This is a genomic window from Hyunsoonleella ulvae (assembly GCF_016827605.1).
In the GTDB taxonomy this organism is placed as follows: domain Bacteria; phylum Bacteroidota; class Bacteroidia; order Flavobacteriales; family Flavobacteriaceae; genus Jejuia; species Jejuia ulvae.
Genome location: NZ_JAEPJQ010000008.1, coordinates 57,672 through 115,342 on the forward strand (window position 1 = coordinate 57,672; position 57,671 = coordinate 115,342).

Genomic DNA, 57,671 nt, shown 5'->3' on the forward strand with positions numbered 1-57,671 from the left:
AAGTAAGCTTTAGAAGTTATGCTGGTTTACTTCACAAGTACATTATTGGTTTGTCGTATTTTGCTATTTGGCGATACATCGTATTAACAATTGAATTACAGGTATAATCTGATATGCCAATTACCTCATTATTAAAGTATATGGGTATTCTTAAGAGATATTCATTAAACTTTCATGGCACCTACACCTACTTTGATACCCTTTGAATTATTTTTCAAGGGGTATTTTTACAAATACATTTCTTACATTTAGCAAGTAAATAACTACTATGCTAAAAAAAGTTTTTGGTAGCGCTGTATTTGGTGTAGAAGCTACCACAGTTACTGTTGAGGTAAATACAGATAAAGGTATTGGTTATCATTTAGTTGGTCTGCCAGATAATGCCATTAAAGAGAGTAATTTTAGAATTGCTGCTGCACTGCAAAATAATGGTTACAGAATCCCCGGAAAGAAAATTATCATCAATATGTCTCCCGCAGATTTGCGCAAGGAGGGCAGTGCTTACGATTTAACTTTGGCCATTGGGATTTTAGCCTCTTCTAGTCAGATTAAAGCTGAGGATTTAGACCATTATTTAATCATGGGCGAACTTTCGCTTGATGGAAGTTTGCAACCTATTAAAGGCGCATTGCCCATTGCTGTAAAAGCAAGGGAAGAAGGCTTTAAGGGCTTTATATTACCTGCACAAAATGCGAAAGAGGCTGCTATTGTAAATGATCTTGAGGTGTATGGCGTAGATAATATCAAGCAAGTTATTAATTACTTTGATAAAGGAGAAGCTTTAGAGCAAACTATTATTGATACTCGAAAAGAATTTGAGAAAAATTTAAATTACCCAGAGTTTGATTTTGCTGATGTAAAGGGACAAGAAGGTATAAAACGATGTATGGAAATTGCAGCAGCAGGTGGGCATAATATCATTTTAATAGGACCACCAGGTGCAGGAAAAACCATGTTGGCTAAACGACTACCCAGTATTTTACCACCTATGACATTGCATGAAGCTTTGGAAACCACAAAAATCCATTCGGTAGTGGGGCGCGTAAAAGATACAGGGTTGATGGCGCAACGTCCGTTTCGGAGTCCACATCATACCATATCTAACGTAGCTTTAGTGGGCGGCGGGAGTTATCCGCAACCTGGAGAAATTTCGTTATCGCATAACGGTGTCTTGTTTTTAGATGAATTACCAGAATTTAAACGCGAAGTTTTAGAAGTGATGCGTCAGCCTTTGGAAGATAGAGAAGTTACCATTTCTAGGGCTAAGTTTACAGTAACCTATCCAAGTTCTTTTATGTTGGTAGCGAGTATGAACCCGAGTCCAGGAGGTTATTTTAACGACCCAGATGCGCCAGTAACTTCTAGCCCTGCTGAGATGCAACGGTATTTGGGTAAAATTTCTGGCCCACTGTTAGATAGGATTGACATTCATATTGAAGTCACACCTGTACCTTTTGAAAAATTGAGTGATGACAGAAAAGGCGAATCTTCGGTAGACATTAGAAAGCGTGTTACGCAAGCTAGGGAAATACAAACCCAACGTTTTACTGAGTCTGATAGTGTTCATTATAATGCGCAAATGAATGTAAAGCAAATTAGAAAGCACTGTGTGCTAGATGATGCTTCAAAAGCATTATTAAAAACGGCTATGGAACGTTTGAATTTATCTGCCAGAGCTTATGATAGGATTTTAAAAGTATCTAGAACGATTGCGGATTTAGAAGGTTCAGCACAGGTAAATGGGGCTCATATTAGTGAGGCTATTCAATATAGAAGTTTGGATCGTGAAGGGTGGTTGGGGTAAGAAGAGACAGTTTAAATGAAATTTCACATGAAAGGATTCTTAAGGTAGCGGAGGTAACTTAATTGCTGAGCCTTTTTTTATTATGTTTATTAAATGGAAGAAAGTAAAACTGATATTGAAGATAAAAAAGAAGTTAAACGTTTTGACTTTGCAAAGATAGAGAGGAATATTGATAGTATAAAAAAAGTTATTCCAATTCTAATTCTAATTCCAACTATAATTGGTGGTTTATGGCAATTTTTGAGTTTACTAAAATTAGGCGCTAATTACATAAGATTCTTTTCATTAAGTCAACTCATTTCAGATGGTATAACTTTATTGCTACCATTAGCAATGATTTTTGGAATTCTGTATTTTTTATATAGAGGTTCTTTTAAGTTCTTTAAAGATTATAACCCAGAAAGAAGTGATAAAATTTTTAATCGAATTTTTTTATCAATTATTTTCATTCTAAGTCTTTGTTTTTTGATTTGGTTTAGTAGTTTATCTATCTTATATAAAATAGGTAAAATAGATAAATTCCCTAGTGTTAATAGTGCATTTTTATTTTATGTGTTTATTATTCCAGCAATTATTTTTAATTATAATTCAGAATACTTTATTTTAAAATTTTTAAATCTTAAACACAAACTAATAGAATATATTTTGTTAATTACAATGTTTGTTCGGTTTTGGGCTGGAATTTGTTACTTCTTTTTATTACTGTATTTGATTTCATTTCTTTCAGATTATTCTATTCCAAAGAATCTTATAAATATTAATAATATTGAGAAATCAATTAAAATTGATTATGGTTATGAACCCGAAAATTATGAAGTTTCATATATGAATGATAATTATGTATTCATAGAATATTTTAAAATAAGTAAAGAAGAAAGAAAGAAATTAGTAGATGAAGATAAAAGTATTCCTAGTGAAATAATAATATATAAAATAGATGAACTATTTAATATTAAAAGAAAGAATGAAGTTATAGAAGAAACGATTAGTGATAATCTAATTCTTAATGATTCTATTTAAACCTACCATTTGACACATTGCCGAGGTAATAAAAATACTTCAAAACTAAATCCCCTGCTACCGCTAGTTTGTAACTAGTGGAGGTAAGAGTGGTTTTTCAATTTTTAAGTGTCTATAGCCTAAATCTAATAGACTAAAAAGGTATTAAGGTTAAGTGTTTATGCTTGCAGACACGCGCGTTAGGGATTGCAACGGCATCCTTTTTGCGAAGCTTTTGGTAGAATAGTTTAAAAAAAATATAGACGCTGGTTTTTAAATGGTAAGATACCGAAACGAGTTCTGGATTGCTACGCAAAAAGATATAGTGAAAAGCCCGACCCCTTGTGGGTAACGCCCAATTACTAAATGATAAACGTTACTTCTTAAAAACAGGCAATAACTTAGTAGATACTTCCCCAAAACCAATACGGGTGCCATCTTTTTCGCAGTAGCCACGCATAATTACCGTATCGTTGTCGTTAATAAATTTACGCTCGGTACCATCGGCCATTTTTAGTGGTTTTTCGCCTTTCCATGTTAGTTCCAGCATAGAGCCATAACTATCTTCAGTAGGGCCAGAAATAGTACCGCTACCCATCATATCTCCAGAATTTACAGGGCAACCATTAACCGTATGGTGTGCCAATTGTTGTGCCATATTCCAGTACATGTACTTGAAATTAGACTTGCTCACTACAGTTTCTTTAGCACCTTTTGGCTGGATAGATACCTCTAGATTAATATCAAAACTTTTAGCACCTTTACTTTGTAAATAGGGGAGCTGCTTTTTCTTTGGTTTAGGCCCATCTACACGATAAGGTTCTAGAGCATCTAAAGTAATAATCCAAGGAGAAATGGACGATGCGAAATTTTTTGCAAGAAATGGGCCTAAGGGTACGTATTCCCATTTTTGGATGTCTCTAGCGCTCCAGTCGTTAAGGAGTACCAGTCCAAAAATATATTCTTCGGCTTCCTCTACAGGAATGGGTTCTCCTAAATCGTTAGCATCAGTAGTTATAAACGCCATTTCTAGTTCGAAATCTACCAATTTACTTGGACCAAAAACTGGAGTTTTAGCATCGTTAGGAAGGGTTTGCCCCTGCGGACGGTGTACTGGGATACCAGATGGAATAATAGACGAACTACGCCCATGATAGCCTACAGGAATATGTAGCCAGTTAGGTAGCAGGGCATTGTCTGGATCTCTAAACATGGTACCTACATTGGTAGCGTGTTCTATACTAGAGTAAAAATCGGTGTAATCTCCAATTTGTACTGGGAGTTGCATTTCAATTTCATCCAATCTGAACAAAACCGTTTCCTTATCTTTTTTATTGTTTTTTAGTGCATCGTTATCAGCATCAAAAATTTCAGCGATACGGTTTCTTACGGCACGCCATGTTTTACGCCCGTCTGCTATAAAATCATTTAAAGTATCCTGAAGAAAAATATCATCAGTTAAAGGAATGCCGTCAAAATATCCCAATTGGTGGAGTGCCCCTAAATCTATGGCGGTATCGCCAATGCGCGTACCAATGGTTATAATATCATCACGAGTTAAAAACACGCCAAAGGGAATGTTTTGGATGGGAAAATCAGAGTTTTTATCTACGTGTAACCACGATGTTCTATCTGGATTATTAGCTGACAAGGGCATAGCGTTTTCTTAAAATTTGTTTCTCAAACCTACATAATTTTTTCATTTTAATGGAAAAAAAATCAATAAAATATAGGTTTGGTTGTAAGGTTAATAAATCGGTGTATAACTTGGTTAGTAAATCTATAAAATTTGATGTTTTTAAGGCTTGTATTTGTTATTTTTGCGCAATTATTTAAAGACAATTAAATTTTATGCAACGCGACGAACAAATTTTTGAATTGATTCAGGCTGAAAAAGAACGCCAATTACATGGTATAGAGCTTATAGCCTCAGAGAATTTTGTAAGCGAACAAGTTATGGAAGCTGCAGGTTCTGTTTTAACCAACAAATATGCTGAGGGTTACCCAGGCAAGCGTTACTATGGCGGTTGTGAAGTAGTTGATGAAGTAGAGCAAATTGCTATAGATAGAGCTAAAACCTTGTTTAATGCGGAATATGTAAATGTACAGCCTCACTCAGGAAGTCAAGCCAATACAGCGGTGTACCATGCGTGTATAAAACCAGGCGATACCATTTTAGGGTTTGATTTATCGCACGGCGGACATTTAACACACGGATCTCCAGTGAATTTTTCAGGGAGACTATATAAACCTGTATTTTATGGTGTTGAAAAAGAAACAGGCGTTTTAAACTACGATAAAATACAAGAGATTGCTACCAAAGAGCAACCAAAATTAATTATAGCAGGGGCATCTGCATACTCAAGGGATATAGATTTTAAACGTTTTAGAGAAATAGCAGATAGTGTTGGTGCTATTTTATTGGCTGATATTTCTCATCCTGCAGGGTTAATAGCTAAAGGAATTTTAAACGATCCGTTACCACACTGCCACGTTGTAACTACTACAACGCACAAAACCTTAAGAGGACCAAGAGGTGGAATGATTATGATGGGGAAAGATTTTGATAATCCATTTGGTATTACTCTAAAGAGTGGCAAGCTTAGAAAAATGTCGTCGTTACTAGATTCTGCCGTATTCCCAGGTAACCAAGGCGGACCTTTAGAACATGTTATAGCAGCAAAAGCAATTGCGTTTGGAGAGGCTTTAACTGATGATTTTTTACAATACCAATTGCAAGTAAAAAAGAATGCAGCAGCAATGGCAGAGGCTTTAGTAGCTAAAGATTATCATATTATTTCTGGTGGTACAGATAACCACATGATGCTTATCGATCTAAGAAACAAAAATGTATCAGGTAAAGATGCAGAACAAGCTTTGGTAAAAGCTGATATTACTGCAAATAAAAACATGGTACCTTTTGATGACAAGTCGCCATTTGTAACCTCTGGAATTCGTTTAGGAACCGCAGCAATTACTACCCGTGGATGTAAAGAAGACGATATGAAAGCCATTGTAGAACTTATTGACGAGGTGGTTACGAATTATGATGACGAAGCAACTTTAGAATCTGTAAAAGCACGTGTAAATGCAATGATGAAGGATAAGCCTTTATTTGTGTAGTGGCTTTATGCTAAACACGGCTATCTTAAATATAGTATAAAAATCCCGCCTTTTGGTGGGATTTTTTGTTTTTGGGCGTTTTAACACGCTTTCACTAGTCGCTCTCTTTGAGGAGCTCCAACATGCCGTTCAATCGTTAACGCAAATCCAGTGTTTCAAGAAAATTTAAGATTTCCTTTAGTACTTCAAATATTATAAATCCTATATTTAGACTTTAAAACTAACCATAAGCATTATGTGGGAAGCACAGCTAAAACGTTATGATAACATAGTAGACAAATGCCCTAGGTTTGAACGTAAGGGAAAATCCATGATTTATACATCTGCTAATGGCTATATGTTTACATTATTAAATAAGGCAGGAGAAATAGGCGTGCGCTTTTCAAAAGAAGTACAAGAAAAGTACATAAAAACCTTTAATTCTTCACTTTATAAATCTTATGGCGCAGTAATGAAAGGCTATGTTTTAATACCAGAATCAATACTCAAAGACACTGAAAAAATGGTAGCTCTTTTTAACGAAAGCTATGATTATGTTATGACTTTAGAGCCTAAATAAAACCTATAAACTTGAGGGAATTAATGAAAACAATTACACTTACTTTTTCAATCTTATTATCTATACAGATGATGGCACAAGACCATACCAAACTACCTTATTACGAAATACCAGAAGCAGCAGAAAGTTACACGGCAGGAACAACTGTCTCAAGAATGATTGATGGTTTAGGGTTTCGTTATTATTGGGCTACGGAAGGTTTAAGACCAGAAGATTTAGCCTATAAACCTAGTGATTCTGGGAGAACCTCAGGCGAAACCATAGACCATTTGTTTGGTTTGTCAAACTTTATATTAAGTTCTATTGTAAAAGATTTTAAGTCTGTTGATGGTAAAGCAATGGCTTTTGATGAAAAACGAAAACAAACCTTATTAAATTTTAAACAGGCTTCAGATATTTTGAGAACTACAGAAGATATTTCAAAATTTGATAATAACAGATATCCATTTTGGAATGTTATAAATGGGCCTATAGCAGATGCCTTATGGCATTGCGGACAAGTGGTAATGTTGCGTCGTGCATCAGGAAATCCATTTAATTCTAAAGTTAGTGTGTTTGCAGGAAAGCTTAGGGATTAAAAATTAACACAAAAGTCTAGCAGTTATGCTAGACTTTTTTAATGCTATTTCTTTTTTGTGGTTAGTTAGAAAGTTTCTTTTGTAGCGTATAAATATAGGACCAATCTTTTGATAACGATGCTCTAAATTTATTTCTTAGCGCTTCTGTTTTTTCTTTGCCGTTGGCTTTTTCATATACTTTCCAAACCCCATCTTGTTCTACATCCAATCCAGCAAAATTATCAAATGGTACACTTATAAAATAATCTGCTACTTCAGGAGCACCACCAACCACAGCATACCAATATCCTCTATTATCTTTTTCGGCGTTTTTAACAGCAGCAGCAATTTCTTTGACGCATTCCATGAATGTAGTAGAGTTTTTGATTTTTACATTATACACCCAAACTAAACCAGTATCTTCAGAAAAAGGAGCTTTTCTACTTACATCTGGCATAAAACGGGCAATGTTGTAATGAAAGCTTTTTACATGGGGCATGATAAGATTAATAACCGCCATTCTACATGCTTTTCCGGCCTCGTCTCCATCTTCATCCATTTCTGCCCAATTGGCCATTCTACCTGTAATAACGTAAACGTTGCCCTCGCCTTGGAGTCGCTTCCACATGTTCCATTTGTCTTTACCTTCATTTTTTAAATAGCACTCTTTCCATGCTTTTACGCCTGCAATAAACTGTGCATTATGACCCTGCTTTACTGTAACTTCCGAGAGTGTGAGTAAAAACGAGTCGTCGTTTTGAGAAATAATAAATAGGGGCATTAATACAATAAGAAACAATAATTTTCTCATAATTTTGATTGGTTTAAATTAATATATAAAATGCTGAAACTATTCCAGCACGGGTTATTAAATATTAATTTAGGGCAATGCTATTAAATTATTGTTGTTGGATTGAGAGATGAATTTACTGACTTTGCTAAGTGTCAGATTTTTAAATATAGTGTTTTTTGGGAATTAATTCAAATTTAAAGATGTATGGAGTTTTGTGCTTACGTTTTTAAAGCGACTACTTAAGAAATGATATGAGGGTAAATTTTGTAACTAAAGCGTTAGTTACGACTCCATCATATAATTTACTTTTTCTGGCGTAAGAGGTTTTGAAATGAGTTCTTTAATGCACTCGTATTGCTCTACTTTTTTGAGATCTCTATTATCGATGGTAGAGCTTACAATATAAATCCTTGAAGGTATTGGAAGGTTAAGCGTTATTAATTCATCTAAGAATTGCCAACCATCCATAACGGGCATGTTTAAATCCAAAAGTATGGTATCAGGAATTTTACCTAATTCCACCATATTTTTATAACCCTCTATGGCATCCTTGCCATTATCAAATGTAACATATGCATTAGAGAATTTTACACTTTTCAATAATTTTTCGGCTAAAAGTGTGTATACTGGGTCATCATCAATTAAAAGGGTTAAATTATTTTTTTTCACTTTTTTAATTTTATGTAAAAACTAGAGCCAACATCTACTTTACTTTCTACTGTGATGTCGCCTCCAAGGTAATCAATTTGATTTTTAGTAATGTAAAGCCCTAGACCATTAGCATTTTGCACATCATGGAAAGTTTTATACATCCCAAAAATTTTATTTTTATGTAAATCCAAATCAATTCCTAAACCATTATCTCTAAATTGTACGATAACATATTCGTTTTCAATTTTAGCATCTATGTCAATTACTAATTGTCTTTTTGGAGATTTGTATTTCACAGCATTATTTAAAATATTGAGAAAAATACTATCTATGTATGCTGGTATAGAGCGTATTTCAATGGATTTATCCACATTTTGACGTATTATGGCATTAGATTGTTTAATAGATGGTTTAATGCTTATAATGGTATTGTCTATATGTTTTTTGATGTTTACGGTTTTAAGGCCATCAAGATGTTTAGTTGATAAATCTACAGTATCGTTTAAGTTGTGTATGGTCTCTCCCAAATTATCTATGGTCATTCTCATTAATTCAAATTGGCTGGTATTTGCCAATTTAGAATCATCTAATTTAATATCGTTAAGTAACATTTGTAGATTACTGTAATGAGATCTTAAATTATGAGATACAATGTGAGCAAAATTTAAGAGCTTATCATTTTGTTTTCTCGAAATATCTAATAGCTTTTCTATTCTTATTTGTTGCAATTTGTCATCATTAATATTTTTTGCATGCAACACATAGTGGATAGTATTGCCAAGATTATCTTTAACAGCAGACCTTGTTATTAAAGTCCATATAGGGCCTCCGTTTTTATGGACAAACCTTTTCTGTATTGAAAATGATTGACTTTCTCCCTTAAGAAAAGCTGTAAACTCTTTTTTATTTCTTTCAAGATCTTCGGGGTAAACTAATTTGTAATAAGGTAATTTTTTTAACTCATTTTCTGTATAACCCAACATATCACAGAAATGTTGATTTATTCTAAGCCACTTTTCATTAAGATCGATCAACGCAATACCAGTCTCTGAAAATTCGAAGATTTTTCTGAATTGCTCTTCACTTATAGAGATTTGTCTCGTGAAATTGGTTTTTTCAGTAACATCTTGAAAAGTACCATAAGCAACCCTAGTTGTAGACCCACGCCTGTAACCTATAACACCAATTGAACGTACCCACTTACGATTTCCTTTGGCGGTAATTATTTCAAACTCTTCATCAAAATAGGTGTTATGTTCAACGAGTTCTTTAAATAAGGATGAGATTCTTTCTCTATTTTCCCCTTCTTTATAAAATTCTATTCCAGACTTTACATTTGGTGTATAATGCGATGGTACTTCATGAATTTTTTTAGTAACATCACTCCACATTAATTTATTGGTATTTAAGTCTACTTCCCAAGTACCAATGGTAGCTATCTCCTCCACCATTTTAGAGAGGTGAAGGGTTTCTTTTTTGGGTTGCAAGGAATACATAACTGGGTCGGTTTTGGATTACAAATATATGTAAATTATCGTTAAAACGAATATTTAGTCGATAAAAAGCTTTTTTGAAATAAAATGCTAGTTGTTTAAATTTTTAAATAGGTTAGTTTAACCCAACCTTTCCTTTTACAGATTCAAACAATTTTTTAGAATTATTTTATTTATAAGTAACTAAGCCACCATTTATCACGGTTGTTTACTTTATACCGCATGTAAGTTCTACTTGGAAAATATAGGAGTGTTACTACACCTATCCAAACAAGGTACACAACAAATAACGAGTAGCCATAATCTAAAAGTTTTGCATTTCTAAATACATCATTTGTTAAAATCATGTTTTCCCAGTCTCCACCAAAAATCAATATACCTACAATGGCTAATACATGAAGCACAACAATATGTAAGAAATAATAGAATAAGGGTACACGTCCAAAAACAAGCAATATATTGGTAACTTTATTTTTTACATTTTCAATAGCAACTAAAAACAGTAATGCTGGACCAATAGTTACTAACAGATAAGATAAAGAGGGAGGGTATTTGGTAACATTAAAAAACGATAGTATTGTTTTGGTTGTAGTATCCTGAGCTGACCATGGTACTAAGTCTCCATACATATTTGTACCTCTAAAAATAAAAAATAATACAATACAGCTTACTCCAATTCTAACTAAATATTTTCTTCTTAAATCTGTATTAAAGTCTTTTTTGTATAGTGTCCCAAAACAATAACCTAAACTGATGAGTCCAAACCATGGTATGATAGGATAAGCAAAAGCAAACATTCTACCATCTATCATTATAAATTGTGACTGATGGAGTATGTACCAAATTATGGAAGTAAAACTGGAGCCTTTCAATACGATACCATCTAATGTATTATGACCAGCAACTAACAGTACACCTATAGCTAGAATGGCTTTGATTGGTAAATAAATAGTAAAGGATAATAATATCATACACAGGCCAATAGCCCATATTACTTGAAGAACTATAAAACCATAGGTAACATCAAATTTCCAAATAAAATTGTTAACTATAATTGATAAAAAAATTAACCAAAACCCACGTGTAATTAAAAACTTAAATAATTGTGATTTACTTTTTTTAGTACCGTATAAAAAAGCAGAAGTTCCAGCCAAAAAGATAAATACAGGTGCACAATAATGCGTTATAAACCTAGTAAAGAATAAAGATGGGGTAGTAGTGTCTAAGTTTGTAGGGTCAGAAAAAAATGAGCCATAATGAAAGTAGTCCCTCGTGTGGTCTAATGCCATCAGTAGCATTACTAAACCTCTTAAAACATCTATGGATGTAATGCGTTTGGATTTGTTTTGCAAAATATATTTGGTTGATTGCCTTGAATTTAGATAAATATGAGGGAAGTAACAAACTTTAGTTTTAAAATGTACTGTTTATCCATTATTTATGTATTTAACGTTAGATTTAAAAAAAACCAACGCCATTGTTATATTTTTATAAAAAAAGCTACTGCAAATGAAAACAAAACTACTTTTAATATCTTTTTTGAGTGTTACCATTGGTTTTTCGCAAACTGATATAGAACAATTACATAGTGCAACTGGATCAGAATATACTGTAATGAGTGGAACAATAGATCAATCTGTAACGGGAGCAAATATTTTATGGGATTTTACAAATTTAACTCCTACATCTACGATACTTGATGATACGTATACGGACGCAGGAACAACGGCCACGATAGAAACTTTTGAGGGAGCAACTTTACAAAATAGAATTGATTTGGCATTTAACTCAGGTGTAGCTTCTATAATAGGGGTATTGTCTCAAGGTATTGATGCTGTATATACTGATGCTGCTCTACTTGGTAGTTTTCCTTTAAGTTTTGGATATACAAATTCAGATCAAGTTGAAGGAACCTACACAAGTACCTCAGCTAGTGGTAATATACGTGATAATAGTACTGTTGATATTAGTGTAGATGCATGGGGCAATTTACAGGTGGGTACTTTTAATGGAGAGGTAACAAGACTTAAGCTGGTACAAAACTTAACCCTTGATGTGTTAAATGTGCCTTTTCCAGCAACAATCACTTCTTATTTTTATTATGATGCTAATACTGATGATCTTGTTTTTAGATACTCTAGGGTACAAGCAGATCCTCCTTTAGTTGCGGCTATTGATGAGACGGTATTAGAGAGCTTATCGGTCTACACACTATCTACGGTTGATAAGACGTTGGCAAGTTCGCAAATACAATTGCTTAATCCAGTTAAAGATGACCTAAGGTTTAGTTTAGAGGATGACATACGTATTGAGAAAATTAAAATTTATGATATTTCTGGTAGGGTTGTTTTACTAAAAACAGTTACAAATGATGTTTTAAATGTAGGTTTTTTAAGTTCAGGAATGTATGTAGCTTCCATTGAAACTAACCAAGGTATAGTTTTAAAAAAGTTTGTAAAAGAGTAATGGCCAGTAAAGGAATTAAAAAAAGCGTTTCATTTTGAAACGCTTTTTTGTTATACCGATGTAGCTTTTTCTTTTTTAATCGAAAAGTCTACTTCTATCTGATTATGCAAAATATCATCAAACGTTTCACGTTTTCTAATTAAATGCGCTTTGTTTTTATACCATAACACTTCTGCAGGCCTGTATCTTGAGTTATAATTACTGGTCATAGAGAAACAATATGCCCCAGCATTTTTAAAACGCAAAATATCTCCTTCGTTAATTTCGTTGATGCGCCTGTTGTTTCCAAAGGTATCTGTTTCACATATATACCCTACAACCGAATAAAAACGTTCGCGACCATTTGGGTTAGATATATTATCAATATCATGATGCGATCCATAAAACATAGGTCTTATTAAATGATTAAACCCAGAATTTACCTGAGCAAAAACAGTAGAGGTCGTTTGTTTTACTGCATTAACTTCTGTTAAAAAATGACCAGATTCGCTCACTAAAAACTTACCTGGCTCAAAAGCTAAAGTTAAATCTTTACCATATTCTTTACAAAATGCATTAAACTTACTAGATAGCTTTTTACCTAATTCTTCAATATTGGTTTCAATATCTCCAACTTTATATGGCACTTTAAAACCAGAGCCAAAATCAATAAACTCCAGATTCTCAAAGTTTTTAGCAGTTTCAAACAAAATTTCGCTGGCATATAAAAACACATCAATATCTAAAATATCACTTCCGGTATGCATATGGATACCGTTAATGTTCATTTTAGTATTTTCTACTATACGTAATAAGTGAGGTATTTGATGAATTGAAATTCCGAATTTAGAATCAATATGTCCCACAGAAATGTTGGCATTACCACCAGCCATTACATGAGGGTTTATACGTATACAAACAGGAGTTTTTGGATGCTTTGTACCAAATTGTTCTAAAATAGATAGATTGTCTATATTAATCTTTACACCAAGTTTAGCAGCAGTTTCAATTTCATCTAAAGATACACCGTTTGGAGTATAGATAATCTGCTCAGGCTTAAAACCTGCAGCTAAACCTAATTGTACTTCTTGTATGGAAACGGTATCAATACCTGCACCCAAATTTTTAAATAATTTGAGTATAGAGATATTAGATAATGCCTTAACAGCATAATTAATCTTTAATTTTTTAACTGATTTAAAGGCACTGGTTAATTTATGATATTGGGATTCAATTTTTTCTCCATCATACACATATAAAGGATTTCCAAACTCTTTTACAATTTTTAATAACTGAGTGTTTTCCATTGGTGTTTTTTTAATTTCAGGCAAAGATATTTTTTTAGCACCAAAAACAAATCAAATAACTAAAAATTATACAAATTAAACATTTTGTTATTTATTTAACATTTTGATTTTAAACATCATTATTTTTAAAGGCAATACTGGCTCAAATATTAGAATAATTACAAGTGATTATTTACTTTTGCTTTTCTTAAAAACCATAGAGGAAATTATGAACTTACACGAATATCAAGGAAAGGAAATCTTAAGCAATTTTGGTGTACGCATTCAACGAGGAATTGTGGCTCAAAACAAACATGAAGCTGTAGCAGCTGCAAAACAGTTAACTTCTGAAACAGGAACAAGCTGGCATGTTATAAAGGCCCAAGTTCATGCTGGTGGGCGTGGTAAAGGCGGTGGCGTAAAGTTAGCCAAGAACTTACAAGAAGTAGAAGATATTGCAGGACAGATTATAGGAATGAATTTGGTAACACCACAAACATCTGCTGAAGGTAAAAAGGTACACCAAGTATTAGTTGCAGAGGATGTATACTATCCTGGAGAAAGTGAAACAGATGAGTTCTACATGTCTGTACTTTTAAATCGTGGTACAGGTAGAAACATGATTATGTATTCTACCGAGGGTGGTATGGATATTGAAACTGTAGCAGAAGAAACGCCACATTTAATCTTTACAGAGGAAATTGATCCTGCAGTTGGACTATTGCCATTTCAAGCGAGACGTGTAGCGTTTAATTTAGGGTTATCTGGTACTGCATTTAAAGAGATGACCAAGTTTGTTACAGCATTATATACTGCTTATGTAAAGTCGGACTCTTCTTTATTTGAAATTAATCCTGTTTTAAAAACAAGCGATAATAAGATTATGGCAGTGGATGCTAAAGTTACTATTGATGACAATGCACTTTATAGACATAAAGATTATGTTGATTTAAGAGATTTACGTGAAGAAAACCCTATTGAGGTTGAAGCTAAAGAAGTAGGCTTAAATTATGTAGATTTAGATGGTAACGTAGGATGTATGGTAAATGGTGCTGGTTTAGCAATGGCTACCATGGATTTAATTAAACAGGCCGGAGGTGAGCCTGCAAACTTTTTAGATGTAGGTGGAACAGCAGATGCTGCTAGAGTAGAAGCTGCTTTTAAAATTATTTTAAAAGATCCTGCTGTAAAAGCCATCTTGATAAATATTTTTGGAGGTATTGTACGTTGTGACCGTGTAGCACAGGGTGTAATTGATGCTTATAAAAATATGGGGAATATTAATGTTCCTATTATCGTTAGACTTCAAGGAACAAACGCCGACATTGCAAAAGAATTAATTGACAATTCTGGACTTGATGTTTTAAGTGCTACTGAGTTTCAAGAAGCAGCTGATAAGGTTCAAGACGTTTTGTCTTAAAATATTTTTAGTACATTATAGAGAGAGCGATTATTTTAATGATCGCTCTTTTTTTGTTTTCTATTGTCTCCTTTTGGTGTTGATTTTTGTTTGGGAGGCATAGGTCCTCTTAAATGAATTACCAAACCATTTAAAAAATTCCTGAGTATTTGGTCACCGCATTCCATATATTTAGGATGGTCTTCCCTTCTAAAAAAAGCTCCCAATTCACTTTTGGAGATTCTAAAGTCTACCAAAGCAAGAATGCTTACAATATCATCATCACGTAGTTTTAAGGCTACTCTTAATTTTTTTAAAATATCATTATTGGTCATATCTAATGTTTAGGGTACAATTCGGTAATGCATTTCATCGATTTTGAAACTTGAGTCATACCTTTTTAGCGTTTTGTTACATTTTCAAAGGTAATTTAAAATTTAAAACATAAAATCAATAATTTTCAGATTTAAATAGAGTTTAAAATATTGATTTTCAATTAGTTAAAATATTTTGTTTGTTTTTTGGCAAATATCGATGAAATGTTGATGTGCGTTTATTTTAGACTAAAAAAAAAGTAACTTGATAAAACCTCATAAATCCCCGATAAATAACGCTATGTTTTTCGATGAGAGGTATTATATCCACGATTAGCAAAAAACCTTTCTATGTAAATTTATACTATCAATAAAAATTACCCTCATAGAATGATTAATAGAATGGAAAAATTAAGTCTTTTATCAGAAATGATTGCTTTTGCACAGTATGATAAAGACATTCAAGATATAGAGTATAACTTTTTACTGGGAGTAGCTAAACAATTAGATATTTCTCGTGAAGATTTTGATTATTTAATCAATCACCCTGTTAACTATTCGCACTTAAAATCGCATAGTGAACGTATAGTTCAGTTCCATAGATTGGTTTTATTAATGAATATTGAACAAGAACATGGAAGCAATACGGCATCTGCAGGTGTTATAAAACTTTACAATTTTGGGTTGCGCATGGGCTTGAGTCACGAATCCATTTCGAAAGTATTGTACTTAATGGAGAGTTTCCCTAACAAAATAGTCCCTCCTGATGTTTTAATAGATATTTTTAAAACACAGTATAACTAGTAAATGTTGACAAAAGTAGGTCGTTAATCGGCTGATATTCATGAAAAGCTAAAAGTTATATCCCTTAAACTTTTAGCTTTTCTAATTTATCTTGATACGTTTTTATTTCATCCCTTAATTGTGCTGCTACAATAAAATCTAGAGCTTTAGCGGCTTCTTCCATAAGTTTGCGTTTCTCCCTTATTTTCTTTTCTAACTCAGGTTTGGTTAAATATTCGCTCTCGGGTTCGGCTGCTATTGCGGCCTCTAATTCATAACTATAAGTACTTACAGAGTTTTTTGCCAATGCATTATCTAAACTTTTATTTAAAGCCTTAGGTTTAACATTGTGTTTTGTGTTGTAAGCTATTTGTTTTTCACGACGGTAGTTCGTCTCGTCAATTGTTTTTTGCATGCTATTGGTAATTTTATCAGCATACATGATAGCTTTTCCATTTAAGTTTCTAGCTGCTCTTCCCACGGTTTGGGTTAAGGATCTGTTAGAACGTAAAAATCCTTCTTTATCTGCGTCTAGAATGGCTACCAAGGATACTTCTGGTAAATCCAACCCCTCACGTAGCAGGTTTACACCAACAAGCACATCAAATAGCCCTTTTCTTAAGTCTTGCATAATTTCAACACGCTCTAATGTATCCACATCACTATGGATATAACGGCAACGTATTTGTATACGGTCTAGGTATTTTGTGAGTTCTTCTGCCATTCTTTTGGTTAAAGTTGTTACCAATGTACGCTCATCTTTTTCAACACGAATCTGTATTTCTTCTATTAAGTCATCAATCTGATTTAAACTCGGCCTAACTTCAATAATAGGGTCTAATAACCCTGTAGGGCGAATAATTTGCTCAACATAAATACCATCGGTTTTTTGCAATTCATAATCAGCGGGTGTAGCACTTACATATATAACTTGGTTTTGTAACGACTCAAATTCTTCAAACTTTAAGGGGCGATTATCCATAGCTGCTGGCAGCCTAAAGCCATATTCTACTAAGTTTTCTTTTCTGCTTCTGTCTCCACCATACATGGCATGTACTTGCGATATGGTAACATGACTTTCATCTACTACCATTAAATAATCATCTGGAAAATAATCCAATAAACAGAATGGCCGTGTTCCTGGAGCTCTTCCGTCTAAATATCTAGAGTAGTTTTCAATACCAGAGCAATAGCCTAATTCTCTAATCATTTCTAAGTCAAATTCAGTACGTTCTTTAAGCCTTTTCGCCTCTAAATGTTTCCCTATTTCTTTAAAATAATCGTGTTGTTTTACTAAATCATCTTGAATATCTTTAATGGCTCCCTGTAGTATTTCGGGAGAAGTCACAAACATATTTGCAGGATATATATTCAAGCGGTCATATTTTTCAACCACAGTATTGGTTTGGATATTAAAAGACTCTATATCCTCGATCTCATCTCCAAAAAAGTGAATGCGATAGGCATCATCAGCATAGCTAGGGAAAATATCCACTGTATCTCCTTTTATTCTGAAATTCCCATGGCGAAAGTCGGCTTCTGTTCTAGAATACAAGCTCTGTACTAATTGATGTAATAATTGGGTTCTGGAGATAACTTGATCCCTTTTTAATGTGATAACATTTTTTTGAAACTCAACAGGGTTACCAATACCATACAGGCAGGATACTGACGCTACTACCAATACATCACGTCTACCGGAGAGTAGGGAAGAGGTGGTGCTGAGACGCATCTTTTCTATTTCCTCATTGATAGATAGATCTTTTTCTATGTATACCCCAGAAACTGGGATATAAGCTTCAGGTTGGTAATAGTCATAATACGATACAAAATACTCTACGGCATTATTTGGGAAAAACTGTTTAAACTCAGAATATAACTGTGCAGCTAGTGTCTTGTTGTGCGCTAAAACCAATGTTGGGCGTTGTACTTCTTCAATGACATTGGCTACGGTAAATGTTTTACCAGAACCTGTTACACCCAAAAGTGTTTGGTACTTTTCGTTAGAACTTATACCATCAGCAAGTTGCTGAATTGCCTGAGGTTGGTCTCCTGTGGGTTTAAATTCTGATTCAATTTTAAATTTCATAGCAGGTAATTCATGTTGTAATTACAATGCTTCTAAATTACTTAATATAGATGGGAATAAGAATTTAACCAGTGAAATTTTTACTAACGTTTTAGGGTAAAATGTCCCATAAAAGTTCTACCGTCTTCAAGAAGTACTTTAAACCAATAATCATCGGTAGGCATAAGTTGACCATTGTAAGTACCGTCCCAACCATCAGCAGAGGTTAATAATTGCTTCATGAGTTTTCCATAGCGGTTGTAAATATAAATTACGCTATTAGCTTGAGTATTTTCGTCTACACCTCTTATTTGCCATATATCATTTGTACCATCATTGTTTGGTGTGAAAAATTTTGAATACCCTATTACCGAAATGGGAATATTTATTTCTCCGCAAATACTTTCTCTAATAAATAGTGTGTAGAATCCTGCTCTAACATTAGTGAAAACAGGTTCGGTTTGGTAATTTATAAAATTTGAGTCTTCCTCAACTAAAGCAAATTCATAAGTACCACGCCCAATATCAGTAATATCTATAGTAACACTATTGTTTTCAGAGATATCTACAATGTCTATATCTTCGATTGTAATATTTGCGATCTCTGAGGATTCAACACTTACTTCTCTGGTTCTAGAACAGCCGGTACCATCTGTTTTTGTTAACGTTATGGAGTAAATGCCTGGTGTGGATACATTATTTAAAACCGCATTATTGGATACTACACTGCCTTCAAAACGCCATTCATAAGAAAATGTTTCGTTAGTATTTACATCAAGAGGCTCTAAACTAATATTGAATGAAGGATTTGAAGAACATACTATCCTTGGACTCTCTACTTCAAACTCAGGAAGCGGATTTACTGTAAAATCAACGGAGGTTGATACAAAACAAGATGGGTTTATGGTATTAAATACTTCTATGGTAATGGTTTGATTACCAGAAATAAAGGGGTCTGGAAGGCTTGGGCTATTTGTGATACTATTTCCATTTTCATCAATATAGTTATATGCTATCTGCCTATTGCTTTGATTGCCTATTATTGTATTTGTAAATGAAGTAGTAGGGAATGGGTATATACCATCATCATCAATATCTCCTGCACTACCATCACATACTACTTGGGCTGGGATAGTATTGGCTATCACTGGTTGCTCATCTACGGTAAAGTTTATTAATGTTTCGTCAAAACAAGGGCCGTCAGGGTCTTGAGTGTTGTTGTTTGTAACTCTTACCGTGATGGTTTGGTTTTCAGTTAAAAATGTAGGTTGTATTGGGCTTGTAACTGGGGTGCCATCATTATAAAGCAATGAGTCTCCATTAGCATTAAAATAAGTAATGGTTACATCAGTACTATTTTGTCCACTTAAAATTTGGTTCTCTAGTTGAGAGGTATCAAAAGGAAAGCTCAACACAGCATCTGTTGTATCAATATCACATTGTCTACTAAACGTTACTGGGTTTGCTACAGGTAATTCCTCAACATTTAATAAGTTGGCAAATTCTTTTATCCCTAAGCAATCATTCCCTAAATTACTTTTTACTCGTACCCAAATGGTTTGCATATTTGGTGAGCTTGTATTTTCATGATTATCTATGTCTGTAATCTCATTGGTTTCTAATTCAGCATCCATCAAGGCTTCATAGAAATGAGCTGTTACCGTAACGGTAGTGAAAATGTTATTTTCAATTTCATTTTTAATATCTGTTACATCAAAAGTAGCTATGCCATCGCGACTATCTATACCATCATCACATTGAAATTTGGGTTGCGGATTGTAGTTATTTAAAGCTGTACTACTTGGATTAACTTGAAGTGTTAACGGAACCACGCTATGGCATCCATTTGTGTCCTCAACTCTAATCCACACAGTTTCAGTTGTGAAGCCTGGGTCATCTTGATATGCTTCTGGGGTAAGTATAGGGTTCGAATTACTATCTGCTTCTACTTCTGTCTCAAAATAGGTAAACACTAAGTTTTCAGCAATAAAATTTGGATTGATTTCTGCTTTAATACTATCTAAAGTTAAGTTGAAAAAGGATTGTCCATCGTTGCTGTCATCATCACATTGTTGGAAAGTATTTGGGGTATTAGCTATCGGCAAAGCATTTATTTCTAAAATCGCCGGATCGGAATAAATACCACAACTATTTCCACTACGATCTAATTTTACACGATATTGAAAATTATTGAAACTTAACGGAATATTGGTAATTGTAAGCTGATCGGTTTGAGTTCCTGAATAGGTAGCGTTATCTGTAATTATATTCCAATTAGTACCACCGTCTGTACTAGTTTCCCATTGATAGGTTTCTGCTTCAGGAGAGATAACCATAAAGCTATCTGTCGAGTTTTCACAGACTGTGGTTGTTGCTGGTTGTTCTGTAATTGTAATAGGGGCGGCAGTTAAGTAGTTAGCGTCTGGCAAAGTATACCCATCAACGGCATTGGTAACGAGACCTAAACCTGTGGAGGCATCTGCAACTAAATCTACTAAAACGGTACCGTCACCTAAATAGGTATCCATATTACCATCAGAAAAGCCAGCTTCAATGACATCGGTACAATCATCGCCATCACTATCTTCATCGATGTAGCTAAAAACGCCATCGGTATCTAAGTCATTTAATGTATATCCAATCTCATTGCTGTCAGGTGTAGTTTCTGCTACGTCTATCCAGCCATTGGTTCCAAAACCTGGGCCGTCAACAATTCCATTTAAATCTGTATCAGAAAGTAAGCCTAGTTCCCCGGTTTCTATCAAATCTGTAATACCATCATTGTCGCTATCCAAATCATAAAAGTCTGGAACGGTGTCTCCATCGGTATCAACAGGAGGCATTCCATTATAAATATCGTCTAAACCATCATTATTTGCATCTATTCCTGATAAGGGTGTTAAAACACCTTGATTTTCAATAAAATCAGGAATGCCATCATTATCACTATCTAAATCAAATGCATCTTTAACACCATCAAAATCTGTATCTTTTTGATAACATGACAATGATAAAACCCCATTAAATGTAGAAGACGAGGTTCCGTTTTCTAAAATATGAACAAATGAAAAACCATCAACTTGATTTGCGAGAAATTCATAAGGTGTATTTCCACTAGGTGAAGGGTTAAACTTGAAGCGTATTTCTGAGCCAGATAATATAGTAACTCCAGTTTCAAAAATGCCATCAAAATTTGAATCTACTAAAAGTCTGTTGTCAGGATCTACTAATGTAATGTTTTTATCTACGGGTAATATTCTAACTATAAAAAATTCGCCATTAGCTTCAATATGTGTTATAGTATTGTTTTCTGAGAATTTGATATCTACAGCTTCGGTAAAATTCAAAGTATAGTTGTTTTGGGCAGAAGTTGCAGGCATAACTACACTACTAATATTACCTGTAGCGTTTCCATTGAATGTATTGGTACCCCCATCACTATTAGTCTGTGTAAAGTTACCCGTTGCAATAGTTGTATTTGTACTTCCATCTTGAAATACTAATTCAGGTGTGTTTAAATTTGTAGTATTTAGTGTAACGTCTCCTCTAGATTCTGTACAATCAGGGATACCATCATTGTCATTATCTATGTCTATATTATCGATTATCCCATCGTTATCTCTATCATCTGGACAAATACTAACAGGAATTTCCACAGACTCTAGCTCATCATTAGTACATGCTATAATACCTACTAATTTATATGTTCCTGGATTATTAGGTGTTATACTGGAATTTGTTTCCAAGATATCAACGAAACCTGCTCCAGAGCCATCATCAAAAAGCCACCTAAAACTATCAAAGTTTTGAGCATTTGCAGCTTCTAAAGTAACATTAGGAATACAGTTCCCTAAGGCAGTAAATGTTACATCAAAATTAATTTCTGGTGGTGAAGGGAACCCTGAATAGAAGCTTCCAGATGTAGCTTGCCCACTATAATTGAAATATGCACAATATAACTCATCATCACTTTCTACCGTAATGTTGCCTGTGATACCTTTAACTTTATATGTAACATAATCTGTTTTTTCAGTTACAGCATTTGGAGTACCTAGGGGAATATTGCCTGTTGTAGACGATATTGCGGTAACATTAGCAGTACTTTTTGTTACTATGGTAATTCCTCCTTCATAGTTATTGCCACCAATACGATTAATATTGGCTATATTATCCAGGTTACCACGTGTTTCACAACTTAGTGGAGGCACAAAAAACATCCCTTGGTTAGCCTCAGAAGGAGAACCGTTATTACTTAAACCACCAACGCCTTGATATGCGAAAACAGGTTGTGATGTTTCAACATACATGTTGTCGTTACTACTATAGTTATTACCTTCTATAATGAAGTATTCCCCAGCATTAATGGTAATACCAGAGGCATTTCCATTGATATTGATTGAGGTGTTATTAGTATGAGCTACTAGTAAAATGTTTTCCCAACTATTTGAGCCATCTCCTCTTACAAATATATATTCTGTACCTATTTTACTTTCTCCAACAATTTGATCTATACCATAATCTCTGGCTCCGCCACCACCAAAAGTACCATTTGCAGATCCACAATTAACAACGATTGGTTTATTTGATTCTACAAGAGCGCCTATTAAGCCATCTTCATTAACTAAACTTCTAGCGCTATTGGTAGCTATAGTGTAGCTCTCTCCTTCATTTAATATTACCGATATCGGAGTAGCTCCACTGTAATTTTCAATTATAAGTCCTGTAGGTAAGTTGCTAAAGGTAACCTGTGTATCATCCTCCGAAGCCATTACCGAAACAAAATTCAAATAGTTATCACGAGAATTAGCAAAAGCTCCTTCATTGTTATAACTACCAATTCGAAATGAGGTGTCAAGTGCAGATAAACCTTTGCTTACAAGAGCACCTGCTTGTGAACCAGCATTCATTCTTACCGATACATATATCACATCTTCAGCTTCTATTATATAACCCTTATTTGTTGTGATTACACTTGAAGTTGATGGTGGTATAAACAGTTGGGTATTACCACCACTGCCTACTGAGATTTCTGCTGGATTATTATTGCTCACAGTACCTGTTATATAATTAGCTTCAGGTTGTCCTATGGGCTTTATAGTATATGGAACGTCAGAATTTCTAGGAGTTGAAAGATATATATACTGGTCTTGTGGTGTAGAACTACCCGATTCAGCATACGTTAAGGGCGGGATATAGTGTGTTTTACTTAATTGGGAAAAACCTTGATAGCCTACTAAAACGATAAGGCAAAAAATGAGGTTCCGTAACATAGCTATTAATTATTTAGTATAGGTAGATATTAAGCTTAAAGCTATAAATATATAGCATTTAAGCTTTTTAGACTTAAATAAACGCTTAAGGTTTAATTTTTAGTGTTAAATAACTAAATGTTGATAGAGATTTTTCTAAAAAACCAAAAAAAATGAATTTACTACCTCTTTAAAGCAAAATGCCCTCTTATATTAAAGCTTTCCCCTTCATGAACAATATTTGCAGAGAACCAATAGTCGTCTGCTGGCATATGCTGACCGTTATATGTGCCATCCCAGCCAGGAGATGTGTGGGATAGCATTTTTAAAAGTTTGCCATGCCTGTTATATATATATACTAAAGTTCCAGGGAGTTGGTTTGCACCTGTAACATGCCAGGTATCAAAAAAACCATCATTGTTGGGCGTTACAAATTTTGGGATATCAAATATGAAAACAACATCATAAGCAGGATTACAACCATTTAAATCTATTACTGTAATGTCATGACGACCAATAGGAACATTATCAAAAACATTAGAAGTTTGTGGCTCTCCATCATCCAGAATAAACCTGTAATCACCAGTTGCAGTTGCATCAATATTTACTGTAATCCTATTAGGATCGGTAAAATTAACAGTTGTACTCGGGTTTAGTGGAGCCTGTTGTGATTCTATAACCGTAAACTCTTTTGTGAAATCACATCCCGTATTTTTAGTAACTGTAACAGTGTAATCTCCAATTTCTGAGATGTTATTTAATGTTATTATTGATGTGGTCGCACCATTGGACCATGAATATGTGTCGTTATCATCTCCTGTATATGCACTTATAACTAAAGGTAAATCATCAGTACAAAATGCTACAACATCATCAATAGAAATTACGGGTAGCGGTAAAACAATTGCGTTAAATTCAGTAATATCATAACATCCAGTGTTTGTGTTTTCTAATCTAGCATAAATTGTTTCGTTTAGATTGACCTCATGAGAATTATCCAAGGCAGCTGTACCATTTTCAGCATCATTAAATGTCGTATAATAGGTAATTTCATGTTCTGCTGGGTTTTGTGTATCTAAAATATCATTTCTGGTTTCCAGCAGATTAAATCTAAATATACCATCAAAATCATCATCACACTCTACCAAATCTTGAGGCGGATTTGCGACTGGATTTTGATTGATTTGTAATGTAAAGCTTCCATATGTAATACATCCTGTAGTTGAATCTTCCATTCTGGTATAGATAATATGACTATTTGAGGTGTAGTCAAACGGATTGGTAAATTCACCTGAGTTATTTCGCGCATCAATTTCAGTTGCATGATAACTTATGGATACGGTACTTAAATCTTCAACAATGATGTCGTCCATTACAGATAGATCAAACGTATTGGTTTCGTTATCGCATATTGGGTAAGTACCGCTAAATTGTATTGGAGGTAATGGTATTACAACCAGTTCTAGAGGCAATACTGTATAACAGGTGGTTAGTGTATTTAAAACTTTTATAAATACGGTTTTAGAATTTGAAGAATAATTATTTGGATCTGCTATAGCAAGAGCATCGTTATCTACATCTTCTGAATTTTCAAAATAGCTAACAACAGTACCTGTTTGTATTCTGTCAAAGTTTTCATATTGCGCATCATCTAAATCAAATATAGTAAAGCCATCATAATCATCGTCGCATAGTCTGAATACTTCTGCCTCTGATAAATCTGGAGCTGCAACTACATTAATACCAAAATCCTCAATAACAAAACAATCTGAATCTTGATTATCTATCCTTACAAATAGTGATTGTGGGTTTCGGGTATTTGTAAATTCTAATGGAATAGGAGTATCATTGTCAATAGCTTCCTGTTCGCTTGTAAAGAAGTTAATATCCAAGTTGGTGGTAGAGCCTTGTGAAATCTCATCAATTTTTTCATTTAAATCAAAAGTTCCAAAACCATCATTACTGGCGTCGTCACATACTAAAAATGGAGTAGGGGTATTATATACAGGGTTTGCTCCAACTTCAATTATAAAGGATGATGTGGCATTACAATTGGCATGCGTTATGTTTTGTACTCGCACATATATGGTTTGAGGGCTGGAGGTATTGGTATATGGTGTATTTTTATCTATGGGATCAGTATATGCAGCGTCTTCAAAATAAAATACCTCTTTTCCAACTTGTCCGTTTAAAATTTCAGAATCCCAATCTGTAAATAAAAACTCTGTGCGTTCATCATTATCGTCTTCGCATAACTGAAAATTATTGATAGACGTTAATATAGGAATGGTATTCACGATAATTTCAAGGGTTGCTATGTCAAAACAGTTTGAAGAAGCACTCTCTACTCTAACATATATATCTTGCGTACCAGTTTCATAATTGATAACATCTTGATTAATAATAGCATTAACGTTATTGTTGGCATCATCAATTGTTGTAAAAAATTGTATATCTAATCCCGCTGTACTGGAAACTATTTCTGGTATTTTGTCTTCTAGGTTTAAAATAGTTAGACCATCGCCATCTGTATCACAAATAAACCAAGGTGTTGGTTGTGTTATGGGAGGAGCAGGCCGAATTTCTATATCAAAAGATTCAATTGTAAAACAACCTGTATCATTGTTTTGTATTCTGGCATATATGGTTTCAGTAGGTAGCGAATTAGTATAAAATGGGGGTAATGGAGAGTCGTTGTTATCTGCATCTGTTTGGTTTCCAAAGTAAGATACTATAAAATCGGTATTCCCACCAGTTACAATATCATCAAAACTTGCTAACTCTATACTTACCACACCATCATCATCATCATCACAATAGGGGATTGGGTCAATGGGGTTAAAAACTAAAACTGGATTTATTACCAAATTTATATCGGAGACTTCTGTACAATTTCCATTTTCTATACGAATTATTAAATTCGTTGTATCTGTAACTGTGTATACTTGACTTTTGTTAAGAGGGGTATTATTATCAAAATCTGTTTGAGTTTCATAAAACGTTACTGTAATGTCCGGGAGTTCATTAGCAATGTAGGTTTCAACAACAAATAAGTTAAAATCTTCAACACCATCATTAGACCCATCGTCACACAAAGCAAATTCTCCGGTATCTGTTCCTGTCAATAACAGATTTGTATGGATTTCTAGGGGTACCACAGATGCACAACCTGTAGTATTGTCCTCCACCCTAACAAAAACCGTTTGTACATCTGGAGTAATGTTTTGATAGTTTGTTTCATTGGCAATAGGGTCACTACCAGTATTGGCATCATCAAAATTTTCATGAAATGTAGTTGTAACCCCTGTTAAACCTTGTAAAATATCATTTATCGCTTCTGTTAGGTCAAAATTATCGATACCATCCCGTTCTACATCACATCCATCAAGCGGTACTGGTTCTCTATTCACTATTGGACCATTAGTAACGTCTACAGTTAATGTGCTTGTTGTATAACAACCTGTAGTGGCATTTATAACCCTTACAAATAATGGTTCAGTAGAATTATTGTTTATATATGGTATTGGTATTGGGTTATTTCCATTATCTGCATCTAAAGTATTGTAATGGTAGGTAACTACTAAATTTGTGTCTCCAGATGTTATTTCATCATTTTTGACGCTAAGGTCTATTGTAGTAATACCATCACTGGGGTCGTTATCACTATCACAGATAGGGAGATTGGTTGGATCTGTGATATCTGGAATAGTATTTACCGTTATATTGAATGCAGTATAGGCTACACAACCAGAATCTAAATCATCTATTCTAACAAAAATAGGTTGCGTAAGCGATGTGTTTTGTATGGGACTTGTAATAGGGTTACTATTAGATCGTGCATCAGCATCTGATAAATGATAGCTAAACGTGTAGTTTGTAAAAGTAATGATGCTAGACACTTCGCTATCTTTTGTGGATAAATCAAAAGTTTCCACTTCATCGCCACTCAAATCATCACAAAGTTGGTAATCTGTTATAGAAGTTAAAGTGATCTCATTTTGTATGGAAACTACAATTGCATCTTCTTCAACACAGCTAGAAGATCCTAACGGTGTAGTGATTTCTACACGGTAATTTCCAGACTGTGTAGTGGTTAAAGTAGGGTTGGTTTCCCCTGAAATTGGTGTAGTACTTCCATTTAAAAACCATTCATACGTAGATGAAGGGTTTTGTATGTCTGCATCTATGGTAACTGAACTAGCACAGGTGGTTATATCTTCTCCTAAATCAAGTATTCTAAAACTATCACCTTCTATAAAAACTGCTGAGTCAAATCTTTGGTCGGCTTGATCGGCAATTACTAATTTAATATGGTATTGTACATAAGGTGTAATTGTAGCTACAGCTGTAAGTACTTCTGTTCTTCCGTTATAGTTTGTGTCACCAAGACCTTGGCCTGCAAAATATTCCTCGTTTAAGGCGGGGCATACACCTGGAACTTCCTCTCTTACTGTATTAGTACTCACAGGTGTATTTGTACCTGGTATAACAGCTATATTTTGATAAGGAGCTGTTGAGCCAGCTTCTCTTATAAGAAACGCAAAACCATCAGAAAATTGGCAGGGATTAATACCGGAGTATTCTTCTGAAGCTAAGAGATAATTAAATTGTACTTGATTTGATATGGACACAAAATCAAACTCTATGGAAGTAGCATTTAAAAAATTATTATTTCCCAATGCAGTTTCTAAATCGGGATCTGTGCCCCAAGTGGTTGATCCCTCGCTCAAATCTGTGGTAATTAAAGTATTACCTCCAGACTCAGCATTCCCGGTCGAAAGCATTATTCCGTTTTCAAAAGGAAAATTAGAGCTACCTCTACTGAATTCAGCAAAACTCCTAAACCCATTAGAATCCCCATTAACGGTAGATACTACATTTGAAACCTCAACACATCCATCGACTAAATTATCCTGTATGAGTTGATTAGCTGTAACATTTCCATTTACATTAATTTGTTGTGCTACAACGAGGTATGTGCTCAATAAGAACGCAATTAATATAAAATTGAAATGTAGGGGCTTTTTCAATGTGTTAAATTTGATGATATTACAATTTATATATAGATAATATATGACGACGAAAGTAAATATATTTTAGACGAAACGCAAAAAAAACCGATGAAATACATATTATCGTCTATCTAACTAATATTTCAAAGTAAAATGATCTTTAAAAACTCTTCCATCTTCTAATTTTATTGAAAACCAATAGTCATCTGTTGGTAAGATTTGTCCGTTAAACAAACCATCCCATCCTTCTTCTAGAGGCGACAATTCCTTTAATAGCTTACCATATCTATTATAGATTAATATTTTAGTTTGTGACTGAAATGCATCAGATATGCCATACACTTGCCAAGTGTCATGTTCTCCATCATTATTAGGTGTAAAAAACTTAGGGAAGCCTATAACTGATATATCTTGTTGCTCTGTACCACAATTGTTTTCTACATCTTTAATTAAAACGGTATATAACCCTGGTGTAACATTTTCGAACGTATTGCTTTCTTGAAAATTATAGATGATGCCCTCAGTATTTACTAGGCTATATTCATATTTTCCTTCTCCAGTTACATTTACAATTACTATATTGTTTTCAGAGGCATCATCGATATCAATAGATTCAATGGTAGCAATGTTAGAAGGTTCAACAATTACTAGCCTTTCTTTTTCACAATTAGTGACTATATTAGATACCCTAACGGTAAAATTACCTGTTTCGTTTACTTGTATGACATAATCCTGATCGCCAGTAGACCAATTGTATAAAAAATCTGTGATATTACCATTGTTTAAACCTGCATCTATAAAAATGGGTTTTGGGAAAAAATTTAGGCAATAACTTGTTTGGGTCTCTATTTCTATATCTGGTAATTCGTTTACAATAAGTTGTACTTCACTAATGCCATAACAATTGTTGTTGTTTTCTACACGGGCATAGATAGTTTGAAAATCAGGTGTTTCGTTGGTAAATGTATTATTTAAATTGTTTCGTTCTCGCAAAGCATTATCATAATTCTCATAGTAAGATATGGTTAAACCAACTGGTAAACCATCAGTAATACCTCCGTCAGCTTCATTTAAGTTAAAAGTGTAAAAGCCATCTTCAATACCATCATTATCACATTTTACTATACTATTATTAAATACGTTTGTTGTACTGACACTTAACACTAGTTCAGCATTGGTAACACAGTTTGTGTCATCATTTATAATTTCTACATAAATAGGTTGTGGGTTAGAAATGTTAGGGTAGTTATTAGGAGCAATGATTTCATCCGTTCTTGCATGGTCAGAATAAAATGTGGTAGATAAATTATCTACATTATTTGTTAGTGTGGTATTAGCTTCATTTAAATTAAATATGGTCAATCCATCTGAAATACCATCTTCATCACATTGAAGTATAGTATGATCAATTCTTTGAGGTAGGACATTTACCATTAGTATTAGAGAGGATGTACTTGCGCAGTCTGGATTAGAAATATCTTCAATACGAAAATATATTTCTTCATTAAAGGCGGTAGTGTTGTAATAGGAGTCTGGTAACAGTGTGCTTACATCATTTTGTTCTGCACCAGCAAGTGTGTTATGATACGTAATAGTAACATCTGATGGATTAAGTCCATTTAGGATTTCATCGTTTTTTGAAGATAATGTAAATGTATTTCTACCGTTTCTATCATCTCCATCACTTAAATCATCACAAATAGTATATGGTGTAGGTAATGTGAAATTTGGTCCAGATTCTACACTAAGCCTAAATTGTGTAATGTCAAAGCAATCAGTAATATCATTTGTTATTCTGGCATGGATGATTTGCTGATTGGATGTATTGGTATAACGGTCTGGAATTGCATTTATACCAATATTTGCATCACTCTCAGAAGTGTGGTAGGTAATGGTAACATCAGTTTGACTTCCTCTTATAGCATCTCTATTTGGTGTTAAATCAAATTCTGTAATACCATCATTGAAAGGTGCTGTAACATCACAACTTTGTAGATTTAGGGGTGTTCCTGATGTAACAGCCTGATTTGTTGGTGGAGGGGAAAAAGTAGCACTTCCTGTCCATTCTAGAGAAAACCCACTATTGCCTATGGGGCGATCAATTACTATTAGATAGGTTTCTCCTGCCTGAACGTCTAGCCATCTTACAAAACTATCTCCGCCATTTCCTGGTTGTTCTGATATATCAATGGAGGTACCATTCATTCCAGTTAAATTATTGCCTTGAGACGATTGAAGTGGATTATTGGCTGAACATCTAATGGCTTGACCGATATTGTCACATAAAGTATTAGGTCCGAAAACAAAAAAATCATAATCTTCATCTATTGATGTACTATTGGGTCTTAGGGTAAAGCCTAAAGTACCTGATGTAGCAGGAGTTACTTTAAACCAAACACTGTGATTCTCCCTTATGCCACAAGCATTACTTCCGATTAACTCTTGATTTCCAAAGCCATTTACATTTAGATTAATAACAGAATTTCCACAAGCTACAACTGCATTTATGCAATCGTTCGGTGCTTGTCCGTATACCATAATATTAAATAGGGTAAAACTTGCTAAAGCTAGTATTTTTAAAGGTTTCAATGTGCTAGTTTTTAAGTGTAAAATGGTCTTTAAAAACCCTACCATCTTGTAAAATTACAGAAAACCAATAGTCATCTGCAGGTAATATTTGTCCATTTAAGATACCATCCCAACCTTCTCCTAAAGGAGTTATTTCCTTGAGTAGCTTGCCATACCTATTAAAAATCATAATTTTAGTATTTGGCTGAAACATTTCTGAAACACCATAGACTTGCCATGTATCATTTTTTCCATCATTGTTAGGGGTAAAAAACTTGGGAAAACTTATAACAGAAACTTTACTTTGTACTGTGCCACAGTTATTTTTTATGTCTTTCACAAATACAGTATAGATACCCCCTTTTACATTATCAAAAACATTACTATCTTGAAATGGATACTCAAAATTTCCCTCTGTATCTACTAATCTATATTGATAAATACCGTCCCCAGTAACATTTACAGCAACTGTATTGTTAGAAGTAGCATCGCTTACCGTAAAAGGATTTGGTTGAACAAATGCGGCATCGCTAGATGGCTCTACGGTTACGGTTCTTGTTGAAGTACATTCGGTAGTAACACTGGTAATGTCTACAGTATAAATACCTGTGCTGTTGATATTAATATCGTGTGTAGTTTCTCCTGTAGACCATAAATAGGTATAATTATTTTGATCAGCTAGAGGGATATCGGCATTTATACTTATGGGATCGGGAAATAGATTAATGCAGTAATAGGTAGAGAATGTATCTTGAATAGTAGGTAATGGATTCACAATGAGCTCTAGTTCGCTTATGCCATAACAATTGTTTTCGTTTTCAGCCCTGACAAAAATAGTTTGCACAAATGGTTGTGTATTTATGTAATTTTCAAGCAAATCATTTTGTTCTAAAAGTGCATCTTCATATGTTTCATAGTATGATACAATAAGATCAGAAGGAAGGCCACTGATAATATTTTTACCTGCTTCACTTAAGTTAAAAGCATAAAAACCATCTTCATTACCATCATCATCGCACTTTGTAATTCCAGTGTTAACTATACTTGTTGTACTTACAGTTAAGGTTAATTCGGCATTTACACTACATAATGTATCTGGGTTATAAACCTCAACATAGATTATTTGATTATTGCTTGTATTTGGGTATCTAGAAGGATCAACTATAGCAGTGGTTCTCGCTGGGTCTGTATAATATCTTATACCCAATTCAGTATTGTTATTTGTTAATGTCTCAGTTGCCTCTTCTAGGTTAAATACTGTTAAACCGTCAGGAATTCCATCTTCATCACATTGTAATAAACTAGTATCTGATGCTATAGGATTAGGAGAGAAACTTACCCTAGCTGCTCCTTCAAACCTGTCTTCACAGCGACCTGTATTAAGATCAATTAAAACAGAATATAGCCCATCTAGATTATTTCGTACCTCGTAAGTATTTCCACTATTGGTAAGATTATTTCCATTTCTTGTCCATGTGTATGTGGCACCAAGAAAATCAGGTGCTCTTAAAACGAAACGCTCTCCCTCACATAATTTTAAGTCTGTACTAGAAGCATTATTTCCAATAATATCTATTTTTTGTGTAAAGAAGGAGGTAATAAAAGGGGGAAGGCCTTGCGTGGAATTTCTACTTAATGCTATTTTATTGTGTTGGTAATCACAACTTAACCCTCTGGTATTTGGAGCGTTTACCACAGAAAGGTTAGGTAAACCTTGGGAAAAGGTTCTACTCATAGCTCTATATATCCTACCATCTATACCAAGTTGAAGACCTCCTCTAAAACCTATGCGTTCATCAATAATAACGGCACTTGCTGAAACATTAGGAACTGTTAAATCATACTGGATTAGAGATGTATACTGTGCACTAGGGGTATTAAATTCAATAGGGTCTGGGGCATCATAATATGCCGTAACATATAGAAGTTCGTTATTTTGGGAAAATTCTAGACCATAAGGGGATTGCGGCTTACTTGGAAGCGAGGTATCTACAGTTATTCGAGATTGATTAGTAACTTGCCCAGTGTTTACATCAAAATCAAAAAGAAACAAGCCTGAAGTTACATTGGCACAGGCTACTTTAGTACCATCGGGTGATAATTTTAGATATCCTCTAGGATCTGTAATTTCTAGAGAAGGAAAGCTTGATATTACTGGTGTGGTGTTAATGCCAGTATCTGTAATTTCATAGGCATAAAAGGTATCATGAAAAATAACATCGTTAATAATCCTGGTAGAAGGACCAAAAGTAATGACCCATAGTTCTTTAGATTCACAATCTTTTACAACCGCACTTATTTTTTCGGAACTATCACTGCGTAAGTTTATATTTTTTGATGTAGGCACAACATCTCCAAACCCTCCGTTTAATCGCATATCTACAGTAGAGTAATTAAAACCAAAGTCGATTGGATCGTTAGGTCCAGTGGTGTCTACTGTAAAGATATAGTATATGTTATCATCGTTTGGTTTGGGTATCACTATAGCAGATTGCGTACTTGAAGGGTCTCCAAACAAACCGCCGCTAGCTGGATTTGCATTTGGCATGGGTCTATGTAGTCTATCCCAAACAGTTATGCCATCTGTGTAGAAAAGTAAGTTTCCGTTTATATCAGAGATTGTTGTACAACCTTCATTGGTACTCAACATACCATCCGTAAGTTCTGAAATTGAACCGTCTACATTAAACGTAAGACCTGCATTGTTACCAAAATACCAGTTTGCAGCTTGTCTTTGGGAATACAAGTTTAGAGCAAACATCCATAGTAATAGGAATACAGTGTTTTTTTTCATCTTTTACATAGCAAATGCTATCAAAGATATTATAAATCCCGCTTTTTTAATAATCTATACGATAAAAAGATAAATAGGGCTGTCCAACCTAATACTATTGCTATTTCGTACCAGTGTACAGAGTAATCGTAAGTAAGGTTTTCTCCTACTTGAGCAGCCACTTCTTTTACGGCTGATAGTCTAGAACCAGGTTCATCTATTAAATTCCATAATGCTTTGAATGGTAAAAATTGATATATATTATCAGCTATATCTGTACCTCTATAATAGCCTGAAATAAATAAGTAACTGATGAATTCAATTAGAAAATAAACAATCATCGTAGCTACAGCAAATGCAGAACGCTTTATTAGTATTCCGAGAAAAAAACCAAAAGAAAAAAAACCGAGTAGTTTAATAAAAAAAGCTAGTAAATATTCTAGATCTGAAAAAATGATAGACATTTCATTATAGCTTGAATATATAAGACCTAAAATCAATGAGACAAGAAAAACAAAAATAGTAGATATTAATGATAAGGTAGTGATCATGTAAAATTTAGAAAGGATAAATTCTTTTTTACTCAATCCATCAATTAGGTTCTGTTTAATTGTTTTATTACTGTATTCGTTGGCTATCATAGATACTATAACGAGCAATAAGAAAAACTTTAATAAAGCAGCAACGAATGTATTAAAGTGCCAGATATATGGAAAGTTAAATATTCCGAGTTCGGCAAAATGAAATTTGATAGGTCCAATATCAAACTTGATTATGGCTACTAAAGAAATTAAACTTAGCAAAGCAAAGTAAATTACAATTAATGTTTTACTTGCTCTATTGTGAATTAATTTGTGATATTCTATACTAAGTAGTCTTATCATTATTATTAATTTTTATCAGTTAGTTGTAAAAATTGTTCCTCCAAACTTTCTTTGCGCTGTACCAAATGGGTAAGTACTATACCCTCTTTGAACAATTGCTTGTTAAAATCCTCAGAGCTTAGTGGTTCATTTAAAAAAGCTGTAATTAGGTCTTCTTCAACTTTTACCTTTCCAAATGCTTTGTCTTTTTTGATAACTTCAATAAGTGCTTCATGATTGTTGCATTTTAATTCAAAAAAGCCGTGGCTAGATATCATTTCATCTACACGCCCAGCATATAATTTTACACCTTTGCGCAATACCACAACATGCGAACATACTTTTTCAACTTCATCCAATAGATGGGAGGCCAAAAGGATTGTTGTGCCTTGATTTGCAATGTCTTTAATGATCTGTCGGATTTGATGTATACCTTGAGGGTCTAAGCCATTGGTAGGTTCATCTAATATTAAAATTTCTGGATCATTCAATAAAGCTGAAGCGATAGCTAAACGCTGTTTCATCCCTAAAGAATAGGTTTTAAACTTACTATTTTTACGTTCTAGTAAACCAACAACTTCTAGTTTTTCATCTATTTTAGATAAATCTACATCCTTTATCTTACACACTAGTTTTAAGTTTTGATAAGCCGTCATGTATGGATAAAAGTTTGGTCGCTCAATAATGGCACCAACTTTTTTCAAGGCATTATGCGTAGAAATGCTACCATCAAACCATTTAAAATCGCCAGATGTTTTATTAACCACATTTAGCACTATGCCTAGCGTTGTGGATTTGCCACTGCCATTAGGGCCTAAAATTCCATATACATTCCCTTTATTTATAGTAAATGAGAGGTCTTTTACAGCAGTTAAAAAACCAAACTTTTTGGTAAGATTATTAATTGTTAAAATTGGTTCCAAACGTGAATATTTTAGACTGAAATAAATTCAGTGGTTTATTAGTTATAGTTTTAAGACGAGGCTTGTGAATTTTTGTTACATTAATATCAAAAGAAATCTTTCTGTAATCCAAATTAAATTGCCGGAGCAGGTAGTTGAGTATGTACAGAAAAGCTTAAATTTGAATAATGACATGATTTATGGAGGATTTAAAAATTTCAAAAAAGAAGCCATCTTATCCAATTTCTAAAAAATTGGATAATTATCTTTCTGAATACAGTAGGAATATAAAGCTTCCCATTTTTTATGAAGATTTATTAAGGTTTCAAGGAGGTGTTGAAGTTCTTGATGAAGATGATGAGGATACACTTTGGATAAGGGTGTATTATAATGAATTTGATAGGCAGGAGATTGATGCTTCCTTAAAAAAAGTTTACACTATTTTACATTCTGATGGTAATGAAGATATTTTCCCCTTTTTAAGTGTTGATGCTATTGATTATTGTACGTTTGGAAACTCTAAACCCTTCAGGATAAAAATTAGAAATATTTTAAATGATAACTATACCTACTTTTACGTAAAAACAGCTGATGCCTCAAGAATTTATGGTTTAGAGTTAGAGCATATGTTGTCCCCATATAACCTAAACTTTTTGGTAAGTAACAATACTCTAATTGAAGAGCATATTGCAGGTATTCCCGGGGACGTTTTTATTAAAGATATGCTACCTAACTGTACCAAAGGGGAAAAGGCGCAAATAGCCAAAGAGTTTGTGAAGTTTAACGAACGTTGTATGATACGGCTTTTAGGGGATATGCGCTCTTATAATTATGTTATTGTACCTACTCACGATTTTGATAAGGTTGTTTATAAAATTAGAGCCATAGATTTCGACCAACAATCTTACGAGGGTAAGTTTAATATTTACAGGCCACAGTTTTTTAAAGAGAATTTAGAGATGGTAAAAATAGTATCAGATTCTTTTCAAAAACTATCTATTGAGCAGTATAAAATTGAAGAGCGTTCTATATTGGTAAAACGGCTTAAGAGTTATAACAACCGTATTAATGAGCTTTTAGGTTGTATGATTATAGATGATATTTCAAAAAAAGGGCACATAGATTTATTGAAGTTTAAAATCTTCGAATATACTCATGATGTAAAATTTAAAAAATGCAATACAATGGGGGATATATTAGAAAAGGCCTTAGAGTTTTTGGTGCATAATTATGAAAATGTTAACCCTCTAAATATTAATAAAAAGCGTCTTTAGTTCCAGTTTTCGTTGAAGTCTAAATTATCATAATCTTCAATATCAATACCATCATCAAATTCGTTAAAATCATCATTGTCATCAGCTTCAAAAACTCGGTCTGGTGCAGTATCTGGTACTTGCCCTTGTACAAACATTAAGTTAGGGTAATCAAAGCCTTCTACAACTTCAACAATCTCGGCAAGTTCTACATAAAATGTCCACATGCTCAAAAAATCATACACATAGATAAGTTTGGTTTGAGCTTCGTGTACTACGTCACAAATTTCAGTTTCGTTCATCAAACGTGCAGAACCATCATCACTCAAGTCGAAAAGTGAAATCTCTTCACCTTGTTCCCATTGATCATTACTTACATAGAATGATGCCATTTCAGTGCCATCAAAACCAAAAGATTGCGTGATGATGTTGTGTAAGTCCTCTAAAGTATCGGTTTCACGAATTTCTAAATCGCGAAAAACATCTTCTTCGGTATCGTTATCTAAAATGACTCTGAATCTGTAAACCATAATTACAATTTGTAGTACAAAGATATATTTTATTTGCTAAATCTATGCAAGGAAAACACCATAGCAGATAATAAAAAGAATGCACCTATTTGGTGGGCTACACCTAACCAAACTGGCACTTGAAGTAATATGGTAAGTACGCCCAAAAGAAATTGTATGCCTACCATTATAAGTAAAGCGAGTATACCAATAACTTGATATTTTGAAAGTATAAGTTGCTTACTTTTTCGCCATATAATAATGACTATTAATACCACAATATAAGCTAAAATGCGATGTACAAATTGCACGCCACTTTTACCTTCTATAAAGTTTTTGTATAAAGGATTTTGCTCAATATAAACGGTTTCGTGCATAAACTTACCTTCACTCATCATTGGCCAATGGTTATGTATCCAACCGGCATCTAAACCTGCGACAAATGCGCCATAAATTATTTGAACTATAAGTATAAATAGTCCAAAACGTACAAGGTTTCTAAATCTTATGTCAATTTCTTTTCTTTTGGAAAATATTAAATCTAGAGCTACCCAAAATGTATAGGCAAACGTTAAGAATGCCGTTGTTAAATGTGCGGCTAGCCTATAGTGGCTCACATCTGGCCTGTCTACCAAACCACTTTTTACCATATACCACCCTAAAAAGCCCTGGAAGCCCCCCATGAATAAAAGAATAATCGATTTTTTTATAGTTGACTTTGTAAGTTGCTTGGTAACTAAAAAATATAGAAAAGGGATAATAAAAACAATACCTATAAGGCGTCCCAATACCCGATGTAACCACTCCCAAAAGTAGATGTCTTTGAAATCTTTGAGAGTAAAATTATAATTAAGTTTTTGGTACTCTGGGTATTGTTTATACAAATCAAAGGCTTCTTGCCATTCTATATCGTTCATTGGAGGAATGGTTCCTGATATCAATTTATAATTTGATATAGATAAACCAGAATGTGTTAACCTGGTAATACCTCCAACAATTACCATAATAAAAATAAGAACACACCCTGTTAGTAACCAGTAAATTACACGTTTATTATCTTTTTGCATAGCTTAATTCTTTTTCAAAACAGATACTATTATCAACACCAATGTAGGGGTCAAAGTTTTCAACAATATGATAGTTGTTCTTTTTGTAAAATTTAACAGCTTCTAGTTGTCGTTTGCCAGTTTCTAAAATGCAAGTTTTAAAGCCTAATTCAGTAGCCCAAATTTCAAGTTCGTTTAAGATTTTAGAGGCTAATTGCTGCCCTCTATATTCGGGTAATGTGAACATTCGCTTTATTTCAACACTGTTTTTACCGTAGGACTTAAAAGCACCACATGCCACAGGTATGTCTTTAATAAAAGCTACAACCACATGATTTAAAGTATCAATGCCATTGTATTGCATATAAAAATCATGATCATTACCATCTACAGTTTTTAAATACTTATTAAGTTGTGATACTAAGTTCACAAATCCAGAATGCTCAGAATTAGTACGTACTATCTTCATTCTTTAATGATTTGTTTAAGTCCAAGTGCTTTTCCTTTTTCTATCATTAACTCATAGGCAGCATCATATTCATTAGGAATCTCTCCCTCTAAAATAGCTTCTTTTATCGCTTCTTTAATGATCCCAATTTCCCGAGATGGTTTTAAATTGAAAGTTTCCATTATTTCCTCTCCAGTTACTGGTGGTTGGAAATTTCTAACGTTATCTCGTTCTTCAACTTCAATAATTTTCTCCCTTACTATTTTAAAATTATTATGGTATTTATTGAATTTCTTTGGGTTTTTTGTGGTAATATCTGCTTCACAAAGTGTCATTAAATCATCTACATAATCGCCAGCATCAAATATCAATCGCCTAACTGCTGAATCAGTTACAATATCTTGGGCAAGTACAATTGGTCTTGAGCTCATTAATACCATTTTTTGTACAAACTTCATTTTATCATTTAAAGGCATTTTTAAGCGTTTAAATAAGCGATACACCATTTTGGAGCCCTCAAATTCGTGCCCATGAAATGTCCACCCTACTTTTTTACTATACCTTTTAGTAGGAGCTTTTCCAATATCGTGCAATAATGCAGCCCAGCGTAACCATAAATTATCTGTATGTTTAGAAATATTATCTACCACTTCTAAGGTATGATAGAAGTTGTCTTTATGGCGTTGTCCGTCTATTTCATCAATACCTTTTAAAGCGGTAAGTTCTGGTAAAATATAATTAAGTAAGCCTGTTTTTTCTAATAATAAAAAACCAATTGAAGGAATTTTGCTTTCTAAAATTTTATGGAGCTCTATTACAATGCGTTCATTGGTGATTATCTTAATACGTTCTGCATTTCTAGTTATGGCTTTAAGGCTTTCCGTTTCTATATTAAAGTTAAGTTGCGTTGCAAACCTAATGGCGCGCATCATCCTTAATGGGTCGTCGCTATAGGTAATGTCAGGGTTTAAAGGGGTGCGAATTATTTTATTGTGTAGATCTTCAACACCATTAAAGGGGTCTAGTAAAGCACCAAAATTGTTTGCTGATAAATTAAGAGCTAGGGCATTTATAGTGAAATCACGACGGTTTTGATCGTCTTGTAACGAACCGTTTTCTACAACAGGGTTCCTGCTATCCTCAGAATAAGATTCTTTTCTTGCACCTACAAATTCAACTTCTATGTCTTCATGTCGTAACATTGCCGTACCATAGGTTTTAAATATTTGTACTTTGGGTTGTGTAGGTAAATTATCGGCAACCTTTTTGGCCAATTCTATACCGCTCCCAATAGCAACAACATCAATATCTTTTGCATTACCTCGTTGTAACAGAAAATCTCTTACAAAACCTCCGATAACATAGCTTTCTAAATGGAGCTGGTTTGCAGATTTTGATATAACTTTAAATATGTCGTTTTGAAGTGCTTCTTTGTAATTCATATATTATACGCCACGAATTCACGAATTATCTAATAACTCAAAAAACTAAAACTTTTAATATCACTAAATTTTCTCTGTCTCATAGTTAGTAATTATTAAAATATTATTCTTTTATATTTCAGTCCATCTTTATGAAAGTTTCCTAAAATAGCTAGTTTATTTTTACTTACTTTAAGATAGTTGAGGCATTGGGATATGTGTTTATCATGTAAGGATTCGGCACATTTCAATTCTAAGATTATTTTATTGTAAACAATAAAATCAGCGTAAAATTTGTGTGATAATACAGTGTCCTTGTAATTTACTGAATATTCTTTTTCTCTTTCAAAGGGAATATTCAGACTTTTAAACTCATACTCAATAGCATCTTTGTAGACGATTTCAGAAAACCCACTACCTAAATTATTATATACTTCAAATAGCACACCTATAATACTATAACTCTCTTCTTTATACAGAATATTTGTCATAAATTATTCGTGAATTCGTGGCTATATTATTTGTGTAAAACCTTAACAATTCCGTTATTCTTAATTTGGATAATGGAAGCAGGTTTATTACATGTTTTTTCGCGATGCAAATTTACGACATAGTCCACACCTTTTAAAATGGAAGCATCTATTTCTTTATAGGATTTAGGGGTGGATTTTTTATCAATATGGGCTATACATGTGGCAATAGCTCCGTTTAAGCGCCTTGATAGCTGAAAACAGAACTCATGATTAGGGATTCTAATAGCTATTGTATTGTCTTGCGAAATAAGATTTGAAGCCAAATTACGTGGCGCATCATAAATTATTGTAGTTGGGGCGTCTGTAACATCAATGATGTTTTGAGCAGCAAAAGGGATTTCTTTTACATATCTACTTAACATACGGTCGTCTGCAACAAAACAAGTTACTAATCCTAGATTTTTGCTTTGGCTTAGATTTAATAGTTGTTTGACTGCTGTTTCATTACCTGCATCACAGCCAATACTCCAAAATGTATCTGTAGGAAATAAAATAATACCTCCATTTTTTAGAGCATCAACTGCATGCTTTACCTCTGTATAAATACTAGGCATGTCCTAAAATAGATTTATATATTTCTACAGTTGCCTTTGTCATATTTTCAGTAGTAAATTTTTGTAGTAATTTCTCGTAACTTCTGGAAACAAATTGTTCCTTAAGTTCATTTGATTTATCAAGAAGCAGTAGATGTTTGCTTAAAGTTTCAGCATCATGCATCTTGGCAAGCAATCCGTTTTCTTTATGGGTAATTAATTCGGGAATACCACCAACATCAGTAGTGACAATGGGTGTTTTGTGGTACATAGATTCATAAATAAACTGAGGCATACCTTCACTCTGAGATGTCATTAAAGCGATATCAAACTGAGGTATAAAGTTAGAGGCTTGTGGTGTATACCCCATAAAAATTACATGTTCTTTCAATCCAAGTTCTTCTACCTTTTTTAAAAGTGACTCTGTACGCTCACTAAATGTACCAATTTGTACAAAACAAAAGTCCAAATGTTTTTCTATAAAAATAATACGGTAAGCAACCTCAATAAAAGTTTCTAGATGTTTAGCTTTAATATGGTTTCCTATATGCCCAATTATGGTTTTGCTACTGGGAATTTCAAATTTTTCCCGTAATAAAAAAGGGGTGTCACTACTTTTGGTCTTTAGATTTGTGCCATGGTAAACCGTAATAAGTTTACTTTTGTCCTGTATTGCCTTCTCAGAAATTTTTTTGGTTTCTTTTGATACGCATAATATTTTTTTAATTTTTGGATAATTGTATTTGTAAAGTGTTTTTTTACGTTGCTTTATGGGAAATGATGTTTTTTTACTTAGAATAAAAGGTGGTAAATTGTATATTTTATCAGCAATTATGCATAGTTGTAATGCACTGGGGTCATGAATATGTATCAAATCAATATTATACTTTCTACAAATTTTTCCAATTTTGAAAACAAAGCGTAAGTCTATTTTTATGCGTAAAGGTGCAGTGTGAAATTGAATATTACTCTTTTGTAACCTTTTTTCAAATGGTGATTCCTTTACACATAATACAGTGGTCTCAATAGCAGGATAGGTGTCTCCCAATTCATTACATAAGTTTTCAATATGGTACTCGCCACCGCCCCAATTTGTAACCGCCGAAACCTGTAATATATGCATCAAAATTTCTTCAAAAGTATGTATCAAAAGTACATCTTGAACTGGTAATAGGCAAATGTGTTAACTCAATTATTAAATAGGGCATTACCATTGTTAGGCTTGTTAGTAGGGTTAAAGTATTAAATCCCAACACTATGGGTTATTCGTTAAGTGTTTGTTAATACTTTACACTGTTCTGTATTTGCCAGAGCGCTTTACTTTCACTCCATTTTATTTAGATATATTTGCAGCAATACCATATTACTATACACACTTAATGAAAACAACTATAGTTGTAAATCCAAAACATGAGTCTTTAGAACGTAAAATAGAACACGCTATATCTAATTTTGATGACTATAAAGATGTTTTGGGAGCAGCAGAACGTAATGTCATTAAGAATGTAATAATAGATGGGACAACCTATACTATAAAATCTTTTAAAATACCTAACTTCATTAATAAAGTAGTGTATAGATTTTTTAGAAAATCTAAAGCAGAACGCTCTTATACTTATGCTAATACACTTTTAGATTTAGGAATAAACACTCCAGAACCCATAGCTTACCAAAAACAAACTGGGGCATTTTTCTTTTTACGGAGTTTTTACATTAGTGAGTTTATAGATTATGATTTAACATACAGAGAACTTACTACAGATTTTACAATTAAAGATCATGAAGCTATTTTAAGAGCTTTTACTAGGTTTACGTATAAACTTCATGAGAATGGTGTTCATTTTTTGGACCATTCTCCTGGGAATACCTTAATAAAACGCAATGCCAAGGGCTATGATTTTTATTTGGTAGATTTAAATAGAATGAAATTTGGCAAGATGGACTTTGAAACTAGAGTTAAGAACTTTGCTAAACTTACCATACACAAATCCATGGTTACGGTAATGAGCAACGAATATGCTAAATGTACGGGAGAGGATGAAACTGAAATTTTTGATGCTATTTGGACGCATACAAAGACTTTTCAGGAAAAGTATTACCAAAAAATACGCCTAAAAAAGCGTATCTTTTTTTGGAAGAAGAAATATAAGAACCGTGTGGCTAAATCTCCAATTTCTTAACTTTTATGGGAGAACAGCTTTATTTTATGATAATGCATAAGTGGAAGTACTTAATAGCTATTTTTAAGTCCAAATTTTATAGTGCTTCATCATCAGTAAAAAAAGTAGCTTATATAGCTCGAGAAAAAGATAAAGATTGGATTTTTGGAGCAAAAGTAAGGCGACTGTCCCGTTATTCCTCATTGCTAACTATAACACATTATCATGATAAGCTCAGGAATTTACCTGATGCAGACGGTTATTTCTTTATTTATCAGAATTATTTTTGCCGTTGTATTCGCAGTACACCAAGCATTCTGAAGAAAAAAAATGTGGTAATGTTTACTCACCCCAATTGGTCAAAAAAATATTCTAAAACTCATGTTGTATGGTGTCTGAATATGGCTGATACTGTTATTTGTTTAAATTCAGAGATAAAAACATATTTGATTACATGTGGTGTTAAACCAGAACTTCTGCAAGTGCTTCATATAGGCACATCATCCTCTACGTTTTATCCACACAAAAGAGGCAAAGGGGATGTGGGGTTTTGTTCGAATTTTGGAATACGAAAAAACCCAGATTTAGTTTTAGATGTTATCAAAGGTATGCCCGATAAAACTTTTCATATTATAGGGAGAAATTGGGAAGATTATGACAGGTTTAACGAGTTACAGAAGTTATCAAACTTTAAATACCACAATAATGTACCTTATGAATCTTATCCAGAATTATACAACCAACTAGATGTTTTTGTATCGCCATCACTTCTGGAAGGTGGGCCAGTACCTATTCTTGAAGCTATGATGTGTAACTGTGTGCCAGTAGCCTCTAAAACCGGTTTTGCTCCAGATTTAATAAGACATGGAGAAAATGGGTATTTGTTTAATTTAGATGCTACTTACAAAGATGTAATACCTTTAATAGAAAACGCTTTTAAAATAGAGGGAGATATTAGGAAGTATGTATTACCGTTTACTTGGGAAAATTGCTCAAAAACAATTGATGGTTATTTTTTAGATTGATTTAGAATTTTTAATTGTTTATAACGATACCAAACGCCATAAGCACTTAAATAGCAAATATTAAAACCTAGCTTACCATCTAAAAACCCAAGGCGAAAAATATAATTTGTTATGAATTTATAGGCTGGCCTAAACATAAAATGAAATAGGGTTGCTTTTTTACCAGCATCGTTAAGTTCTTTTGCTTTTAAAGAGGCATAATGTTCCATTTTTAATTTATAATCCTCTAAATTGTTAAACGAAAAATGAAGCATATAGTTTTGCATTATTTTACTATTTCCTTGAATTAAAGGCATTTCATGAACAATTTTGCTTTCAATATACTTTACACAACCATTTTTAAATAACCTGTAAGTGGTATCTGTTTGAAAACCACTGAAACGTACTCTTTTATTTTTAAAATAAAGTAACCTTTTAAACATGAACGCTGTGATGCCGTTAGGGGATGTAACGGTTTTTAAAATCTCATGTTTAAGAGCATTGGTTATCCTTTCATCAGCATCAATAAAAAGTAACCACTCATAGTTTGCTTGCGATATGGCAAAGTTGCGCTGGTCTGCAAAGTTTTTAAAAGGTCTAGATACCAATTTTACCTTTGGAATTTCTTTTAGAAGCGCAACAGTTTTGTCTGTACTCTCTCCGTCTATAACAATAATTTCGTCAGCAAACTCAATATTTTTTATAACATCAACAATGTGATGCTCTTCATTGTACGTTATAAGTAATGCTGAAATTTTTGTTTGAGCTTGAGCCATTAACTGTATAGAATTGTTAGCTATTTATTAAATTCTTTTCTGGTTTTAGCCAATGCTGAACCTATAACTTGATGCATATCGTAGTATTTATATTCAGCGAGTCTTCCTCCAAAAATCACATTGGTTTCATTAGATGCCAATGCTTTGTATTTTTGATACTTCTGTTGGTTTTCATTATTGTTTACAGGATAATATGCTTCTTTTTCAGGAGTCCAAGTTTCTGGGAATTCCTTGGTAATTACCGTGTGTTTTTGTTTGCCAAATTCAAAATGTTTGTGCTCTAAAATCCTCGTGTATGGAATTTCGGTATCATTATAATTAACCACAGCGTTTCCTTGGAAATTCTCCATATCTAGAACTTCATGTTCAAATCGCAAAGAGCGGTATTCTAACTTGCCAAATTTATAGTTATAGTACTCATCGATATTACCAGTATATACGACTTTTTTTGCCAAGGCATTCAGTTCATTTTTGTTTTTCAAAAAATCAACATTGGTTTTTGTTTCAATACCATGAAGCAATCCCTCGGTAATCTTGTTATAACCTCCAATGGGAATACCTTGATACCTATCGTTAAAATAATTATTATCAAAAGTATATCTTACAGGTAATCTTTTGATAATGAAAGCAGGTAACTCGGTTGCCTTTTTACCCCATTGCTTTTCGGTATATTCTTTTATAAGTGCCTCGTAAATATCTTTTCCAATTAACGAAAGTGCTTGTTCTTCAAGATTTTTAGGGTTTTTAAAACCATAAGTTTGTATTTGTCCTTCTATAATGTTTTTCGCTTCAATTGGTGTTTTTACACCCCATAGTTGATGAAACGTGTTCATGTTAAAGGGTAAATTATAAAGCTTTCCTTTTGATAAGGATAGGGGGGAATTCACATAATTATTAAATGTTGCAAATTGGTTAACGTAATTCCAAATTTCAGTATTATTAGTATGAAAAATATGAGCGCCATATTTGTGAACATTAATACCATCTATATTTTCGCAATAAACATTACCGCCAAGATGTGTTCTCCTATCAACTACCAAGCATTTTTTGCCTTTTTTTGTAGCTTCGTGTGCAAATACAGCCCCAAATAATCCAGCTCCAACAATTAAATAATCATACTTTTGCATACATTTATATTTTTAACAAAACTAGGCATATAATTAGCTAAATAAAAGATTTAACTTTAATGTACTACATTTCAAGAAATTATAAGTCATTATTCAATGCAGCAGGAAAAGCAAAGACAGATTGTGAATTTGTTTTCCAAAAAATGGGTTTTAAAAATTTAGGGTTTAAACAGTCCTCCATTCCAAATTCTGCCATAGGTACTATAAAGAATTTCTTTGGAATTTTTTTAGCATTGTTAAAGTTACCAAGAAAGAGCACAATAATTACCCAATACCCAAATAATAAGTTTCGGGGAATGATTATGTTTTTCTCAAAGCTGAAAAAATGCAAAATTATTACAGTTGTACATGATGTTAGAATTTTAAAAGGCAGAACTAAAGATGCAGCAACAGAACTCAAACAAATCATTACTTCTAATGTCATTATAGTTCATAATCCATCCATGAAACAATGGTTTCTAGAACAGGGAGTTACCATACCCATAGTGGTCTTAGGTATTTTTGATTATGTGTCAGAGAAGAAGCCAATGCAAAATTCTAATAGAGTAGTAAATGATACATATAGTATAGCTTATGCCGGAGGTTTTGGAGATGGAAAAAACTCCTATATTTTTGATTTTGATATACTAGACAATAGCAATTACGATTTAAGACTTTATGGTATTGGTTTTGACCCTAAAAAGCGTAAGGTTGAAGAGCACATGAGTGTTGTACACTACGAGGGTGTTTTTAAATCTGATGAGGTAGCGTACAAAATTGAATCAGACTTTGGTTTAGTTTGGGATGGTATTTCAACTGAAACTTGCAGCGGTAACTACGGAGCGTATTTAAAATTTAATAATCCACATAAAACCTCATTATATTTATTGTGTGGTATGCCTGTAATAATATGGGATAAGGCGGCACTGGCAGGTTTTATAAAAGAACATAATGTAGGGATTACCGTTTCCAACTTAAAAGATTTGAATAAAATTTTAGGGGATATATCGGCAGAAGACTATAAGGAGATGAAACAAAATGTAGCCAATATTCAAACTAAAGTCATGGAGGGTTATTTTGTTGAAACAGCAGTAAATGAAGCTTTAAGTATTATCCAATAAGGTTGTTGAGGAAGCTTTTTATTTTTTCAGAGAAAAATTCTGGTTTAAACTCAGTATAATAACTAACTACTTGTTTTTTTATCTGTTTGTTGCTTTTGTTTTTAAAAAGTTCAGGTTTATAATCTTTTAGATGTACTGAAATACTTGTGTTTTCATCTTCAAAAATATTCCAAGTATCTTTATCTATCCAAGGCGAAAATATTGCAAATGTTGGAATGTTGATGGCTTTAGAAATATTTATGGCACCACCTTCGTTTCCGATTAAGGCATTACAATGGTGGGTAATTGCTACAAATTCCCTAAGGCTTTTTCCAAAAACATTAAAATGGATTCTAGCTTGAGTCTCTGGCTTACACAGATTAAAAATAGCTTTGGCATCTTCCTTTTGTTTGGGGATATAGTTAAATAAAATATTTCCATTTGTGTATTCTACAACCATATCCACTATATTGGACATGTAGGAAAACGGATACGTTTTACTTCCATCACTTCCTAATACACTTATCATAAATAAAGGTTGGGACAAATCAATCTTAAAATTTATGAGAAATGTTTTAGCATCCTTTATTTCCTTAGCGGATAAGTATATTTTAGGTTTTACTTCAGACGAAGTTTTGCATATGGGATCTAAAAGTTGTAATCTGTTTTCTATAGCTAAGCCTTGATTGTTTTTAGATTGTTTTAGGCGCTTTACGGGTATATTATAGAAGAACTGGGTATACCACTTGTAATATCCAATTTTTGTGTTTGCTCCAGAAAAAAGAGTGATAAAATTGCTTGACCATTTGCCATATACATCTACTACTATATCGTAATTTTCTTTTCTTATCGCTTTAAGGAAGCTATAAAACAGTATGGAACTATCTTTAATTTCAGGAGTATAAACAATATGTTTATCAATATTTGGATGGTTTTTTACAACAGGAGTAGTATGAGCATCAATAAGATAATGCAACTCTGCATTGGGGTAAGATTGTCGTAATATTGGGAATAAAATAGTAGATGTTAAAACATCTCCTATCATTTTCTGTTGAATTACTAAAATCTTCATACGGCTGAAATTACAAATAAAAAATTCCAAATCCCAAGAGTAAAGTGTTGGAATTTGGAATTTGTTTTTTGATATACTATTTGTTTAAACAGCTACATCATGCTCTCTTAAAGCATCATTAAGCGATGTTTTTTTATTGGTACTTTCTTTACGTTTACCTATTATTAAAGCACAGGGTACATTGTAACTCCCAGAAGGGAATTCTTTAGAGTAACTACCTGGAATTACTACAGATCTCGCAGGTACTATACCTTTATACTCTTTTGGAGTGTCTCCAGTAACATCAATTATTTTTGTACTCATAGTTAACACAACACCAGCACCTAAAACGGCTTCGGTTTCAACTTTTACACCTTCAACAACTATACATCTAGATCCAATAAAGGCATTGTCTTCTATAATCACTGGAGCAGCTTGTAATGGTTCTAATACACCACCAATACCTACACCTCCTGATAAGTGCACATTTTTACCAATTTGCGCACAACTACCTACAGTGGCCCAAGTATCTACCATGGTGCCTTCGTCAACATAAGCACCAATATTCACATAACTTGGCATTAAAATAGTACCTGGAGATATATATGCACCATGTCTGGCAACAGCATTTGGCACAACTCTAATTCCTCTCTCAGCAAAATTTTTCTTTAATGGAATTTTGTCATGATACTCAAAAATACCAGCTTCTAAAGTTTCCATTTTTTGAATTGGGAAATATAAAACCACAGCCTTTTTTACCCATTCGTTTACTTGCCAACCTCCTTTAATAGGTTCTGCTACACGTAACTCCCCTTTATCTAACAAGTCGATAACAGTTCTTATGGCCTCAGTAGTTTTAGCATCTTTTAAAAGTTCTCGGTTGTCCCAAGCACTTTCTATAGTTTGTTGTAATTCTATCATTTGTATCAAAATTTAGCGCAAATATACTATCTACAGCATAAAATAGTGCTGTATTTCCTCTTAATTATTTTAAAATGTTTATCTAAAAAATTGAGCTTTTTTTAAGGTGTTAAAAGCTCTTTTATCCTTTGAAAAAATACTATTTCCAGATGAACTGCATTTTTGGTGTATTTCAACGTTAAAAAGCTGCATTTCCACTGTTTATCGATGAAACTTTTCAGATTTTCTAATAATCGAAAATTCATTGGAGTACAACTAATTTATTGTAGTTGAGCTACGTAACGGATATATATTTGGAGTGTTGAAACAAATGAAACAACACAAATCATGAAAACAAATTTTTACATCTTATTTATTTTATTACTTTCTTTCTCAGCTATGAGAGCTCAGAACGAGATTAAGACTAATAACGTAGAAAATCAAGTTACTGTTTCTGAAACTGCTGAAGCTGCAGTGATTATTGATACTGTAAAAATTAAAGAAGCTATTGCAAAGAGTAGTAGTGATATTAGAATTTACTTAAACAGAGAAAGAAAAGTTGATAACATCAAATTAGTATTTCCAAAAATAAATAAAAGAAAATTATCCTAAAAAAACGATTAAGTATTCAAATTTAATAATAAGGTTAAACACGAAGAAGACTGTCTGAAAAAGGCAGTCTTTTTTATTTTAAAGAATTACTTTTGCATAAAATTAGTATATGGGAAGAATTTTAGCGATAGATTATGGTAAAGTGAGAACAGGAATTGCTGTAACGGATGAGTTACAGATTATAGCTTCTGGCTTAACCACAGTGTCAACACATGAATTGATTCCTTTTTTAAAAGACTATTTGTTAAAAGAAAACGTGGATTTGTTTTTGGTAGGAGAACCTAAACAGCTTGATAATACGCCTTCTGAAAGTGAAGTGTTAATCTTATCTTTTCTCCAAAAACTTCACAAAGCTTTTCCTAAAATACCTATTGAAAGGGTAGATGAACGTTTTACTTCAAAAATGGCATTTCAGACAATGATAGATAGTGGGCTTAAAAAAAAACAACGTAAAAATAAAGCTTTGATTGATGAAATTAGTGCTACGTTAATTTTACAAAGTTATTTGTACTCTAAATAGTTTTTTATTCTATCTGCAATTATACCATGTAAGTATCGTACTTTTGTGAAACTAATTTAATCCTAATAATGATTTTACCAATAGTAGCTTACGGCGATCCTGTATTAAAGAAAAAAGGTACTGAAATATCTAAAGATTATCCTAATTTAAGTGAACTGTTAGATAATATGTTTGAAACCATGTATAATGCCATGGGAGTAGGTTTAGCAGCTCCACAAATAGGTTTGCCGATTCGTTTATTTTTGGTAGATACATCGCCATTTGCCGAGGATGATAATCTTTCTGAAGAAGAAAGAAAAGCCCTTAAAGATTTTAAAAAAGTATTTATTAATGCAACTATTTTAAAGGAAGAGGGCGATAAATGGGCTTTTAATGAAGGATGCTTAAGTATACCAGATGTACGTGAAGATGTATTTAGGCAACCTAAAATAACCATTGCGTATTACGATGAAAACTTCAAGGAGCATACACAAACTTTTGAGGGCTTAATTGCTCGAGTAATTCAGCACGAATACGATCATATAGAAGGTGTTTTATTTACAGATAAGTTGTCCAGTTTTAAAAAACGCCTTATAAAGAGTAAACTTGCCAACATTTCAAAAGGCAAGATAAATGCTGAATATAGAATGCGTTTCCCTAATCAAAAAAAGAAGCGATAATGTTTTGCGTTATATTTAAAAATATGATATTTGCGCCTCTCTAAAAATAAAATAAATTATGGGCTTAGAAAAAGTTTTAGCCATATCAGGAAAACCTGGACTTTATAAATTAGTAACACAAACTAGAGGAGGCTTTGTTGCCGAATCTTTAATAGATGGTAAACGCCTATCTATAAGTTTACAAAATAACGTTAGTGTTTTAAGTGAGATTGCTATTTACACGCTTACTGAAGAAGTACCATTATATGAGGTTTTAGGTAAAATTAATGCAAAAGAAGAAGGTAAGCCTTCTAGTGTTGGCCCAAAAGATGGTAAGGATAAACTTGAAGAATATTTCTTTGATGTATTACCTGATTATGACGAAGACAGGGTATATGCTAGCGATATAAAAAAGGTAATACAATGGTATAATCTTTTACAGAAGCATGACATGCTAGGTTTACTTGATGAAGATGAAGAAACATCAAGTGACGAAGAAGAATAACACTACAACCTCCCTAAGATCGGAGGTTTTTTTATGCGCTTAATGTAAGTATTACATATTGTTTACGACATCTTACTCATAAAAGTGTAAACAATGAAGTCCATTTGGTTTTTTGAAGACACTAACCTTTTCAAAGTTTTATGTCCGCATAAATTTAAAGCTTATAAAGTCGATCATAATTTCGATGCTTATAAAAAACAAGATTATATCTATTTTGAAGAGGACTCTGCAAATAAAGTTTACCTTATTGAAAAAGGAAAGGTAAAGCTTGGGTATTATAATGAAGATGGAGAAGAGGTGGTAAAAGCCATATTAACCCGAGGCGAATTGTTTGGAGAAACTGCAATTCTAGGCGAATCCAAACGAGAGGAATTTGCCATGTCTATTGACAATTCTACAAGTATATGCCCAATAGGAGTAGAGACTATGCACAACCTTATGAGGGATAATCAAACGTTTAGTTTTAAGGTCTACAAATTCATAGGTTTTAAACTAAAGCGTTTAGAGAGAAGATTGCAACTACTTTTATTTAAAGATACTAAAACACGTCTAATGGAGTTTTTACATGAACTTTGTACTGATTATGGTTATGATTGTGAAAAAACAGGTGATAAAGTAATTCATCATCCCTATACACAAAAAGACCTCGCTTCATTGATTGGTACATCCAGACCCACTCTAAACACCCTTTTAAATGAATTAAAAGGAGAAAATATACTAGAGTTTAATAGAAAAGAAATTAGGATTTACGCACGATCAGCCTAAGTGTAAGCTAAATGTAAACACTAATACATCTTCTTTATCTTGCTTAGTTTTGTTTTCCAGAGTTCGAGCTCTTTTTTATGTTTGGTAATATTAGTATTTACTTCTTTTACAAGAGGGTTGTCATCATCAACGTTCGTAAAAAATTGTAGATTGTTTTCTAGTTGATTGATCTTACTTTTTACCTCGTCTATCTTTTTGCGAATAAAAGAAAGTTCATTATCCAAACTTCTGTTGTTATCATCATTGTTGTGTAAAGTTTCAAGCTTGGTTTCAAACTTTATCATTTCTGCTTCGGTCTTATCAATATTTAATTTAGAAAATAGTTCATCGACAACTTTATTAAACTTTCCTTCAATAAAGCGTTTGTCATTAGGTACTCTTCCAAGTGTTTTCCAAGTATTAATATGGTCTTTAATAACCGTTAAATCTTTGTCCTTATCCTTAGATAGTTTAATATTTCTGAGTGTTTCGAGAAGTTCTTGTTTTTTGTTGTAAGCTTCAATAAATTCTTTATTAGCCTCATTACGTTTGCTGTGCAACCTATCAAAATAAGCATTACATGCAGTTTTGAATTGTTTCCAAATTTTATCACTTTCCTTTCTTGGTACATGACCAATTTTTTTCCAGTCGCTCTGAATTTTTTTCATCAAAGGAGTAGTGGCATCAAAATCTTCACTGTCTTTATTGTCTTCAGCAATTTTAACAAGCTCTTTCTTCTTTTGTAGATTTTGGTATTGTTCCTTTTTCAGGTCTTTATAGAATGCATTTTTCTTTCTATTAAAACTTCTAACCGCTTCTTTAAATTTAGCCCAAGTAGCTTCATTTACTTTTATGGGGACTTTTCCAGCGTTAAAAAATTTTTCCCTTAATACCTCTATTTCCCTTATTTTCTTTTGCCAACCTCCGTGAGAGTTCGCAGGATTAGAGGTAATATCTATGATTTCAGAAATAATTTCTTCCTTTTTTTCTAGATTTTTTTCATAAACTTTATCAATTTCTTTAAAGTAGGCTTGCTTTTTATCGTTAACTACTTTTGTAGCAGCTTTAAAACGTTCCCATATGGTTTCTCGATGTTCTTTACCCACAGGTCCGAGTTCTTCTTTCCACATTTTGTGCAATTCTTGTAACTCTCTAAATGCACGCATTGGGTCATCATACTTACCTAATTCTTCAGCAAGCTCGATAATTTTGAGTTTTTTTTCTAAATTGTGTTTAAAATCTAAATCGCGTAAGTCTCTATTTAGATGTAAAAAATCATAGAATATTTCTACATGGTGATGGTAGCTGTTCCACGCATTATTATATTTATCCCTTGGGATCGGTCCTGTATTTCTCCAACGTTCTTGTAATTCTTTAAAGTGTTTGTAGGTAGTGTTGATGTTTTCTTCAACATTAATTAACCCCTTAAGTTCTTCAATAATATCAAGTTTTTTTTGAAGGTTTAGCTTTAAGTTTTGCTCAATATTTTTGTAATGATCGTTGAGTTTATTTCGGTAGTCCCTGTAAGCCGATTTGAACCGTTTTTGAACTGGGCTAGAATAATAGAAATCTATTTCGTTGCCCCCATCATTTATGAAATCTGCTTTTTTCTCATCAATAAGCGCGTTGAATTTTGAATTAAATTCATTTTTTATAGCATCAACGTGACTTCTTATAGCTTGAACTTTTTCTTTTTTAAGTAACTTTTCTAGTTCGATGGCTAAGGCTTCCAAAGACATTTTATCATACTCTTTAAACTCTATGGTATGTCGCTCTTTGTTGCCTTCATCTTCTGCATCTTCTGCATTGGATTCCTCAATTTCCTCAATACCGTCTTCTTCTTTTTCTGTGGAAGTGTTTTCGGTGCCATGTTTAACTATTTCCTCTTCAGAATTAGAATCGGTGGCATCTGTTTGTTCGCTATTAGTTTTTACTGCTTCAATAGCTTCGGCATTCTCTTTTTTTCCATCTGCTTCTTGCAGGTTATCTCGCTCAGACATTTTAACAAATGTTTAGGGTTTATACACTTTTTTTTTAAAGATACTAACAACTAAAGTATTTACAAAAAACGAGAGTGGTTTTAATCGAAAAGAATTTACCGATGCTTACATATGGGTTTTTAGCTGAAATTGTTCTTTTTAAGAAAACGAGAACCCAAATGGTAAATTTTTAATTTTTTGCCCTTAGGTTAAAAAATACAACAAGCGAAATATTGCTATGATTTACTCCAGCGGTAGCTAGTTTCAAGAAATTTTTATTTATTTAAGTTCCAGATAGTCCATGCTTTTTCTGCTTGAAGTTTAAGCATGTTAAGTCCATTAATGATTGTAGCTCCTTTTTGTTTGCCCAATCGTAAAAACTTTGTTTCTTCAGGGTTGTAAATTAAATCGAATAAAATGTGCTTTTCCGTGATGGATTCGTAGGGGATTTTTGGGCAGTCTTCTACTTTAGGAAATGTACCCACAGGAGAGCAGTTTACTATAATTTGATATCCAGAGATAACCTTGTCATCTAAATCATCGTAAGTGTATTTTACATTTTTTTTGGTTGATCTTGAAACATAATGGCAAATAATACCTTTTTCTCTTAATGTATAAATCACAGCTTTACTTGCGCCACCAGTCCCCAATATTAAAGCTTTTTTATGGTGTTTTTTTAAAAAAGGCTTTAAGGAGTTAATAAAACCATAGCAATCTGTATTGTAACCTACCAATTTGCCTTTTTTAGTAATTTTTATGGTATTTACTGCACCAATGGCTTTAGCCTTTTTGTTTAGTTTATCTAGATAGGGAATAACTTCTTCCTTGTATGGTATGGTTACATTAAAACCCTTGATGCCTTTAGTTTCACTTATAATTTTGGGAAACTTCTCAATGGTATCAATATCAAAATTCTCATAACTAACACCTGTGATATTTTCTTTTTCAAACTTGTTTTTAAAATAGTTTCGAGAAAACGAATATGATATGTTTTTACCTAAAAGTCCTAGTTTACACATGTTTTTTTTGTTTTTGTCCGTAGATTTCAAGTGCAATTACAATCATTAAACCCAGAAGTATAAAACCAATGGCAATATAAGTTTCAGTGGTTAATTCTGGTATGTAACGTTTGTAGTTTTCTATAATTTTTTCCCCTCTTGAATCTAACATTAACGCTCCATTGTCTAAATACTTATAAATGGTTTTTTTCCAAGGCCAAACAACACCTAGAGACCCAATGATGAATCCTATTATTGATGCTGTAGTTATACTTTTGTAGTGTTTTAAAATATAGCTTAGCACATGGGAGAATGTAACAAGACCTGTAACTGAACCTAGAGTAAAAACTGCTAAAACCTTTAACATTCTTATACGAGTTTCGTTATAAATAAAATCGAAGTTGCCACTAAACGTATCAGATATTGTATCGTAAAGCGCATTCACGGAATCTATTAATAGAAGCACATAATTTCCTAATAAAATTAAAATGAATGACCCCGAAAACCCTGGAAGCGTCATTCCTGATACACTAATAATGCCACAGAAAAAAACGAATAATAAATTGTCATTTTCTTTAGCGGGGTTTAAAAAACTTATGCCTAAACCAATGGCTATTCCCAGGCAAATTGATAAAATTGTTTTATTATTCCAGTCGTTAAAATCTTTGTTTATGTAGTAGATAGATCCTATAATCATTCCAAAAAACACACTCCAAACATAAAGTTCGTAATGTAAAATAAGATAGTCAAGGATTTTTGAAATGCTAAAGTAACTTATAATCATACCTAGGAAAAGTAGTCCTAGGAAGCGGCCATTAATGTAATTGAAAAAGCTCTTAAACCTTCCATTGATTAAAAGCTTAAACGCTTTACCGTTTACTTTTTTTAAAGAATATATAAACTCTTGGTAAAACCCAGCAACAAATGCTACCACACCACCAGATACACCAGGCACCTTGTTGGCAGCACCCATACCTAGTCCTTTTAATACTAGAAATAATTTATCATTGAAAGATCTAGTGTGATTCATTATTGTTTTTTACTACCAACCTTTTCAAGAATAAAAATAGTTAAAAAACCTAGAATCATTAAAATAATAGCGTATGATAGAAAATTTTCTCCTTGGTAAGAAAAAGGTGATATACTTTCTTCTAAAAACGGAACTTTTACACCATGAGAATCCGTACGGTAGGTTAGTACGTTTTTCCATGGCCAAATTTTATTTAAAGACCCAATAATAAAACCTGTAAGTACTGCTAGTGTAATATTTTGATAGCTGTTAAAAAGCCATTTTAGTAATTTTGAAAATGATAAGAGTCCAACAATAGCCCCACATCCCACTATAAAAATGGTTTTTATGTTAAAAGAGTCTACTGCCTCTAATATAGGCTTGTATGCCCCCAGTAGTACTAAAATAAATGCTCCTGAAATACCTGGTAAAATCATTGCACAAACGGCCAAAGCACCTGCTAGAAATAAAAACCAGCTAGAGTTTGGGGAACTAATAGAGGGAATAGTGGTAATATAATATGCTACAATTGCGCCAGTAATTAAACCAATGATAATTGGTGCGCTCCATTTTTTAATTTGTTTTCCAACAAAAAGTATGCTTGCCAAGACTAACCCAAAGAAAAATGACCAAATAAATATAGGATAGTGCTCCAGAATCCATTTTAAAATTTTAGCAAGAGATAATACACTTATTCCAATTCCTGTAAAGAGCGCCAATAAAAAATTTCCGTTTAACTGTGTCCAAGTGGTTTTAAAACCTTTGGTTTTTAGTGTTTTAAGTAAAGAAAAATTTATATTATTTAATGAGGTAATTATCTCCTCGTAGATTCCTGATATAAAAGCAATAGTTCCTCCAGAAACTCCTGGAACTACATCTGCAGCTCCCATGGCTACACCTTTTAAGGCAATAATTATATAATCGAATAATCGTCGTTGCATACCATGATTTTAAAAAATCAAAGGTATATAATTTGAAGGAATTTATGACTTGGAATTTATCAATGTCTTTACTTGGTCATTATCAAGTAGTTTAGGAAACAATTCATCAATAATAAAGCTAAACTCATGATTGTTCTTTAAACCATTTTTGATGTAATACATGCCTTTACTTTTTTCATGAACTGTAAAGAATAAACCTCCTAAGCGATATTGGATCTCTGCATTATCAGGATAAAACTCTAAAG

General features: G+C 33.2%; 47 protein-coding genes (1 of these 47 only partly in view). 17 read left to right on the forward strand and 30 right to left on the reverse strand.

The window, feature by feature from the left end; genetic code table 11:
- The first annotated feature begins 268 nt into the window (after positions 1 to 268).
- Together JS605_RS16245 and JS605_RS16250 are read left to right on the forward strand one after the other, a co-directional pair.
- Positions 269 to 1,804 carry a YifB family Mg chelatase-like AAA ATPase gene (locus JS605_RS16245; RefSeq protein ID WP_203258785.1) on the forward strand — a complete coding sequence of 512 codons (1,536 nt, stop codon included), beginning with the start codon at positions 269 to 271 and terminating at the stop codon, positions 1,802 to 1,804.
- A gap of 93 nt (positions 1,805 to 1,897) precedes the next feature.
- Positions 1,898 to 2,824: a hypothetical protein gene (locus JS605_RS16250; protein WP_203258786.1), complete on the forward strand. Its 927-nt coding sequence runs from the start codon at positions 1,898 to 1,900 to the stop codon at positions 2,822 to 2,824.
- A 355-nt stretch (positions 2,825 to 3,179) separates the two neighbouring features.
- Here JS605_RS16250 and fahA read toward each other — a convergent pair whose 3' ends face one another.
- On the reverse strand, positions 3,180 to 4,460 hold the full coding sequence (gene fahA / locus JS605_RS16255; protein WP_203258787.1) for a fumarylacetoacetase: 1,281 nt from the start codon (positions 4,458 to 4,460) through the stop codon (positions 3,180 to 3,182).
- A 194-nt stretch (positions 4,461 to 4,654) separates the two neighbouring features.
- Between fahA and glyA the strand changes: the two genes are divergently transcribed.
- From glyA to JS605_RS16270, 3 genes are all read left to right on the forward strand, one after another.
- A complete protein-coding gene (glyA, locus tag JS605_RS16260; RefSeq protein WP_203258788.1) occupies positions 4,655 to 5,926 on the forward strand; it encodes a serine hydroxymethyltransferase in 1,272 nt (423 codons plus the stop codon).
- Between the two features lie 235 nt (positions 5,927 to 6,161).
- Positions 6,162 to 6,485 (forward strand): hypothetical protein, encoded by a 324-nt coding sequence (locus tag JS605_RS16265; protein WP_203258789.1) that lies wholly within the window; start codon positions 6,162 to 6,164, stop codon positions 6,483 to 6,485.
- A 23-nt stretch (positions 6,486 to 6,508) separates the two neighbouring features.
- Positions 6,509 to 7,063 (forward strand): hypothetical protein, encoded by a 555-nt coding sequence (locus tag JS605_RS16270; protein WP_203258790.1) that lies wholly within the window; start codon positions 6,509 to 6,511, stop codon positions 7,061 to 7,063.
- A 61-nt stretch (positions 7,064 to 7,124) separates the two neighbouring features.
- Here the strand turns inward: JS605_RS16270 and JS605_RS16275 are convergent, their stop codons facing one another.
- The 4 genes from JS605_RS16275 to JS605_RS16290 all read right to left on the reverse strand — a co-directional run bounded on the left by JS605_RS16275 (position 7,125) and on the right by JS605_RS16290 (position 11,331).
- Positions 7,125 to 7,853, reverse strand: coding sequence for a hypothetical protein (locus tag JS605_RS16275; RefSeq protein ID WP_203258791.1), 729 nt, complete (start codon positions 7,851 to 7,853; stop codon positions 7,125 to 7,127).
- A gap of 264 nt (positions 7,854 to 8,117) precedes the next feature.
- Positions 8,118 to 8,504 (reverse strand): response regulator, encoded by a 387-nt coding sequence (locus JS605_RS16280; protein WP_203258792.1) that lies wholly within the window; start codon positions 8,502 to 8,504, stop codon positions 8,118 to 8,120.
- On the reverse strand, positions 8,501 to 9,982 hold the full coding sequence (locus JS605_RS16285; protein ID WP_203258793.1) for a sensor histidine kinase: 1,482 nt from the start codon (positions 9,980 to 9,982) through the stop codon (positions 8,501 to 8,503). Before JS605_RS16285 ends, JS605_RS16280 begins: the two co-directional genes overlap by 4 nt.
- A 170-nt stretch (positions 9,983 to 10,152) precedes the next feature.
- Positions 10,153 to 11,331, reverse strand: a complete 1,179-nt coding sequence (locus JS605_RS16290) for a DUF1624 domain-containing protein (protein ID WP_239000379.1) — start codon at positions 11,329 to 11,331, stop codon at positions 10,153 to 10,155.
- 157 nt (positions 11,332 to 11,488) lie between these two features.
- Here JS605_RS16290 and JS605_RS16295 point away from each other — a divergent pair, with 157 nt between their 5' ends.
- On the forward strand, positions 11,489 to 12,445 hold the full coding sequence (locus JS605_RS16295; protein WP_203258794.1) for a T9SS type A sorting domain-containing protein: 957 nt from the start codon (positions 11,489 to 11,491) through the stop codon (positions 12,443 to 12,445).
- Positions 12,446 to 12,495: 50 nt separating this feature from the next.
- On the opposite strand, the gene lysA is transcribed toward JS605_RS16295, so the two are convergent.
- Complete coding sequence (lysA, locus tag JS605_RS16300; protein WP_203258847.1) at positions 12,496 to 13,731, reverse strand: diaminopimelate decarboxylase; 1,236 nt, start codon at positions 13,729 to 13,731, stop codon at positions 12,496 to 12,498.
- A gap of 208 nt (positions 13,732 to 13,939) precedes the next feature.
- Here lysA and sucC point away from each other — a divergent pair, with 208 nt between their 5' ends.
- Entirely contained in the window at positions 13,940 to 15,130 is a 1,191-nt protein-coding gene (sucC, locus tag JS605_RS16305) for an ADP-forming succinate--CoA ligase subunit beta (RefSeq protein WP_203258795.1), read from the forward strand.
- Positions 15,131 to 15,165: 35 nt separating this feature from the next.
- Here sucC and JS605_RS16310 read toward each other — a convergent pair whose 3' ends face one another.
- Positions 15,166 to 15,444, reverse strand: coding sequence for a DUF1456 family protein (locus tag JS605_RS16310; protein ID WP_203258796.1), 279 nt, complete (start codon positions 15,442 to 15,444; stop codon positions 15,166 to 15,168).
- Positions 15,445 to 15,813: 369 nt separating this feature from the next.
- On the opposite strand from JS605_RS16310, the gene JS605_RS16315 reads away from it, so the two are divergent.
- Entirely contained in the window at positions 15,814 to 16,227 is a 414-nt protein-coding gene (locus JS605_RS16315) for a TerB family tellurite resistance protein (protein WP_203258797.1), read from the forward strand.
- A gap of 64 nt (positions 16,228 to 16,291) precedes the next feature.
- Here the strand turns inward: JS605_RS16315 and uvrB are convergent, their stop codons facing one another.
- From uvrB to JS605_RS16350, 7 genes are all read right to left on the reverse strand, one after another.
- Positions 16,292 to 18,295 (reverse strand): excinuclease ABC subunit UvrB, encoded by a 2,004-nt coding sequence (gene uvrB, locus JS605_RS16320; RefSeq protein ID WP_203258798.1) that lies wholly within the window; start codon positions 18,293 to 18,295, stop codon positions 16,292 to 16,294.
- 83 nt (positions 18,296 to 18,378) lie between these two features.
- Positions 18,379 to 23,544, reverse strand: coding sequence for a T9SS type B sorting domain-containing protein (locus JS605_RS16325; protein WP_203258799.1), 5,166 nt, complete (start codon positions 23,542 to 23,544; stop codon positions 18,379 to 18,381).
- 161 nt (positions 23,545 to 23,705) lie between these two features.
- Positions 23,706 to 28,508, reverse strand: a complete 4,803-nt coding sequence (locus JS605_RS16330) for a T9SS type B sorting domain-containing protein (RefSeq protein ID WP_239000380.1) — start codon at positions 28,506 to 28,508, stop codon at positions 23,706 to 23,708.
- 162 nt (positions 28,509 to 28,670) lie between these two features.
- Positions 28,671 to 31,124, reverse strand: a complete 2,454-nt coding sequence (locus tag JS605_RS16335; RefSeq protein ID WP_239000381.1) for a T9SS type B sorting domain-containing protein — start codon at positions 31,122 to 31,124, stop codon at positions 28,671 to 28,673.
- Positions 31,125 to 31,128: 4 nt separating this feature from the next.
- Entirely contained in the window at positions 31,129 to 33,897 is a 2,769-nt protein-coding gene (locus JS605_RS16340) for a T9SS type B sorting domain-containing protein (protein WP_203258801.1), read from the reverse strand.
- 29 nt (positions 33,898 to 33,926) lie between these two features.
- Positions 33,927 to 34,760, reverse strand: coding sequence for an ABC transporter permease subunit (locus tag JS605_RS16345; RefSeq protein ID WP_203258802.1), 834 nt, complete (start codon positions 34,758 to 34,760; stop codon positions 33,927 to 33,929).
- A gap of 5 nt (positions 34,761 to 34,765) precedes the next feature.
- Positions 34,766 to 35,662 (reverse strand): ABC transporter ATP-binding protein, encoded by an 897-nt coding sequence (locus JS605_RS16350; RefSeq protein WP_203258803.1) that lies wholly within the window; start codon positions 35,660 to 35,662, stop codon positions 34,766 to 34,768.
- A 179-nt stretch (positions 35,663 to 35,841) separates the two neighbouring features.
- Here JS605_RS16350 and JS605_RS16355 point away from each other — a divergent pair, with 179 nt between their 5' ends.
- Positions 35,842 to 36,915, forward strand: coding sequence for a hypothetical protein (locus tag JS605_RS16355; RefSeq protein ID WP_203258804.1), 1,074 nt, complete (start codon positions 35,842 to 35,844; stop codon positions 36,913 to 36,915).
- Here the strand turns inward: JS605_RS16355 and JS605_RS16360 are convergent.
- The 7 genes from JS605_RS16360 to JS605_RS16390 form a co-directional block, all read right to left on the reverse strand.
- The gene (locus JS605_RS16360) at positions 36,912 to 37,424 is read right to left on the reverse strand and encodes an IS1096 element passenger TnpR family protein (protein ID WP_203258805.1); all 513 of its coding nucleotides are present in this window, start codon (positions 37,422 to 37,424) and stop codon (positions 36,912 to 36,914) included. The two genes, JS605_RS16355 and JS605_RS16360, sit on opposite strands and share 4 nt — an antisense overlap.
- A gap of 29 nt (positions 37,425 to 37,453) precedes the next feature.
- The gene (locus tag JS605_RS16365) at positions 37,454 to 38,470 is read right to left on the reverse strand and encodes a COX15/CtaA family protein (protein WP_203258806.1); all 1,017 of its coding nucleotides are present in this window, start codon (positions 38,468 to 38,470) and stop codon (positions 37,454 to 37,456) included.
- Positions 38,457 to 38,918, reverse strand: a complete 462-nt coding sequence (locus JS605_RS16370) for a GNAT family N-acetyltransferase (protein WP_203258807.1) — start codon at positions 38,916 to 38,918, stop codon at positions 38,457 to 38,459. The genes JS605_RS16365 and JS605_RS16370 overlap by 14 nt, the downstream gene beginning before the upstream one ends.
- Positions 38,915 to 40,339, reverse strand: a complete 1,425-nt coding sequence (locus JS605_RS16375; RefSeq protein ID WP_203258808.1) for a CCA tRNA nucleotidyltransferase — start codon at positions 40,337 to 40,339, stop codon at positions 38,915 to 38,917. Before JS605_RS16375 ends, JS605_RS16370 begins: the two co-directional genes overlap by 4 nt.
- A 95-nt stretch (positions 40,340 to 40,434) precedes the next feature.
- A complete protein-coding gene (locus JS605_RS16380; RefSeq protein WP_203258809.1) occupies positions 40,435 to 40,809 on the reverse strand; it encodes a GxxExxY protein in 375 nt (124 codons plus the stop codon).
- A gap of 26 nt (positions 40,810 to 40,835) precedes the next feature.
- Positions 40,836 to 41,405 carry an L-threonylcarbamoyladenylate synthase gene (locus JS605_RS16385; RefSeq protein ID WP_239000382.1) on the reverse strand — a complete coding sequence of 190 codons (570 nt, stop codon included), beginning with the start codon at positions 41,403 to 41,405 and terminating at the stop codon, positions 40,836 to 40,838.
- A complete protein-coding gene (locus JS605_RS16390) occupies positions 41,398 to 42,534 on the reverse strand; it encodes a glycosyltransferase family 4 protein (RefSeq protein ID WP_239000383.1) in 1,137 nt (378 codons plus the stop codon). The genes JS605_RS16385 and JS605_RS16390 overlap by 8 nt, the downstream gene beginning before the upstream one ends.
- Positions 42,535 to 42,763: 229 nt before the next feature.
- Here JS605_RS16390 and JS605_RS16395 point away from each other — a divergent pair, with 229 nt between their 5' ends.
- Positions 42,764 to 43,564, forward strand: a complete 801-nt coding sequence (locus JS605_RS16395) for a lipopolysaccharide kinase InaA family protein (RefSeq protein WP_203258810.1) — start codon at positions 42,764 to 42,766, stop codon at positions 43,562 to 43,564.
- 5 nt (positions 43,565 to 43,569) lie between these two features.
- Positions 43,570 to 44,568: a glycosyltransferase family 4 protein gene (locus JS605_RS16400; protein WP_203258811.1), complete on the forward strand. Its 999-nt coding sequence runs from the start codon at positions 43,570 to 43,572 to the stop codon at positions 44,566 to 44,568.
- Here the strand turns inward: JS605_RS16400 and JS605_RS16405 are convergent.
- Entirely contained in the window at positions 44,553 to 45,323 is a 771-nt protein-coding gene (locus JS605_RS16405) for a glycosyltransferase family 2 protein (protein WP_203258812.1), read from the reverse strand. The genes JS605_RS16400 and JS605_RS16405 overlap by 16 nt on opposite strands.
- A 20-nt stretch (positions 45,324 to 45,343) precedes the next feature.
- The gene (gene glf / locus JS605_RS16410) at positions 45,344 to 46,450 is read right to left on the reverse strand and encodes a UDP-galactopyranose mutase (protein ID WP_203258813.1); all 1,107 of its coding nucleotides are present in this window, start codon (positions 46,448 to 46,450) and stop codon (positions 45,344 to 45,346) included.
- 59 nt (positions 46,451 to 46,509) lie between these two features.
- On the opposite strand from glf, the gene JS605_RS16415 reads away from it, so the two are divergent.
- Positions 46,510 to 47,550, forward strand: a complete 1,041-nt coding sequence (locus JS605_RS16415) for a beta-1,6-galactofuranosyltransferase (RefSeq protein WP_203258814.1) — start codon at positions 46,510 to 46,512, stop codon at positions 47,548 to 47,550.
- Here JS605_RS16415 and JS605_RS16420 read toward each other — a convergent pair.
- Together JS605_RS16420 and JS605_RS16425 are read right to left on the reverse strand one after the other, a co-directional pair.
- Entirely contained in the window at positions 47,540 to 48,601 is a 1,062-nt protein-coding gene (locus JS605_RS16420) for a glycosyltransferase family 9 protein (RefSeq protein WP_203258815.1), read from the reverse strand. The genes JS605_RS16415 and JS605_RS16420 overlap by 11 nt on opposite strands.
- 84 nt (positions 48,602 to 48,685) lie before the next feature.
- The gene (locus tag JS605_RS16425) at positions 48,686 to 49,501 is read right to left on the reverse strand and encodes a 2,3,4,5-tetrahydropyridine-2,6-dicarboxylate N-succinyltransferase (RefSeq protein WP_203258816.1); all 816 of its coding nucleotides are present in this window, start codon (positions 49,499 to 49,501) and stop codon (positions 48,686 to 48,688) included.
- Between the two features lie 327 nt (positions 49,502 to 49,828).
- On the opposite strand from JS605_RS16425, the gene JS605_RS16430 reads away from it, so the two are divergent.
- The 5 genes from JS605_RS16430 to JS605_RS16450 all read left to right on the forward strand — a co-directional run bounded on the left by JS605_RS16430 (position 49,829) and on the right by JS605_RS16450 (position 52,520).
- On the forward strand, positions 49,829 to 50,092 hold the full coding sequence (locus tag JS605_RS16430; RefSeq protein WP_203258817.1) for a hypothetical protein: 264 nt from the start codon (positions 49,829 to 49,831) through the stop codon (positions 50,090 to 50,092).
- A 109-nt stretch (positions 50,093 to 50,201) separates the two neighbouring features.
- Positions 50,202 to 50,612, forward strand: a complete 411-nt coding sequence (gene ruvX / locus JS605_RS16435; protein ID WP_203258818.1) for a Holliday junction resolvase RuvX — start codon at positions 50,202 to 50,204, stop codon at positions 50,610 to 50,612.
- Between the two features lie 68 nt (positions 50,613 to 50,680).
- Positions 50,681 to 51,271 carry a peptide deformylase gene (gene def, locus JS605_RS16440; RefSeq protein WP_203258819.1) on the forward strand — a complete coding sequence of 197 codons (591 nt, stop codon included), beginning with the start codon at positions 50,681 to 50,683 and terminating at the stop codon, positions 51,269 to 51,271.
- Positions 51,272 to 51,329: 58 nt separating this feature from the next.
- Positions 51,330 to 51,755, forward strand: coding sequence for a DUF5606 family protein (locus JS605_RS16445; protein WP_203258820.1), 426 nt, complete (start codon positions 51,330 to 51,332; stop codon positions 51,753 to 51,755).
- A gap of 93 nt (positions 51,756 to 51,848) precedes the next feature.
- Positions 51,849 to 52,520, forward strand: a complete 672-nt coding sequence (locus tag JS605_RS16450; RefSeq protein WP_203258821.1) for a Crp/Fnr family transcriptional regulator — start codon at positions 51,849 to 51,851, stop codon at positions 52,518 to 52,520.
- Between the two features lie 20 nt (positions 52,521 to 52,540).
- Here JS605_RS16450 and JS605_RS16455 read toward each other — a convergent pair whose 3' ends face one another.
- The 5 genes from JS605_RS16455 to JS605_RS16475 all read right to left on the reverse strand — a co-directional run.
- Entirely contained in the window at positions 52,541 to 54,499 is a 1,959-nt protein-coding gene (locus JS605_RS16455) for a DUF349 domain-containing protein (protein WP_203258822.1), read from the reverse strand.
- Positions 54,500 to 54,753: 254 nt separating this feature from the next.
- Positions 54,754 to 55,497: a shikimate dehydrogenase family protein gene (locus tag JS605_RS16460; RefSeq protein ID WP_203258823.1), complete on the reverse strand. Its 744-nt coding sequence runs from the start codon at positions 55,495 to 55,497 to the stop codon at positions 54,754 to 54,756.
- Positions 55,490 to 56,506 carry a DUF368 domain-containing protein gene (locus JS605_RS16465; protein WP_203258824.1) on the reverse strand — a complete coding sequence of 339 codons (1,017 nt, stop codon included), beginning with the start codon at positions 56,504 to 56,506 and terminating at the stop codon, positions 55,490 to 55,492. The genes JS605_RS16460 and JS605_RS16465 overlap by 8 nt, the downstream gene beginning before the upstream one ends.
- On the reverse strand, positions 56,506 to 57,426 hold the full coding sequence (locus JS605_RS16470; RefSeq protein ID WP_203258825.1) for a DUF368 domain-containing protein: 921 nt from the start codon (positions 57,424 to 57,426) through the stop codon (positions 56,506 to 56,508). Before JS605_RS16470 ends, JS605_RS16465 begins: the two co-directional genes overlap by 1 nt.
- A gap of 42 nt (positions 57,427 to 57,468) precedes the next feature.
- Positions 57,469 to 57,671 carry the end of a tetratricopeptide repeat protein gene (locus JS605_RS16475; protein ID WP_203258826.1) on the reverse strand. Its footprint extends 1,186 nt past the window's final position, so the window shows 203 of its 1,389 coding nt (coding positions 1,187–1,389); its start codon lies beyond the right edge, outside the window — the gene reads right to left on this strand; it ends in the stop codon at positions 57,469 to 57,471.

What these genes read in the sequence shown, in the direction of transcription:
- JS605_RS16445 (WP_203258820.1), top strand. Translation starts at nt 51,330, where the DNA reads ATGGGCTTAGAAAAAGTTTTAGCCATATCAGGAAAACCTGGACTTTAT.
- lysA (WP_203258847.1), bottom strand. Translation starts at nt 13,731, where the DNA reads ATGGAAAACACTCAGTTATTAAAAATTGTAAAAGAGTTTGGAAATCCT.
- JS605_RS16285 (WP_203258793.1), bottom strand. Translation starts at nt 9,982, where the DNA reads ATGTATTCCTTGCAACCCAAAAAAGAAACCCTTCACCTCTCTAAAATG.
- glf (WP_203258813.1), bottom strand. Translation starts at nt 46,450, where the DNA reads ATGCAAAAGTATGATTATTTAATTGTTGGAGCTGGATTATTTGGGGCT.
- sucC (WP_203258795.1), top strand. Translation starts at nt 13,940, where the DNA reads ATGAACTTACACGAATATCAAGGAAAGGAAATCTTAAGCAATTTTGGT.
- JS605_RS16455 (WP_203258822.1), bottom strand. Translation starts at nt 54,499, where the DNA reads ATGTCTGAGCGAGATAACCTGCAAGAAGCAGATGGAAAAAAAGAGAAT.
- JS605_RS16470 (WP_203258825.1), bottom strand. Translation starts at nt 57,426, where the DNA reads ATGCAACGACGATTATTCGATTATATAATTATTGCCTTAAAAGGTGTA.
- JS605_RS16265 (WP_203258789.1), top strand. Translation starts at nt 6,162, where the DNA reads ATGTGGGAAGCACAGCTAAAACGTTATGATAACATAGTAGACAAATGC.
- glyA (WP_203258788.1), top strand. Translation starts at nt 4,655, where the DNA reads ATGCAACGCGACGAACAAATTTTTGAATTGATTCAGGCTGAAAAAGAA.
- JS605_RS16365 (WP_203258806.1), bottom strand. Translation starts at nt 38,470, where the DNA reads ATGCAAAAAGATAATAAACGTGTAATTTACTGGTTACTAACAGGGTGT.
- JS605_RS16420 (WP_203258815.1), bottom strand. Translation starts at nt 48,601, where the DNA reads ATGAAGATTTTAGTAATTCAACAGAAAATGATAGGAGATGTTTTAACA.
- ruvX (WP_203258818.1), top strand. Translation starts at nt 50,202, where the DNA reads ATGGGAAGAATTTTAGCGATAGATTATGGTAAAGTGAGAACAGGAATT.
- JS605_RS16450 (WP_203258821.1), top strand. Translation starts at nt 51,849, where the DNA reads ATGAAGTCCATTTGGTTTTTTGAAGACACTAACCTTTTCAAAGTTTTA.
- JS605_RS16360 (WP_203258805.1), bottom strand. Translation starts at nt 37,424, where the DNA reads ATGGTTTACAGATTCAGAGTCATTTTAGATAACGATACCGAAGAAGAT.
- JS605_RS16400 (WP_203258811.1), top strand. Translation starts at nt 43,570, where the DNA reads ATGGGAGAACAGCTTTATTTTATGATAATGCATAAGTGGAAGTACTTA.
- JS605_RS16345 (WP_203258802.1), bottom strand. Translation starts at nt 34,760, where the DNA reads ATGATAAGACTACTTAGTATAGAATATCACAAATTAATTCACAATAGA.
- JS605_RS16380 (WP_203258809.1), bottom strand. Translation starts at nt 40,809, where the DNA reads ATGACAAATATTCTGTATAAAGAAGAGAGTTATAGTATTATAGGTGTG.
- JS605_RS16375 (WP_203258808.1), bottom strand. Translation starts at nt 40,339, where the DNA reads ATGAATTACAAAGAAGCACTTCAAAACGACATATTTAAAGTTATATCA.
- JS605_RS16385 (WP_239000382.1), bottom strand. Translation starts at nt 41,405, where the DNA reads ATGCCTAGTATTTATACAGAGGTAAAGCATGCAGTTGATGCTCTAAAA.
- uvrB (WP_203258798.1), bottom strand. Translation starts at nt 18,295, where the DNA reads ATGAAATTTAAAATTGAATCAGAATTTAAACCCACAGGAGACCAACCT.
- JS605_RS16355 (WP_203258804.1), top strand. Translation starts at nt 35,842, where the DNA reads ATGGAGGATTTAAAAATTTCAAAAAAGAAGCCATCTTATCCAATTTCT.
- JS605_RS16405 (WP_203258812.1), bottom strand. Translation starts at nt 45,323, where the DNA reads ATGGCTCAAGCTCAAACAAAAATTTCAGCATTACTTATAACGTACAAT.
- JS605_RS16430 (WP_203258817.1), top strand. Translation starts at nt 49,829, where the DNA reads ATGAAAACAAATTTTTACATCTTATTTATTTTATTACTTTCTTTCTCA.
- JS605_RS16325 (WP_203258799.1), bottom strand. Translation starts at nt 23,544, where the DNA reads ATGTTACGGAACCTCATTTTTTGCCTTATCGTTTTAGTAGGCTATCAA.
- JS605_RS16465 (WP_203258824.1), bottom strand. Translation starts at nt 56,506, where the DNA reads ATGAATCACACTAGATCTTTCAATGATAAATTATTTCTAGTATTAAAA.
- JS605_RS16245 (WP_203258785.1), top strand. Translation starts at nt 269, where the DNA reads ATGCTAAAAAAAGTTTTTGGTAGCGCTGTATTTGGTGTAGAAGCTACC.
- JS605_RS16425 (WP_203258816.1), bottom strand. Translation starts at nt 49,501, where the DNA reads ATGATAGAATTACAACAAACTATAGAAAGTGCTTGGGACAACCGAGAA.
- def (WP_203258819.1), top strand. Translation starts at nt 50,681, where the DNA reads ATGATTTTACCAATAGTAGCTTACGGCGATCCTGTATTAAAGAAAAAA.
- JS605_RS16270 (WP_203258790.1), top strand. Translation starts at nt 6,509, where the DNA reads ATGAAAACAATTACACTTACTTTTTCAATCTTATTATCTATACAGATG.
- fahA (WP_203258787.1), bottom strand. Translation starts at nt 4,460, where the DNA reads ATGCCCTTGTCAGCTAATAATCCAGATAGAACATCGTGGTTACACGTA.
- JS605_RS16250 (WP_203258786.1), top strand. Translation starts at nt 1,898, where the DNA reads ATGGAAGAAAGTAAAACTGATATTGAAGATAAAAAAGAAGTTAAACGT.
- JS605_RS16395 (WP_203258810.1), top strand. Translation starts at nt 42,764, where the DNA reads ATGAAAACAACTATAGTTGTAAATCCAAAACATGAGTCTTTAGAACGT.
- JS605_RS16310 (WP_203258796.1), bottom strand. Translation starts at nt 15,444, where the DNA reads ATGACCAATAATGATATTTTAAAAAAATTAAGAGTAGCCTTAAAACTA.
- JS605_RS16295 (WP_203258794.1), top strand. Translation starts at nt 11,489, where the DNA reads ATGAAAACAAAACTACTTTTAATATCTTTTTTGAGTGTTACCATTGGT.
- JS605_RS16315 (WP_203258797.1), top strand. Translation starts at nt 15,814, where the DNA reads ATGATTAATAGAATGGAAAAATTAAGTCTTTTATCAGAAATGATTGCT.
- JS605_RS16370 (WP_203258807.1), bottom strand. Translation starts at nt 38,918, where the DNA reads ATGAAGATAGTACGTACTAATTCTGAGCATTCTGGATTTGTGAACTTA.
- JS605_RS16340 (WP_203258801.1), bottom strand. Translation starts at nt 33,897, where the DNA reads ATGAAAAAAAACACTGTATTCCTATTACTATGGATGTTTGCTCTAAAC.
- JS605_RS16415 (WP_203258814.1), top strand. Translation starts at nt 46,510, where the DNA reads ATGTACTACATTTCAAGAAATTATAAGTCATTATTCAATGCAGCAGGA.
- JS605_RS16460 (WP_203258823.1), bottom strand. Translation starts at nt 55,497, where the DNA reads ATGTGTAAACTAGGACTTTTAGGTAAAAACATATCATATTCGTTTTCT.
- JS605_RS16275 (WP_203258791.1), bottom strand. Translation starts at nt 7,853, where the DNA reads ATGAGAAAATTATTGTTTCTTATTGTATTAATGCCCCTATTTATTATT.